The sequence below is a fragment of the Sphaerisporangium sp. TRM90804 genome (genome assembly GCF_029846175.1).
GTDB lineage: Bacteria > Actinomycetota > Actinomycetes > Streptosporangiales > Streptosporangiaceae > Sphaerisporangium.
This window is the reverse complement of the sequence record NZ_JARWAC010000016.1, coordinates 287,270-344,940: the sequence shown is the minus strand read 5'-3', so window position 1 is coordinate 344,940 and position 57,671 is coordinate 287,270. Positions and strand designations below refer to the sequence as shown.

At 72.8% G+C, this 57,671-nt stretch carries 47 protein-coding genes (1 of these 47 cut by a window edge); 33 read left to right on the top strand and 14 right to left on the bottom strand.

Going from position 1 to position 57,671, the window contains the following annotated elements; genetic code table 11:
* Positions 1-109 precede the first annotated feature (109 nt).
* The 8 genes from PYR91_RS21790 to PYR91_RS21755 all read left to right on the top strand — a co-directional run bounded on the left by PYR91_RS21790 (position 110) and on the right by PYR91_RS21755 (position 9,670).
* Positions 110-1,510 (top strand): PepSY-associated TM helix domain-containing protein, encoded by a 1,401-nt coding sequence (locus PYR91_RS21790; RefSeq protein ID WP_279782269.1) that lies wholly within the window; start codon positions 110-112, stop codon positions 1,508-1,510.
* Positions 1,511-1,746: 236 nt separating this feature from the next.
* Positions 1,747-1,959: a DUF397 domain-containing protein gene (locus PYR91_RS21785; RefSeq protein ID WP_279782268.1), complete on the top strand. Its 213-nt coding sequence runs from the start codon at positions 1,747-1,749 to the stop codon at positions 1,957-1,959.
* 357 nt (positions 1,960-2,316) lie between these two features.
* Entirely contained in the window at positions 2,317-2,538 is a 222-nt protein-coding gene (locus tag PYR91_RS21780; protein WP_279782266.1) for a DUF397 domain-containing protein, read from the top strand.
* A gap of 120 nt (positions 2,539-2,658) precedes the next feature.
* The gene (gene mscL, locus PYR91_RS21775; RefSeq protein WP_279782264.1) at positions 2,659-3,087 is read left to right on the top strand and encodes a large conductance mechanosensitive channel protein MscL; all 429 of its coding nucleotides are present in this window, start codon (positions 2,659-2,661) and stop codon (positions 3,085-3,087) included.
* Between the two features lie 86 nt (positions 3,088-3,173).
* Positions 3,174-4,259: an LLM class flavin-dependent oxidoreductase gene (locus PYR91_RS21770; protein ID WP_279782262.1), complete on the top strand. Its 1,086-nt coding sequence runs from the start codon at positions 3,174-3,176 to the stop codon at positions 4,257-4,259.
* 318 nt (positions 4,260-4,577) lie between these two features.
* A complete protein-coding gene (locus PYR91_RS21765) occupies positions 4,578-5,585 on the top strand; it encodes a LacI family DNA-binding transcriptional regulator (protein ID WP_279782260.1) in 1,008 nt (335 codons plus the stop codon).
* 10 nt (positions 5,586-5,595) lie between these two features.
* Positions 5,596-7,101, top strand: coding sequence for a serine/threonine-protein kinase (locus PYR91_RS21760; protein ID WP_279782258.1), 1,506 nt, complete (start codon positions 5,596-5,598; stop codon positions 7,099-7,101).
* A gap of 859 nt (positions 7,102-7,960) precedes the next feature.
* Positions 7,961-9,670, top strand: coding sequence for an ice-binding family protein (locus PYR91_RS21755; protein ID WP_279782256.1), 1,710 nt, complete (start codon positions 7,961-7,963; stop codon positions 9,668-9,670).
* A 221-nt stretch (positions 9,671-9,891) separates the two neighbouring features.
* Here the strand turns inward: PYR91_RS21755 and PYR91_RS21750 are convergent, their stop codons facing one another.
* Positions 9,892-10,104: a DUF6158 family protein gene (locus tag PYR91_RS21750; RefSeq protein ID WP_279782254.1), complete on the bottom strand. Its 213-nt coding sequence runs from the start codon at positions 10,102-10,104 to the stop codon at positions 9,892-9,894.
* A 602-nt stretch (positions 10,105-10,706) separates the two neighbouring features.
* On the opposite strand from PYR91_RS21750, the gene PYR91_RS21745 reads away from it, so the two are divergent.
* Both PYR91_RS21745 and PYR91_RS21740 read left to right on the top strand, forming a co-directional pair.
* The gene (locus tag PYR91_RS21745) at positions 10,707-13,607 is read left to right on the top strand and encodes a glycoside hydrolase family 48 protein (protein ID WP_279782252.1); all 2,901 of its coding nucleotides are present in this window, start codon (positions 10,707-10,709) and stop codon (positions 13,605-13,607) included.
* Between the two features lie 342 nt (positions 13,608-13,949).
* Positions 13,950-16,307 (top strand): glycoside hydrolase family 9 protein, encoded by a 2,358-nt coding sequence (locus PYR91_RS21740; RefSeq protein WP_279782250.1) that lies wholly within the window; start codon positions 13,950-13,952, stop codon positions 16,305-16,307.
* Positions 16,308-16,453: 146 nt separating this feature from the next.
* Here the strand turns inward: PYR91_RS21740 and PYR91_RS21735 are convergent, their stop codons facing one another.
* Positions 16,454-17,884: a hypothetical protein gene (locus tag PYR91_RS21735; RefSeq protein WP_279782248.1), complete on the bottom strand. Its 1,431-nt coding sequence runs from the start codon at positions 17,882-17,884 to the stop codon at positions 16,454-16,456.
* Between the two features lie 226 nt (positions 17,885-18,110).
* Here PYR91_RS21735 and PYR91_RS21730 point away from each other — a divergent pair, with 226 nt between their 5' ends.
* Both PYR91_RS21730 and PYR91_RS21725 read left to right on the top strand, forming a co-directional pair.
* A complete protein-coding gene (locus tag PYR91_RS21730) occupies positions 18,111-18,680 on the top strand; it encodes an NlpC/P60 family protein (RefSeq protein ID WP_279782247.1) in 570 nt (189 codons plus the stop codon).
* Between the two features lie 162 nt (positions 18,681-18,842).
* On the top strand, positions 18,843-20,528 hold the full coding sequence (locus PYR91_RS21725) for a RecQ family ATP-dependent DNA helicase (RefSeq protein ID WP_279782246.1): 1,686 nt from the start codon (positions 18,843-18,845) through the stop codon (positions 20,526-20,528).
* A 79-nt stretch (positions 20,529-20,607) separates the two neighbouring features.
* Here PYR91_RS21725 and PYR91_RS21720 read toward each other — a convergent pair whose 3' ends face one another.
* The 6 genes from PYR91_RS21720 to PYR91_RS21695 form a co-directional block, all read right to left on the bottom strand.
* Positions 20,608-21,276 carry a response regulator gene (locus PYR91_RS21720; RefSeq protein WP_279782244.1) on the bottom strand — a complete coding sequence of 223 codons (669 nt, stop codon included), beginning with the start codon at positions 21,274-21,276 and terminating at the stop codon, positions 20,608-20,610.
* A gap of 115 nt (positions 21,277-21,391) precedes the next feature.
* Positions 21,392-22,108, bottom strand: coding sequence for a phosphatase PAP2 family protein (locus tag PYR91_RS21715; protein ID WP_279782242.1), 717 nt, complete (start codon positions 22,106-22,108; stop codon positions 21,392-21,394).
* Between the two features lies 1 nt (position 22,109).
* Complete coding sequence (locus PYR91_RS21710; RefSeq protein WP_279782241.1) at positions 22,110-22,982, bottom strand: phosphatase PAP2 family protein; 873 nt, start codon at positions 22,980-22,982, stop codon at positions 22,110-22,112.
* A 53-nt stretch (positions 22,983-23,035) separates the two neighbouring features.
* Entirely contained in the window at positions 23,036-24,058 is a 1,023-nt protein-coding gene (locus PYR91_RS21705) for a YihY/virulence factor BrkB family protein (protein ID WP_279782239.1), read from the bottom strand.
* Between the two features lie 2 nt (positions 24,059-24,060).
* Positions 24,061-24,954, bottom strand: coding sequence for a diacylglycerol kinase family lipid kinase (locus PYR91_RS21700; RefSeq protein WP_279782237.1), 894 nt, complete (start codon positions 24,952-24,954; stop codon positions 24,061-24,063).
* Between the two features lie 91 nt (positions 24,955-25,045).
* Entirely contained in the window at positions 25,046-25,783 is a 738-nt protein-coding gene (locus PYR91_RS21695; protein WP_279782235.1) for a PP2C family serine/threonine-protein phosphatase, read from the bottom strand.
* Positions 25,784-25,912: 129 nt separating this feature from the next.
* Between PYR91_RS21695 and PYR91_RS21690 the strand changes: the two genes are divergently transcribed.
* From PYR91_RS21690 to PYR91_RS21675, 4 genes are all read left to right on the top strand, one after another.
* Entirely contained in the window at positions 25,913-27,868 is a 1,956-nt protein-coding gene (locus PYR91_RS21690; RefSeq protein WP_279782233.1) for an N-6 DNA methylase, read from the top strand.
* A 76-nt stretch (positions 27,869-27,944) separates the two neighbouring features.
* Positions 27,945-28,838, top strand: a complete 894-nt coding sequence (locus PYR91_RS21685) for a serine/threonine-protein kinase (protein ID WP_279782232.1) — start codon at positions 27,945-27,947, stop codon at positions 28,836-28,838.
* 269 nt (positions 28,839-29,107) lie between these two features.
* Positions 29,108-30,208 (top strand): FUSC family protein, encoded by a 1,101-nt coding sequence (locus tag PYR91_RS21680; RefSeq protein WP_279782231.1) that lies wholly within the window; start codon positions 29,108-29,110, stop codon positions 30,206-30,208.
* Positions 30,209-30,564: 356 nt separating this feature from the next.
* The gene (locus PYR91_RS21675; RefSeq protein ID WP_279782230.1) at positions 30,565-31,068 is read left to right on the top strand and encodes a MarR family transcriptional regulator; all 504 of its coding nucleotides are present in this window, start codon (positions 30,565-30,567) and stop codon (positions 31,066-31,068) included.
* 236 nt (positions 31,069-31,304) lie between these two features.
* Here the strand turns inward: PYR91_RS21675 and PYR91_RS21670 are convergent, their stop codons facing one another.
* Together PYR91_RS21670 and PYR91_RS21665 are read right to left on the bottom strand one after the other, a co-directional pair.
* Positions 31,305-32,918 (bottom strand): D-aminoacylase, encoded by a 1,614-nt coding sequence (locus PYR91_RS21670; RefSeq protein WP_279782228.1) that lies wholly within the window; start codon positions 32,916-32,918, stop codon positions 31,305-31,307.
* A gap of 19 nt (positions 32,919-32,937) precedes the next feature.
* Positions 32,938-34,212, bottom strand: a complete 1,275-nt coding sequence (locus PYR91_RS21665; protein ID WP_279782227.1) for an amino acid deaminase — start codon at positions 34,210-34,212, stop codon at positions 32,938-32,940.
* Between the two features lie 102 nt (positions 34,213-34,314).
* Between PYR91_RS21665 and PYR91_RS21660 the strand changes: the two genes are divergently transcribed.
* The 10 genes from PYR91_RS21660 (at position 34,315) to PYR91_RS21615 (ending at position 45,503) form a co-directional block, all read left to right on the top strand.
* A complete protein-coding gene (locus PYR91_RS21660; protein WP_279782226.1) occupies positions 34,315-35,268 on the top strand; it encodes a TIGR03557 family F420-dependent LLM class oxidoreductase in 954 nt (317 codons plus the stop codon).
* A 267-nt stretch (positions 35,269-35,535) separates the two neighbouring features.
* A complete protein-coding gene (locus tag PYR91_RS21655) occupies positions 35,536-36,762 on the top strand; it encodes an extracellular solute-binding protein (RefSeq protein WP_279782225.1) in 1,227 nt (408 codons plus the stop codon).
* Positions 36,759-37,667 carry a sugar ABC transporter permease gene (locus PYR91_RS21650; RefSeq protein WP_279782223.1) on the top strand — a complete coding sequence of 303 codons (909 nt, stop codon included), beginning with the start codon at positions 36,759-36,761 and terminating at the stop codon, positions 37,665-37,667. The genes PYR91_RS21655 and PYR91_RS21650 overlap by 4 nt, the downstream gene beginning before the upstream one ends.
* Positions 37,667-38,578, top strand: a complete 912-nt coding sequence (locus tag PYR91_RS21645; protein WP_279782221.1) for a carbohydrate ABC transporter permease — start codon at positions 37,667-37,669, stop codon at positions 38,576-38,578. Before PYR91_RS21650 ends, PYR91_RS21645 begins: the two co-directional genes overlap by 1 nt.
* A gap of 324 nt (positions 38,579-38,902) precedes the next feature.
* Entirely contained in the window at positions 38,903-40,177 is a 1,275-nt protein-coding gene (locus PYR91_RS21640; RefSeq protein ID WP_279782219.1) for a Glu/Leu/Phe/Val dehydrogenase dimerization domain-containing protein, read from the top strand.
* Positions 40,174-41,595, top strand: a complete 1,422-nt coding sequence (locus PYR91_RS21635) for an adenylosuccinate lyase family protein (RefSeq protein ID WP_279782217.1) — start codon at positions 40,174-40,176, stop codon at positions 41,593-41,595. Before PYR91_RS21640 ends, PYR91_RS21635 begins: the two co-directional genes overlap by 4 nt.
* Positions 41,592-42,197, top strand: a complete 606-nt coding sequence (locus tag PYR91_RS21630; RefSeq protein WP_279782215.1) for a hypothetical protein — start codon at positions 41,592-41,594, stop codon at positions 42,195-42,197. The genes PYR91_RS21635 and PYR91_RS21630 overlap by 4 nt, the downstream gene beginning before the upstream one ends.
* Positions 42,197-42,892 (top strand): FmdE family protein, encoded by a 696-nt coding sequence (locus PYR91_RS21625; RefSeq protein WP_279782214.1) that lies wholly within the window; start codon positions 42,197-42,199, stop codon positions 42,890-42,892. Before PYR91_RS21630 ends, PYR91_RS21625 begins: the two co-directional genes overlap by 1 nt.
* A gap of 68 nt (positions 42,893-42,960) precedes the next feature.
* Positions 42,961-44,067: a phenazine biosynthesis protein gene (locus PYR91_RS21620; RefSeq protein ID WP_279782212.1), complete on the top strand. Its 1,107-nt coding sequence runs from the start codon at positions 42,961-42,963 to the stop codon at positions 44,065-44,067.
* On the top strand, positions 44,067-45,503 hold the full coding sequence (locus tag PYR91_RS21615) for an aldehyde dehydrogenase family protein (protein WP_279782210.1): 1,437 nt from the start codon (positions 44,067-44,069) through the stop codon (positions 45,501-45,503). Before PYR91_RS21620 ends, PYR91_RS21615 begins: the two co-directional genes overlap by 1 nt.
* Positions 45,504-45,609: 106 nt before the next feature.
* On the opposite strand, the gene tsaA is transcribed toward PYR91_RS21615, so the two are convergent.
* A complete protein-coding gene (gene tsaA / locus PYR91_RS21610) occupies positions 45,610-46,074 on the bottom strand; it encodes a tRNA (N6-threonylcarbamoyladenosine(37)-N6)-methyltransferase TrmO (protein WP_279782208.1) in 465 nt (154 codons plus the stop codon).
* A gap of 286 nt (positions 46,075-46,360) precedes the next feature.
* Between tsaA and PYR91_RS21605 the strand changes: the two genes are divergently transcribed.
* The 5 genes from PYR91_RS21605 to PYR91_RS21585 all read left to right on the top strand — a co-directional run bounded on the left by PYR91_RS21605 (position 46,361) and on the right by PYR91_RS21585 (position 50,973).
* A complete protein-coding gene (locus tag PYR91_RS21605) occupies positions 46,361-47,398 on the top strand; it encodes a 3-oxoacyl-[acyl-carrier-protein] synthase III C-terminal domain-containing protein (RefSeq protein ID WP_279782206.1) in 1,038 nt (345 codons plus the stop codon).
* Between the two features lie 230 nt (positions 47,399-47,628).
* Positions 47,629-48,669, top strand: coding sequence for a ketoacyl-ACP synthase III family protein (locus PYR91_RS21600; RefSeq protein ID WP_279782205.1), 1,041 nt, complete (start codon positions 47,629-47,631; stop codon positions 48,667-48,669).
* Positions 48,670-48,761: 92 nt separating this feature from the next.
* The gene (locus tag PYR91_RS21595) at positions 48,762-49,748 is read left to right on the top strand and encodes an FAD-dependent oxidoreductase (RefSeq protein WP_279782203.1); all 987 of its coding nucleotides are present in this window, start codon (positions 48,762-48,764) and stop codon (positions 49,746-49,748) included.
* Positions 49,749-49,846: 98 nt separating this feature from the next.
* Positions 49,847-50,722 (top strand): hypothetical protein, encoded by an 876-nt coding sequence (locus PYR91_RS21590; RefSeq protein ID WP_279782202.1) that lies wholly within the window; start codon positions 49,847-49,849, stop codon positions 50,720-50,722.
* Positions 50,719-50,973: an acyl carrier protein gene (locus PYR91_RS21585; RefSeq protein WP_279782200.1), complete on the top strand. Its 255-nt coding sequence runs from the start codon at positions 50,719-50,721 to the stop codon at positions 50,971-50,973. Before PYR91_RS21590 ends, PYR91_RS21585 begins: the two co-directional genes overlap by 4 nt.
* Positions 50,974-51,080: 107 nt before the next feature.
* On the opposite strand, the gene PYR91_RS21580 is transcribed toward PYR91_RS21585, so the two are convergent.
* The 3 genes from PYR91_RS21580 to PYR91_RS21570 all read right to left on the bottom strand — a co-directional run bounded on the left by PYR91_RS21580 (position 51,081) and on the right by PYR91_RS21570 (position 53,528).
* Positions 51,081-51,392: a muconolactone Delta-isomerase family protein gene (locus PYR91_RS21580; protein ID WP_279782199.1), complete on the bottom strand. Its 312-nt coding sequence runs from the start codon at positions 51,390-51,392 to the stop codon at positions 51,081-51,083.
* Between the two features lie 70 nt (positions 51,393-51,462).
* Positions 51,463-52,251: an SDR family NAD(P)-dependent oxidoreductase gene (locus PYR91_RS21575; RefSeq protein WP_279782198.1), complete on the bottom strand. Its 789-nt coding sequence runs from the start codon at positions 52,249-52,251 to the stop codon at positions 51,463-51,465.
* Between the two features lie 32 nt (positions 52,252-52,283).
* Entirely contained in the window at positions 52,284-53,528 is a 1,245-nt protein-coding gene (locus PYR91_RS21570) for an MFS transporter (RefSeq protein WP_279782197.1), read from the bottom strand.
* A gap of 443 nt (positions 53,529-53,971) precedes the next feature.
* Between PYR91_RS21570 and PYR91_RS21565 the strand changes: the two genes are divergently transcribed.
* Positions 53,972-55,093, top strand: a complete 1,122-nt coding sequence (locus PYR91_RS21565) for a ParB/RepB/Spo0J family partition protein (protein ID WP_279782196.1) — start codon at positions 53,972-53,974, stop codon at positions 55,091-55,093.
* A 69-nt stretch (positions 55,094-55,162) separates the two neighbouring features.
* A protein-coding gene (locus tag PYR91_RS21560) for an ATP-binding protein (RefSeq protein WP_279782194.1) crosses the window boundary here: on the top strand, positions 55,163-57,671 show its 5' portion. The gene runs 644 nt beyond the window's last position; only the first 2,509 of its 3,153 coding nucleotides appear in the window; it begins with the start codon at positions 55,163-55,165; its stop codon lies off the right edge, out of view.

The following is a 57,671-nucleotide window of genomic DNA, read 5'->3' as shown; positions in this document are numbered from 1 at the left end:
GGCCTTCGCCGCCGTGGCCGTGAGACGACCGGCCCGGCGGGTCGACACCCGGCGGAGCGCCGCGTGCCCTCGCGCACCCCGCGCTCCCCTCGTGAAACGGAGCACGCCGATGACCTCATCTGTCGATGTCCAGCCTGCCGCGCAGGCGCCCGAACCCCCTCCCGCCCGGCGGGGCACCTGGGGCGCGCTGCGCCCCGCGGTGCTGCGCCTGCACTTCTACGCGGGCGTCCTCATCGCCCCGTTCCTGCTCGTCGCCGCGTTCACCGGCCTGCTGTACGCGGCGTCCTTCCAGGTGGAGAACGTCGTCTACCGGCATGAGCTGACCGCTACCGCCGGGGGGACGGCGCTGCCGCTCGCGCGCCAGGTGGCCGCGGCGCGTGCGGCCCACCCCCAGGGCACCGTCACCGCCGTGCGCACGCCCGAGGAGCCGGGCCAGACGACCCGGGTCCTGCTGGCGGTGCCCGGCCTGGCCGAGAGCACCCAGCTCGCGGTCTTCGTCGACCCCGCCACCGCGCAGGTGCGCGGCTCGCTGGAGAGCTACGGAGGCTCCGGTGCCCTGCCCGTCCGCGCCTGGATCTCCAAGCTGCACCGCACCCTGCACCTGGGCGAGCCCGGGCGCGTCTACAGCGAGCTGGCGGCGAGCTGGCTGTGGGTGGTGGCCCTCGGCGGGCTGGTGCTGTGGCTGACCCGCCGGCGCCGTACGGGCGGGCGGCTGCGCGGCCTGTTCTGGCCCGGCCGCGCCGCGGGCGGCGGCCTGCGCCGGACGCTGCCCCGGCACGGCGCCCTGGGGCTGTGGGTCGCGGCCGGTCTGCTGTTCCTGTCGGCGACCGGGCTGACCTGGTCGAAGTACGCCGGTGAGAACGTGGGCGACCTGCGCACCGCGCTGGGCTGGTCGACGCCGTCGGTGTCCGCCGCCGGGGACCACGCCGCCCACTCCGGCGGGACTCACGCTCCCACCGGCGCGAGCGCCGACGCCGCCGTGGACGCCGTCGCCGGCGCGGCGGCGGCCAAGGGCCTGGCCGGACCGCTCGAAGTGGTCTGGCCGACCGAGGCCGGGGGCGCGTACGTGGTCAAGGAGATCGACAAGCAGTGGCCGATCCGGGGCGACCAGGTGGCGGTCGGCGCGGACGGCCGGGTCACCGACGAGCTGCGGTTCGCCGACCACCCGTTCGCCGCCAAGCTGACCCGCTTCGGCATCGACGCCCACATGGGACTGCTGTTCGGCCTGGCCAACCAGATCGCGCTGGCCGCGGTCGCCCTGGCGCTGATCACGCTCGTCCTGTACGGCTACCGCATGTGGTGGCAGCGCCGCCCCACCCGCGGGTTCGCCCGGCCGTACGAGCGCGGCGCCCTGCGCGGGACGCACCCGGGCGTGGTGGCGGTCCTGGCCGTCGTCGCGGCCGGGGTGGGCGTCTTCCTCCCGGTCCTGGGCGTCTCCCTGGCCGCCTTCCTGCTGCTCGACGTCCTGCTCGGCCTGCGCTCCCGGAGGGCGGCGCGCCCGGTCTCCTGACCCATGTCCGCAAATTGACCATGCGCTCTCCGTGACCGTGTTGACATGTCAGCAGGAGCTGCGATAAATGATCACCAGGAGCCCCCGCGCAGAGCTCTGACCTTCCACGGCCATCTCAGCGGGGGCTCCATGCCTATTTATCCGGCCCGATCACGTCGGTCGCGCCCCGCCAGAGGACGCGTTCCGACCAGCGGGGCGAGCCACGGCGTCGGTCCTCAGTGACATCAGGAGAGACGATGACGTCGCATAGCCCTACCGGGTACTCCGGCCTTCCGTGGAAGACCGCCAGCGCATGCAACAACGGAGCGTGCGTAGAGGTGGCCGAGCTTCCGCGCGGCGGCGTCGCGATCCGCGACAACAAGCACGACGGCGGGCCCGTCCTGGAATTCACCCTGGAGGAGTTCCGCAGCTTCGTCCTCGGCGTGAAGTCGGGCGAGTTCGACTACTGACCCGGCTCCCGGCCCGCACGGCCGGGTGACGGCGGCAGGGGTCCGGCCGTGCCGGGCTCCCGAACGAGACGGAGCGGCCTTCACTGAAGGCCGACGGTCGCGGACCTGGCGGGCGTTACGAGCGCCGAGCGGGTCCGCGGGAACGACGCTCCACCAAGATGCGTGACAGTGGGAACAACATGAAACGCAGCCGGGCGAACGGCGCCGGAGAGCTCCCGGCGCCGCTTCCGCACCCGGCGGCCCCGCCCCGCGCCCCGCGTTTCTGGAATCCCAGCACAGGTCTGTGCTGGTCGCGCGGCCGGATCCCCCGATAGGCTCGGCGCGACGCGCTTGGGCGGAGAGCTTTCGGAGGAGCGCATGGCAGGCGGGCCCGGGTTCGACGGGGTGACATGGCACGCGGCGTGCAACAACGGCAACTGCGTCGAGGTGGCCTTCCAGGACGGCTGGGTCGGCGTCCGCGACGGCAAGCAGGAGCGGGGGCCGATCCTGGCCTACACCGAGGCCGAGTGGGTCTCCTTCATCGAGGCCGCCAAGCAGGGCCGGTTCGATCTCGCCCGCCTGGAGCCCGGCGCGCGCTGACACCGTTCCTCAATCGTCACCGCGCCGTACGCCGATCCGGCCCATCCAGGGGTTGTTTGCGGCCAAGATTGCGGGTAGCCCGCAGTCCTTCAGCCCGAACATCCCCCCGGAGGCTTCACGATGGGCGGTTTCAAGAAGTTCCTCATGCGCGGCAACCTCGTCGAGCTGGCGGTCGCCGTGGTCATCGGAGCCACGTTCAGCGGGCTCGTGCAGGCGCTGGTCGCCGACCTGATCACGCCGTTGATCGGGGCGATCACCGGCGGCAGGGAGCCCGACTTCAGCAAGTACACCTTCAGCGTGAACGGCTCGGTGTTCAAGTACGGCGACTTCGTCAACCACCTGCTGACCTTCCTCATCATCGCCGCGGTGGTCTACTGGCTGGTCGTCATGCCGATGACCCGGCTGGTCTCCTACTTCGACCGCAACCAGAAGAGCACCGAGAAGCAGTGCCCGGAGTGCCTCAGCGACATCCCGCTGGAGGCCCGCCGCTGTGCCTTCTGCACCGCCGAGCTGACCGTCGTCCCGGCCGACCAGCGCCCACCCGCCTGAGGCGAACGGCCCTGCGGTGAGACCCGGATCACGCTTCCCGGCGAGAAGATCGGAATAGCCGCTGGTCAGCCGGGGTTGTCCGAATTGTGAGTGATGCGATTCGCGGGGTCGCCCGTGGTGAGTCCGCCGTACCCCTGTCCATCCTGGACCTCGCGACCGTCGGGGCCGGGGACACTCCGGCCGACGCGCTGCGGACCACCACCGAGCTGGCGCGGCGCGCCGAGGGGTGGGGGTACCACCGGTTCTGGGTGGCCGAGCATCACGGGATGCCGAGCGTCGCCAGCTCGTCCCCGGCCGTGATCCTCGCCCACCTCGGCGCGAGCACGAGCAGCATCCGCCTCGGGTCAGGCGGCGTGATGCTGCCCAACCACCCGCCCCTGGTGGTCGCCGAGCAGTTCGGCACCCTGCACGCCCTGCACCCCGGGCGCATCGACCTCGGGCTCGGCCGCGCCCCGGGCACCGACCAGGCGACGGCAAGGGCGCTGCGCCGCTCGGCAACCCCGGCCGCCGACGACTTCCCCCAGCAGCTCGCCGAGCTGACCGCCTTCCTGGACGACGCCTACCCGCCCGGCCACGCCTACGAGCGCATCCGGGCCATCCCCGGGGAGGCCGCGGCCCCGGGGTCGGGGCGCCCGCCGATCTGGCTGCTCGGGTCGAGCGGTTTCAGCGCGCAGCTCGCCGGGCTGCTCGGCCTGCCGTTCGCGTTCGCCCACCACTTCAGCGCGCAGAACACGCTGCCCGCCCTCGACCTCTACCGCTCCACCTTCCAGCCGTCGGACGTGCTGGAGAAGCCCTACGCCATGATCGGCGTCTCCGCGGTGGCCGCCGACACCCGCGAGGAGGCCCTGCGCCGGGCGCGCACCAGCGCGCTGGGCATGCTGCGGCTGCGGCGCGGCGAGCCGGCGCCCCTGCCCACCCCCGAAGAGGCCGAGAGCTATCCCTACAGCGAGTTCGAGGAGGCGTTCGTCCGCGACTGGCTGGCGAACGTCGTGTACGGCGACCCGTCCGGGGTGCGCTCGGGACTGGAGGAGCTGCGCGAGCGCACCGGCGCCGACGAGCTCATGATCACCACCGGCGTGCACGGGGGCGCGGCCCGGCTGCGCTCGTTCGAGCTGATCGCCCAGGCGTACGGCATGGTCCCGGCGGCGGCGGACGGCTCGCCCGGCCGGTGACGGGGACGTCTCCAGGTAACGAATAGGGAACGGCGGCGCGTGGCCGGGCCCGGGCGGCCGGGCCGGTTACCACACGCGACCGCAGGCCGACGGCCCGCTCGGGGCACTCGGGCCACCCCTCGCTGACAGCGTGGAGCCCCTCCGTCACGAGCAATCTGTCAGTGAGCCCTTTCTTCGCATGGAATATGTCCGTAGCATCGCCTCCAGATCGGCGTGGAACATTTACCGGAAACATCTGTTGACACGCAAGAAACACTGTTATTGTAATGGGAGCGCTCCCACGCCTTCGCGATTTGCCTTGAAAGCGGAGGAAGCCGGATGGCTGACCAGCCCACGCTTGCCCAGGTAGCAGCCGAAGCAGGGGTCTCCCCCGCGACGGCATCACGAGTACTCACCGGATCCGTCCGCGTGAGCACCTCAACCCGTCGCCAGGTTCATGACGCCATGTCCCGCCTGGGTTACGTGCGTCACCGCGCACCCCGGGGGACCTCCAGCAGGAGGTCCGACCAGATGGTGGCGGCGGTTGTGTGCGAGCACACCCAGCGCATGTTCGCCGAGCCGTTCTACTCACGACTGCTGTCGGCGGCCGACGAGGTGTTCACCGGGTACGGGATCCCGTTCGTCCTGATGACGGCGACGCCCGCGACGTCGACCATCGCCGCGCCACCGCTGGTGGCGGGCTCGTTCGACGGCATCTTCCTGGCCGGAGCCAGGGAGCGCCACCCACTGGCGGTCACGCTGGCCGCCTCGGGGATCGCGGTGCGCAGCGCCGGTCGGCCGCCGGACGGCGTCGACCTGCCCTTCGTCGACATGGACAACCGGGACGGCGCCCGCCAGGCGGCCGAGCACCTGCTGCTGTCCAACCGGCGCGCCATCACGGTGATCGCCGGGCCACCCACCCTGCCGGGCGCCCGTGACCGGCTGGAGGGCTTCCTGAGAACGCTGCACGCGGCCGGGATGCACGACGTCCCGGTGGCCTACGGCGACTTCACCCACGCCTCCGGCGCGCACGCCATGCAGTGGCTGCTGCAACGGTCGCCCCACCTCGACGCGGTGTTCGCCAGCTCCGACCCGATGGCGGCCGGAGCGATGCAGGCGCTGCGCCGGGCGGGACGCAGGGTCCCGGACGACGTGGCCGTGATCGGCTTCGACGACGCGCCGCTCGCCCGGCACACCTCCCCCGCGCTGACCACCGTGCGCCAGCCCGTGGAGGAGATGGCGGTGCTCGCGGCGAGGATGCTGCTCATGGCGATCACCTCCGACGAGGAGGTCCCGCACGGCAACCCGATCCTGCCCACGGAGCTGGTGGTCCGTGATTCAGCCTGAGGCGGGGGGGATGCAGGAAGGCGATGTGCTCACGCGCCGGTACCGGCTCGTGGAGCAGATCGCCTCCGGCGGAATGTCCGCGATCTGGCGCGCATTCGACCAGTCGCTGCACCGCACCGTGGCGATCAAGGTGCTGGACGGCCGCGTCGGCGAGGACGCCGGCGGCCGCGACCTCATCCGCAGGGAGGCGCGGGCCACCGCACGGCTCATCCACCCCGACGCCATCGAGGTGTACGACTACGGGGAGACGGTCACTGCCCGCGGGCGGCTCGCGGCCTACGTCGTGATGCGCCTGCTCGACGGGCGGCCGCTCTCGGAGCGGATCACCGAGGGCGGCCCCCTGCCGTGGCGGGAGGCCGCGGTCATCGGAGCGCGGGTGGCGCTGGTGCTCGCCGCCGCGCACCAGCGCGGCATCGTGCACCGTGACGTCACCGCCGAGAACGTCCTGCTCACCCCCGAGGGCGCCAAGCTGCTCGACTTCGGCATCGCTGCGTTCGTGGGCGAGCGGGTGGAGGAGTGGCTGGCGGACTTCGGCACGCCGCCGTACCTGGCCCCCGAGCGGCTGCACGGCGCCACCGTGCACCCGGCCGTCGACGTGTACGCGCTCGGGGTGCTGATGTTCGAGATGCTCACCGGCGCTCCCCCCTACCCCGAGATCACCTGGGAGGACGTCGAGGCGGCCCGGCGCACCGGCCCGCCGCCGGTTCCGAGCGGGGTGCCCGGCCTGCCTCAGGAGGTGGCCGCGCTGTGCGGCCGGTGCCTGGCACAGGACCCCGGCGACCGGCCGAGCGCCCAGCACGTCGCCGAGGTGCTCACCGACTCGATGGCGGCCCGGGCCCGCGCCGGCAGGGAGACGGCCAGGTGGATCCGGCGGGCCCGGATCACGTTCGTGGGCATCGCCGCGCTGGCCACGTGGACGGCGGCGCTGCTGTGGATCCAGCCGGAGGTCCCGCCCCCGACGGCGGTGGCGGTCACCGTCGCGCCCTCCCAGCCGGCGGGCGCCGCCGAGCCGCGAACGGGCGCGCAGTCCTCGGGCGCCGACGAGAAGCCGACGGGTGGGGCCACCACGGCACCCGAGAAGGACGACGCCTCGGACACCGGGACGGCACCGCAGGTCACTACCGCTCCGGAGGCCGGCCCGAAGCCCTCGCGCTCCTCCGGGTCCGTCGCCGAGGCCGACCGGCCGGGCACGCCGTCCACCCCGCCCGCCGCGACACCCGACCGCGAGATCGTCACCGCGGGCGGCCGGCCGCTGACGCTGACGCAGGCCGTCGGACGGTTCGACGCCGTGCTCGCGGAAGGCGAGGCGACGGGCCACATCCGCGACGACGTCGCACTGGACCTGCGGCATGTGGTCCACAACCTGATCCGGTCGGGGCACCGCGCCGGAGAGGTCGAGAACGTGCGCAGGAAGATCCACGACCGGGCCCGCGAGGGCGCCCTCACCCCCGAGATACAGGGTGAGCTGGAGCGACGCCTCGACCAGATCGGCGCCGCGCTCCGCGCAGGCACCTGACGGTGCGTACGAAGTGAGGCGGCGCGCCCAGGGGGCACGCCGCCTCACGCTTTTAATACCTGTTTAGTAGGAATTCCTTACTTCTCTATATTCTGCAGATAATCCATTTCGGGGTGTCTTTACCTTTTCTCAGGAAAGGTCTCGGCACGCGAAAGAGACGTCCTGACTCCCCGGTCCTGACTATGATCATGGTTGGGAAGCACGCCGGAAAACCCGCGGCATTCGCGACCGCCCGCCGCGGGCACCCTGACCACCGGGTGGGCCGGGTCGATGATGGGAGCGCTCCCAGGGTGGGCGAGGTCCCCCGCCGCCCACAAGCCGTCTCCCGCGAGTCGCGCCCGGCGCGCCAGGCGCCGCTCGCTCACCACGGCCGATCGCCCGGGCGCCGCCCCCGGGCCGCGCCACCCGGCATGAAACTTTCATCGCCGCCCGCCGGCGGTGATCCCCGGCGACGACCCGGAGGCCGTTCTCCGCCGGACGGGGCGCCCCGCACGGCCGGGCGTGGGATCACCCGGCGCCGCATTCCGCGAATTCGGCCCGATGGAGGCACGCTCCCATCGGCGGTTCTCCACCCCCCACCTCAGCGGCGTATATCGGTATCTGCCCGGTTATCAAATAGCTCGATGCATTTATTCGCACCACCCGATGGCGCACCGTCGGGAGCGCGCCCCCGCGCCACCCCTCCGGCCGTTCTCGCTGCTCAGAGGGGATATTTCTCCATTTAAGTGACGAAACTCGCCGTTAAAACGCTCCGCATGTCGCTGCCGATAAGTGCACGGATCATCAGTACGGTGGAATCCAACGCGCATGGCCGGAAATGCGCTTACCGCATAGCAATAGCGAAGCAAAGGACCGTTTTATGAAACATGCCACTCGTCCTCGCGTAAGACCGCGAGGACTCGTCCGCTCCCTGCTGGCGGCGGCGCTGCCGGCGGTGATCGCGCTCGGGGTCGTCGTGGCGACGCCGAACGCGGCCAGCGCGCAGACACCGGTGGGACTCGGCACGGCCACGACCTTCGCGGTCCTGGCGGGTTCCGCGGTCACCAACACCGGCCCTTCGGTCGTCACCGGAGACCTCGGGGTCAGCCCGGGCGCTTCGGTGACCGGCTTCCCGCCGGGCCTCGTCATCGGCGCCATCCACGCGGCGGACGCCGTCGCCACCCAGGCGCAGGCCGACCTGACCACCGCCTACAACGACGCGGCCTCCCGGACGCCGACCGGCACGGTGCCCACCGAGCTCGGCGGGACGACGCTGACCCACGGGGTCTACAACTCCGTCTCGGGCACCTTCCAGCTCACCGGGAACCTGACCCTGGACGCCCAGGGCGACCCGAACGCGGTCTTCATCTTCCAGACGGCGTCCACGCTGGTCACGGCGTCCGGCAGCACGGTGACGCTCATCAACGGCGCGCAGGCGTGCAACGTCTTCTGGCAGGTCGGCAGCTCCGCCACGCTCGGGACGAACTCCGGGTTCGTCGGCAACATCCTCGCGCTGACCTCGATCACCGTGACCACCGGCGCGACCGTGAACGGCCGCCTCCTGGCGCGCAACGGCGCGGTCACCCTCGACACGAACGTCGTCACGCGGGCCGACTGCCAGATCGTGCCGCCCAGCAGGGTGACCAGCACCACGGTCGTCTCCTCGAATCCCGTGGCGCTGGAGGGGACCCCGGTCACGTTCACCGCGCTGGTGACGGCCGCCAGCGGGGCCGTCCCGACGGGCTCGGTCCAGTTCACCAGCGACGGAGTCGTCATCGGCGTCGTGCCGGTGGACGGTACGGGCACCGCCGAGCTGACCGTCTCCAACCTGCCGGTGGGCCCGCACCAGATCGTCGCCACCTATCTGGGCTCGCCCACGCTCGACGCGAGCGCCTCGCCGCCGTTGCTGCAGGTCATCGTGCCGTTGGTCCCGCCAAGCAGGGTGACCAACACGACGGTGACCTCGTCGAGCCCCGTGGCGGAGCAGGGGACCCCGGTCACCTTCACCGCGGTGGTGACGTCGGTCGCGGGGGTCCCGGTGAACGGCTCGGTGCAGTTCACCAGCGACGGGGTCGTCATCGGCGTGGTGCCGCTCGACGCGAACGGGCGCGCCGTCCTGACCGTCGGCGACCTGCCGGTGGGGACACACCAGATCGTCGCCACCTACCTGGGCTCGGCCCAGTTCGACTCGAGCACCGCGACGCTGGTCCAGGTGATCCTGCAAGGCGTCGTCCCCGTGCCGCCCGACGGCAACGTGCCCGGCGAGATCGCCAAGATCAGAGCGGCCGAGATCAAGGCCGCCCCGGACGAGGAGTGTGAGGAGGACCGGGCTGAGGAGGACCGGGCGGAGGAGGCGCAGGTCCGCGACAAGGAGCGCGCCGCCAAGCACCGCAGGGAGAGCCGGCGTCACCACGAGGACAACAGCCGGCTGGTGACCGTCAGGACCCTGCGCACGATCTACGGGGTGTACGGGGACCGGGCGGGCGGGCACCGGGCCCACCACCACTCCTCCAGGGCTCACCACCACAGGGGGCACAAGAAGCACGGCGGCCATGGCGGGTACGGCCGTCACCGGGGACACCGTTCCTAGCGGTGTCCTCGCGCCGCCGGGTCCCGGGTGACTCCGGCGAAGACCTCGGCCGAGGGGCGCGACGGCCCGGGCCTGTCCGATGTGCTCGGACGGGCCCGGGCCGAAGTGGCGCGGCCGGCGGCCGCACGGCGACGTGAGGGGTGTTTCGTGGGGCGGACGCCGTCCCGGGGCCGCGAGACGGGCCCCGTCCATCGGGGGGAGGACGACCGCCGGCCCCGGGACTACACCCCGGGGCCGGGGTCCCCCGAGGCGGCGGGGCGGTCGTCCCTCTGGCGGCGGTCGAACTCCTCTTCGACCTCACGCAGGCGAGACGCGTGGTCGTCCAGGGCGTCCTCGGAACCGCGCAGCAGCGTCTCCGTCCATGACTCCTCGAGCATGCTCAGCTCGTCGCGCAGATCTCGCACGCTCAGGTTTCTCGGATCGACTCTGTTCATGGGAACAGCCTGTACCCGGCCCCCCGGACACGTCACCCCCCGGACACAGCGGCATATCTCACACTTCCAAACCGGACGAACAGTGCTTCAAGCCCCCAAAACACCGGCGATCAACGGTCGGCTCGCCCGCCCTGCCGGAGGTTTCGGCCCGCTTACACACTCGCGGAGCACTCGCTCCGGAGGGGTCGCGGACGTCCTCCGGGACACGCGCCCGGGACCGCGCCGGGGCCGCCGACCTTGGCGGACCGCCCCCGGATGCCCGCCCGGGCCCGGGCCGGACCTCGGGCCGGGGCGGGGGAGGCGAGCCGGTGCTGAAAGTTTCAAATACCGCCACCCGCGGCGGATAAGGCGGGCGTAAGAAGGGGCAGGCCGGGGCGGGGAGAGACGTCAGGAGCGCGAAATACGCCTGTCACGTCATTGACATCCCACGGACGCTCACCAGAATTCGATGTGGGAGCGCTCCCACATCTACATCATCTTCTTCGCCGGTACGAGACCGTCGCTTCGCCGTTCATCTGCCCCATCCATCGCAATTTCCCCTTTGGAGTACATCAAGTATGTCCTCACAATCGTTAGGAGCGGGAGCGCTCCCACGTAGACGCGTGAAAAGGCGTGGCGTATGGGCGGCGCTCACCGGCCTGGCGGCCGGTCTGATCACCGTCCTGTCGTCCGTACCGGCCTCCGCGGCCGTCGCCTGTGCCGTCGAATACACCACCAACGACTGGGGCGGCAGCGGGTTCACCGGCAACGTCAAGATCACCAACAGCGGTGACCCCTGGACCAACTGGACGCTGGGCTTCACCTTCCCCGGCAACCAGCGCGTCACCCAGGGCTGGAGCGCGGAGTGGTCGCAGAACGGCGCCGCCGTGACCGCCAGGAACATGCCGTGGAACGGCTCCGTGGGCACCGGGCAGTCGATCTCCATCGGCTTCAACGGCTCCTTCAGCGGCACCAACGGCAAGCCGACCTCCTTCACGATCAACGGCGTCACCTGTAACGGCGGAGGCCCGGTCAACCAGGCGCCGACCGTCAGCCTGACCTCGCCGACCGCGGGCCAGACCTTCACCGCGCCGGCCACCGTCAGCCTGGCCGCCACCGCCGCCGACAGCGACGGCACCGTCGCCAAGGTCGACTTCTACAACGGCAGCACGCTCCTCGGCTCCGACACCAGCTCGCCCTACACCTACAGCTGGACCAACGTCGCCGCGGGCAGCTACTCGCTCACCGCCAGGGCGACCGACAACGCGGGCGCGGTGACCACCTCCAGCCCCGTGGGCATCACGGTGTCCGGCACCCAGACCTCCAGCATCGTCGTCAGCCCGACCACGCTGGTCGTACCCGAGGGCGGCACCGCGAGCTACTCGGTGCGCCTGTCGCGGGCTCCCACCTCCAACGTGACGGTGGCGACCACCAAGGCGAGCGGCGGCGACGCCGACCTCACCATCAGGACCGGCGGCTCGCTGACGTTCACCCCCGCGAACTGGAACACCGCGCAGACCGTCACCATCCAGGCGGCCGAGGACACCGACGAGACCGGCGGCACCGCGACGTTCAACTCCGCGGCCTCCGGCTGGACGTCCGGCTCGCTGGTCGCGACCGAGGTCGACAACGACGGCAGCGGCGGGGACAACGAGTACATCACCCGCTTCACCACGATGTACAACAAGCTGAAGGACCCGGCGAACGGCTACTACTCCCCGCAGGGCGTGCCGTACCACTCGGTGGAGACCTTCTTGGTGGAGGCCCCCGACCACGGCCACGAGACGACGTCCGAGGCGTTCAGCTACATGCTGTGGCTGGAGGCGGTGTACGGCCAGGTCACCGGTACGTGGACCAGGTTCAACGACGCCTGGGGCATCATGGAGAGGTACATCATCCCCGCCACGGCCGACCAGCCGACCAACTCCTACTACAGCCCCAGCAGCCCGGCCACCTACGCCGGCGAGTGGGACGACATCAGCCAGTACCCGTCCGACCTCGACGGCAACGTCAGCGTCGGCGTCGACCCGATCGCCAACGAGCTGCAGAGCGCCTACGGCACCCGTGACATCTACGGCATGCACTGGCTGCTGGACGTCGACAACGTCTACGGCTTCGGCCGCTGCGGCGACGGCACCACCAAGCCCGCCTACATCAACACCTACCAGCGCGGGCCCGAGGAGTCGGTCTTCGAGACCATTCCCCAGCCGTCCTGCGACAACTTCGCGTTCGGCGGCCCCAACGGCTACCTGGACCTGTTCACCGGCGACGCCTCGTACGCCAAGCAGTGGAAGTACACCAACGCCCCCGACGCCGACGCGCGCGCCGTCCAGGTCGCCTACTGGGCGCACACCTGGGCCTCGGCGCAGGGCAAGGCGTCACAGGTCGCCGCGACGGTCGCCAAGGCCGCGAAGATGGGCGACTACCTGCGCTACGCGATGTACGACAAGTACTTCAAGAAGCAGGGCTGCACCAGCACCTCCTGCGCGGCCGGCACCGGCAAGGACAGCTCGGCCTACCTGCTGTCCTGGTACTACGCCTGGGGCGGCGCGCTCGACACCTCCGCCGGCTGGGCCTGGCGCATCGGCTCCAGCCACAACCACCAGGGCTACCAGAACCCGATGGCGGCCTGGGCCCTGTCGAACGTGGACGTGCTCAAGCCCAAGGGCGCGACCGCGGTCACCGACTGGTCCACCAGCCTGACGCGGCAGATCGAGTTCTACCGCTGGCTGCAGTCGGCCGAGGGCGGGATCGCCGGTGGCGCCACCAACAGCTGGCAGGGCCACTACGCGGCGCCGCCGTCCGGCACGCCGACCTTCTACGGCATGGCGTACGACTGGCAGCCGGTCTACCACGACCCGCCGTCGAACCAGTGGTTCGGCTTCCAGGCGTGGTCGATGGAGCGGGTGGCGGAGTACTACCACGTCACCGGCAACGCCAGCGCGAAGGCCGTCCTCGACAAGTGGGTCGCCTGGGCGATGGCCAACACCACCATCAACGCCGACGGCACCTACCAGATCCCCTCGACGCTCCGGTGGACCGGCCAGCCGAACACCTGGAACCCGTCGAACCCCGCCGCCAACACGAACCTGCACGTGACGGTCGTGGACCACACCACCGACGTCGGCGTCGCGGGCTCCTACGCCAAGGTGCTGATGTACTACGCCGCCAAGGCCGGGAACACCCAGGCGCAGACCATGGCCAAGGCCATCCTGGACGGCGTCTGGAAGTTCCAGGACAGCAAGGGCGTGTCGGTGCCGGAGACCAAGGCCGACTACAACCGGATCGACGACCCGGTCTACGTCCCGCCGGGCTGGACCGGCGAGATGCCGAACGGCGACGCCATCAACTCCAACTCGACCTTCATCTCCATCAGGTCGTTCCTCCGCGACGACCCCGACTGGCCGAAGGTCCAGGCCTACCTGAACGGCACGGGCCCGGCCCCGACGTTCAACTACCACAGGTACTGGGCGCAGGTCGACGTCGCCGTCGCCCTCGCCGAGTACGGCCGGCTGTTCCCCTGATTCCGCGAACCCGGGAGCGGCGGCGCCTGACACGCCGCCGCCTCCCCGGACGGGCGGAGCGCGGAGACGCCTGACACGTCTCCCGCCCACTCGAAAGGGCGGGGCGCGGGGGGGCGGGGCCCCCCCCCCCCCCCCGCGGCCCCCCCCCCCCGGGGGGGGGGGGCCCCCCCCCCCCCCGCCCCCCCCGGGGCGGGCCCCCCCCCCCCCGCCCCGACCCCCCCCCCCCCCCCGCCCCGGGGGGGGGGGGGGGGCCCCCCCCCCCCCCCCCCCCCCGCTCGACCCTCACGTCTCTCCACGAAGTCACCCCCCTGCTCTCCATCGCTCCGGCTCCGAGAGGCGAAGATGTCCTTCAGACGAACGCTGACCGGCCTCGTGGTCCTGGCCGCGTCGGCCACGCTGTTCCCCGTGCTCGGCTCCTCGGCCGCCGCCCCGGCCTTCAACTACGGCGAGGCGCTGCAGAAGTCGCTGTTCTTCTACGAGGCGCAGCGCGCGGGCGACCTTCCCGCGAGCAACCGCGTCACCTGGCGCGGCGACTCGGCCCTGCGCGACGGCGCGGACGTCGGCCTCGACCTCACCGGCGGCTGGTACGACGCGGGCGACCACGTGAAGTTCGGCCTGCCGATGGCCGCGAGCGCCACCATGCTGGCCTGGGGCGGCGTCGAGTACCGCGACGCCTACACCTCCTCCGGGCAGCTGCCGTACCTGCTGGACAACCTCAAGTGGGTCAACGACTACTTCATCAAGGCCCACCCCTCCCCGAACGTGCTGTACGGCCAGGTGGGCAGCGGCGGCCCCGACCACGCCTGGTGGGGCCCCGCCGAGGTCATGCCGATGAACCGGCCGTCGTACAAGATCGACGCCTCCTGCGGCGGGTCTGACCTGGCCGGCGAGACCGCGGCGGCGATGGCGGCCTCCTCGATGGTCTTCCGCCCGACGAACCCCTCGTACGCCGACACGCTGGTCGCGCACGCCAAGCAGCTCTACACCTTCGCCGACACCGTGCGCAGGAAGTACAGCGACTGCATCACCGACGCGGCGAGCTACTACCAGTCGTGGAGCGGCTTCAACGACGAGCTGGTCTGGGGCGCGATCTGGCTGCACCGGGCGACCGGCGACGCGGCCTACCTCGCCAAGGCCGAGACCGCCTACGACAACCTGGGCACCGAACCGCAGAGCACCACCAAGTCGTACAAGTGGACGATCGCCTGGGACGACAAGTCGTACGGCGCCTACGTGCTGCTCGCCCGGCTGACCGGCAAGCAAAAGTACGTGGACGACGCCAACCGGTGGCTCGACTTCTGGACCGTCGGGGTGAACGGACAGCGGGTGAACTACTCGCCGGGCGGCCAGGCCGTGCTGGACACGTGGGGGTCGCTGCGCTACGCCGTCAACACCGCGTTCGCCGCCCTGGTCTACAGCGACTGGCTCACCGACGCCACCCGCAAGACCAGGTACCACGACTTCGCGGTTCGGCAGATCAACTACGCGCTCGGCGACAACCCGCGCAGGTCCTCGTACGTGGTCGGATTCGGGACGAACCCCCCGAAGAACCCGCACCACCGGACGGCGCACGGGTCGTGGTCCAACAGCCTGAGCGAGCCGGCCGCCAGCAGGCACATCCTGTACGGGGCGCTGGTCGGCGGCCCCAAGGCGCCCGACGACGCCTACACCGACAGCCGCAGCGACTACGTGATGAACGAGGTCGCCACCGACTACAACGCCGCGTTCACCGGCGCGCTGGCCCGGCTGCACCGGGAGTACGGCGGCGAGCCGCTGCGTGACTTCCCGGTCGCGGAGACGCCCGACGGGCCGGAGATCTACCTGCAGGCCTCGGTCAACTCGGCGGGCGGCACCTACACCGAGATCAAGGCGCTGGTCGTGAACCACTCGGCCTGGCCGGCGCGGACGCTGTCGGACGGCGCCTTCCGGTACTACTTCACCCTGGACGGGGCCACCACGCCGGGGCAGATCACCCTGTCGTCCGCCTACAACCAGTGCAAGCCGCCGACCGGGCCGACGCAGGCGTCCGGGAGCGTGTACTACGTCACGATCGACTGCTCGGGAACGGCGATCGCGCCCGCGGGGCAGTCGGAGTCGCGGCGCGAGGTGCAGTTCCGCATCGCGAGCTCGTCGGGGTCGTGGGATCCGTCGAACGACTGGTCGTACTCGGGCGTGGCCACCACGCCGGGGGCGACCCCGGTCACCGTGACCAGGATCCCGCTGTACTCGGGCACCACCCGGATCTGGGGCGACCCGCCGGGCACCGAGCCGACACCGACCCCCACGCCCACCCCGACCCCCACTCCCACGCCCACCCCGACGCCGACACCTATGCCCACCCCCACGCCCACGCCGACTCCCACCCCCACACCGACGCCGACACCTACGCCGGGCCGGTCCTGCGCGGCGACGTACACGGTGGCCAGCGCCTGGCAGGGCTCCTTCCAGGGCGAGGTGACCGTCCGCAACAACGGCACCACGGCGCTCAACGGGTGGACCGTGGCGTGGAGCTTCCCCAACGGCCAGGTGATCTCCCAGGGCTGGAACGGCGCCCACACGCAGTCGGGAGCCGCCGTCTCGGTGCGGCCCATGAGCTGGAACGCCGTGCTGACCCCTGGCGCGTCGACCATGTTCGGCTTCATCGCCACCATCAACGGGGCCAACGGCGTGCCGGCTTCGGTGACCTGCACGCCCGCCTAACCCCCCAAGACGTGGTCTCTGCCCTGGGAGCGCGAGACCACAAGCCCGGCCGGGCCCCTTACGGGGTCCGGCCGGGTTCCCTCATTCGTCCCGTCCGGCGTCACCGGGCCTTTCCGAGCCCGGCCGGGTCCCGAAGGGGCCCGGCGTCAGCGGCGGGTGAGCGCCTCCTCGGGGAGCCCGGGGCTCTCCGGGGCGGGCCGCTCCGCGCCGCCGGCAGCCGGCGCGGAGCGGGCGAAGGCCAGCCCCGCGGCGAGCGCGGCGAAGGGCAGCGCCGCGAGCACGTAACGGTGGTCGAAGTCGGCGGTCATCGGCGGCACGACGATCAGCGCGGCGGCACCCGCCCAGGGCAGCAGCGCGAGGACGCGCCGCCGCCGGGCCTGGATCACCACGCCCGCGAGCCCGGCGGCGAGCAGGGCCCCGGTCACCGGCCCGGGCACGTGGACCCACCGCTGGTAGGCCACCATCGCGCCCGCGAACGGCTGCGCCACCCGGGTCGCGGCCGGCCCGTCCTCGTACGCCCGCGCCGCCTCGGCCGCGGTCATCCCCTCCTTGACCTCGAAGGTCTCCAACCTGGTCGGCGTGGCGGAGAACTCGTAGGCGGCGACCAGCCGCCGCGACGGGTAGGGGACGCGTGACGGGGCGAAGGCCTTGGCGGTGTCGCGGAGCACGGTCGCGGCGTAGTCCAGCGGCTGGGCCCGGATGGCGCGCAGCGCGAACCGGCGCGTGACGGCGTTGGCCTCGTCGCCGAACATCGGCAGGCGCCGCACGGGGGCGTCCGGCCACCAGACGTAGCGTGAGGCGGCCATCCGCCTCCCCACCGGTCCGGCCGGGCACAGCCACGCCTCCTCGGCCGGCGGCCTGACGCGCGAGCAGTCGGCGAAGGTCGTCGTCCGCGCCCACAGGAAGGTGCCGTCGGCGGCGTTCAGCGCGAAGGCGCCGTGCTCGGCGCGGTACCAGGTGGCGTAGGCGCCGAGCGGGATCACCATGGCCAGCACGACGGCGCCCAGGGGCCGCCATCCGGCGCGGCGCAGCAGCAGCCAGGCGACGGCCACGGCCAGCAGGGGCAGGCCGACCGTGCGCAGCAGCGCGGCGCAGCCGAGCAGCAACCCGGCGGCGGCCGCCCATGGGGCGGTCAGCACCGGCCGCCACAGCAGGATGGCGACGGCCGCGACCAGCAGGGCCGTGAACAGGGCTTCGGCCATGATCATGTGTTCGAGCTGGATCTGGTAGGCGTCGAAGAGCAGCGGGGCGGCGAGCAGGGTGGCGCCCCAGGCCGGCAGGCGGCGTCGGCGCAGCACCGCGTAGACCAGGACGGCGCACAGCAGTCCGAGCAGGTGCTGGACCGCCGCGACCAGCGCCGTGCTGTGGAAGGGCCGCAGCAGCCAGAGGAACACCGAGTACCCCGAGCTGCGCGACCGGCTCGGCCAGAGCTGGAGCGCGCCGGAGACGTAGGTGTAGGAGTCGCCGGAGAACCAGATGGCGCCCTGGTAGCCGAGCGAGGCGCACAGCCGGACGAGGGCCGCCGCCAGCAGGGCCAGGCCGAACAGCAGGTTGCCCCGGACGGCCGACCTGATCACCGCGTCCCCTCCACTCGACGGATGTTATGTGGCGAGAATAGCGAAATGCCGGAAATGCCGCCTTTTCTCGCCGGTGGCCCGGCGCGGAGGACACGGATCGTGATGGCGCCAGGTCACCGATCCGGCCCTGAGTACGGAACGTCACTTCGGAGGGATTTCGCGCGCTTTGCCCCATGGAAAGCGAGACTTGTGAGCACTTGTCCGCAACGGAACTGGGGGAATCCCGGTGGCACGAGCTGCCAGGCTCGCGGTGCTCATGGCGGTGCTCGCGGTCGCGACGGCGTCGGCGCCGCTGTTCGTCCCGGCCCCCGAGCCGAACCGGGTGGTGGCGATCGCCCTGGCCATCGAGAGCGGCCAGAAGCACGGGCGGTGGAAGGGCGGGGAGATCCCCTACGTCTGGGGCGGCGGCCACGCCGAGAGGCCCGGCCCCTCGCTCGGCACCTGCCTCGGCTACCGGGGCTCGGTCCGCCCGTGCCCGGCGGCCACCACCCGCGGGCTGGACTGCTCCGGGTTCGCGCGCTGGGTGTACCAGCTCGCCTTCAACAAGGACGTGCTGGGCAGGGGGAACACCAACGACCACGTGCGGCGCATGCGCAGGGTCCCCGCCGCCAAGGCGAAGCCCGGCGACCTGGTGTTCTACGGGAAGATCAGGAAGCGGACCGTCAAGACGCACCACGTCGGCGTCTACATCGGCGACGGCAAGATGGTCAACGCTCTGCGCACCGGGACGACCATCCGCACCGACCACGTCACCGCCTTGCCCGACCTCGCCGGCTACTACCGCTACCAGGGTTGACCACAACGTCCCCGCGCGATTCCCGGCCGGGCGCCGGAGGTTCCGGCGTCCACGCGGGCGCGTAGCCGACGTGATCCAGGGCACGGGACCGTCCTGGCAGGCGGCCGCGGCCGCCGGCCGCTCACCGCGCCCCTCCCCGGGGGCCGCGTGAGCGTGGCACGAGTGAAGGAGAACGAGCGCATGATCTCGGTGCGGGAGCGTTTCCAGCGGCGGGGCCGCAGGCGCCGCCTGGGCGCGGTGGCCAAGGACGCCTTCGGGTGGGAGCGGCTGCGCCCCGGGCAGCAGGAGGCGATGGAGCACCTGCTCGCCGGGCGGGACGTGCTCGTCGTCATGCCCACCGGGAGCGGGAAGTCCGCCGTCTACCAGATCCCGGCGCTGCTGCTCGACGGGCCCACGGTCGTCGTCTCGCCGTTGATCGCCCTGCAGCGCGACCAGGTCGCCGGGCTGGCGGAGGCCGGCGCCGCCGGCGCGGTGGCGGTGAACTCGGCCCAGTCGAGCGGGACGAGCGACGCGTCGTTCGAGCAGATCAAGGCGGGCACGGCGGAGTTCGTCTTCCTGTCCCCCGAGCAGCTCGCCAAGCCCGAGGTGATCGACCGGCTGCGCGCGGCCCGGCCCTCGCTGATCGCCATCGACGAGGCGCACTGCGTGTCGGCCTGGGGCCACGACTTCCGGCCCGACTACCTGCGGCTCGGCCAGGCGATCGAACGGCTCGGGCACCCTCCGGTGGTGGCCCTGACGGCCACGGCGGCCCCGCTCGTGCGCGACGACATCCTGTCCTCCCTGGGCCTGCAGGACGCCGGAGTGGTCGTGCGCGGCTTCGACCGGCCGAACATCGACCTCCAGGTGCGCAGGTTCGTCGACAAGGAGGACAAGCGCCGCGCGCTGATCGCGGACGCCGCGTCCCGCGAAGGCCTCGGCCTGGTGTACGTCGCCACGCGGCGCGCCACCGAGGAGTACGCCGCCGCCCTGCGGGACGCCGGGAAGCGGGCCGAGGCCTACCACGCCGGAATGAAGGCCGCCGACCGGCACCGGGTGCACGAGCTGTTCCGCGAGGGCGGGCTGGACGTGGTGGTCGCCACCTCGGCCTTCGGCATGGGCATCGACAAGCAGGACGTCCGTCACGTGCTGCACTCGGACCCGCCGGAGTCGCTCGACTCCTACTACCAGGAGATCGGCCGCGCCGGCCGCGACCAGGAGCCGGCGACCGCCGTCCTGTTCTACCGGCCCGAGGACCTCGGCATCCGCAGGTTCTTCGCCGGCGGCCGCGCCGACGAGGAGCTGCTGCTGCGCGTGGCGACGCTGGTCGGCGAGCACGGCGGCACCGTCCCGGCCCGGGAGCTGCGCGATCTGCTCGGCATCGGGTCCTCCAAGCTGACCGGCGTGGTGAACCTGCTGGAGCGGGTGGGGGCGGTCACGGTGACCGACCGCGGCGACCTGCGCGCCGTCACCGCCGGCCCCTCGCCGCAGGAGGCGTCCGCCGAGGCCGTGGGGCTGGACGAGACCCGGCGCCGCGTCGACGAGTCCCGCATCGACATGATGCGCGCCTACGCCGAGACGACCGGCTGCCGGCGCAGGATGCTGCTGGAGTACTTCGGCGAGCCGCACGAGCGGGCCTGCGGGAACTGCGACACCTGCCGGTCGGGCGCGGCCGAGGAGAAGCTGCCGGACGAGAAGGCGGGCGACGGGCCGTTCCCGCTGCACGCCGGGGTGCGGCACACCGAGTGGGGCGAGGGCGTGGTCATGAGCCGCGAGCCCGACCGCGTCACCGTCCTGTTCGAGGAGGTCGGCTACAAGACGCTCTCGCTGGAGGCGGTCGAACGCGACGACCTGCTGGTGCTGGTGGGCTGACCGGCCCCGGCGGGCCCGGCGGCCCCGGGCCCGCCGCGCGGGCGCCGCCCGCGCGGGCCGTCGTGGCGGGCCCCCGCGCCTACGGCTGGAAGCGGTAGCCCATGCCGGGCTCGGTGAGCAGGTGGCGGGGGCGCGCGGGGTCGGGCTCGAGCTTGCGGCGGAGCTGTGCCATGTACTGGCGCAGGTAGTGGGTCTCCTTGACGTAGGCGTCGCCCCAGACCTCCGTCAGCAGGCGGCGCTGGGTGATCAGCTTGCCGGGGTCGCGCAGCAGGATCGCCAGCAGCCGCCACTCGGTGGGCGTGAGCCGCACCCCGCCGGAGACGGTCATGTTCACCAGGTCGACGCTGCGCCCGCCGATCTCGATCTCGGCGAGCTCGGCATCGTGGCCGGTGGAGCGCCGGGTCACGGCGCGGATCCTGGCGAGCAGCTCGTCGATGCCGAAGGGCTTGGTGACGTAGTCGTCGGCCCCGGCGTCCAGGGCGTCCACCTTGTCGTCGCTGCCCGAGCGGCCCGACAGCACGATGATCGGCACGCTGGTCCAGCCGCGCAGGCCGTGGATGACGTCCACGCCGTCGATGTCGGGAAGGCCGAGGTCGAGCACGACCAGATCGGGGTGCCAGCCGGCGGCGTGGCGCAGGGCCGTGCCGCCGTCACGGGCGACCTCGACGTCGTAGTGGCGCGCCACCAGGTTGATCCGCAGCGCCCGCAGGAGCTGTGGTTCGTCGTCGACAACGAGGATCTTGGTCATGCGCCGCCGCCCCATCTGGGAGAACCGGGCGAAGTGCGGATCACGGCCGGGCCCCCACACTCCAGGCTACGGCCGTGATCCGACGGTTCGCCCGCGAGGGGCGCGGGGCGGTCCGCTAGGCCCGCGCCTTGGCGCCGCCGGTGAGCCTTCGGCGGCCTCCGGGAAACAGCGGCGTGCCGAGGATCGCGTGGCCGGCCACGGCGACGCAGACGGCGCCGAGGATCAGCCCCCAGGTCACGTCGGTGAGGAAGTGCATGCCCCGGTAGAGCCGGGAGGAGGCCACGATCAGCGGGGCCGCGAGCCCGACCGTCCACAGCAGCGCCTTGAGCACGGTGTGGCGATGCGCGTGCAGGGTGAGCACCAGCGCCATGCCGACGTAGAAGCCGACCGCGGCGCTGGTGTGGCCGGAGGGGAAGCTGGAGGTGGGCGGCGCGGGGTCCAGGCGGTGCACCTCGGGCCGGGGACGCTCGATGAACACGGTGGTCAGCAGGAAGACCAGGCTCTGCGACCAGACGGCGACCACGATGAACACCGACTCGCGCCAGCGCTTGAAGACCAGCCGGAACACGATGGCGGCGATGGCCGTGAGCACGACGATCACCGGGGTGTCCGACAGGCTCGACCCGAGGTCGGTGAGCGTGTTCAGCAGCGGGGTGCGGTCGGCGGCGATCTCCCGGCTCACCTCCGCCTCCTGGGAGACGGCGCCGTGCAGGGGCCTGGTGATCAGCCATCCGACGCTCAGCGTCGCCGTGGCGAGCAGCACCAGGGGCAACAGTATGAGGCGCAGCACTCCGGCCAGCCGCTCGTGCCGGTCGGTACCACGCGCCGTCACTCTAGTGTCGGTGACCGCCATATCGGCTTCCCTTCGGGGGGTTGGGGGAGGTCGGGGAGATGTCTTCGTCGGCCTCCGGCTCCACACCGTCCAGGTGCGGCGTGGAGGGAAGGCGGCCGAGTTCACGTCGCCAGGTCTCGAAGCCGGCCGCGGTCGCCGCGACGACCGCGACGCCGAGCACGACGCCCGCCGTCACGTCGCTGACCCAGTGCACGCCGAGCGCGACCCGGGTGTAGGCCACGCCCACCACGATCACGACACCGGCCGCCCACGCGATCGCACGCACGCGGCGGCTCATGATCGGCAGGAACAACAGCATGAGCACCCCGACGCCGAGGGTCGCGTTGAGCGCGTGCCCGGAGGGGAAGGAGGCGCCGGGCGCGAGCGCGACCGGGTCGGGCAGGTGCGGCCGGGCCCTGGCCACGACGACCTTGAGCAGCAGCCCGAGCAGCCCGCCGACGACGATGGTCGTCACCGCCCAGGCCGCCAGCCGGGGGGCGCGCCGGTGGACCAGCCAGACCGCCGCGAGCACGACCAGCACCCGCCAGGTCTCGGGGCCGAACACGTTGGTCCACAGGTGCAGGAACGTCACCCACCCGGGGTTGTCCAGCGCGTACGCGTGCAGGGAGGCCGCCACGTCCTTGTCGAACCGGTGCAGCGGCTCGAAGGAGGTCTCCACCAGCACCAGCAGGAGGGTGAACGGGATCAGCACGAGGAAGGCGGCGCCCGCGGCGAGCGTGAGACGCAGGCCGAGCCGGGCGTCGGGGTCGGCACGCCTGCCGAACCAGCGACCGGACGGCCGCCGCGACGGTCCCCGCCCTCCCAGGAGCCGCGGCCATCCGCGCCTGCCCGACAGACCTCTCGTACGGAACATGCTCCACCTCCCCGACCGGCCACTCCGCGAGTGCCGGCGACTCAGCGTGCTCGTCATGGCGCGCTCCGTACCGACTCTGGCACGGGCCCGGCGTGGTCGCCGGACCCCTCGCCGGAGCCTTCCCGCGCGCCGGTGTCAGGCTTGTTGGGGGTGCTGTGGCCGGCGCGGACGGCTTCGAGCTGCGCCGAGAAGGCCAGCCCCAGGAACAGCGCCACCGAGCTGAACAGCGACCACAGAAGCAGGGCGACCACGGCGGTCAGCGGCCCGTAGGTCACGCCGAACGAGTCGGTGTTCTCGATGTAGAACGAGAGCCCCCAGCTGAACGTCGTCCACAGCGCCAGCGACACCACGGCCCCGACGGCCAGCCAGGTGTGGCCCGGCTGCTTGCGGCGGGGCGCCGCGCGGAACAGGACGGACGCCGACAGCACGGCGAGCAGGAACCCGGCGGGCCAGCGCAGCAGGGCCCACGCCCTCTCGGCCGTCGTGCCCCAGCCGTAGACCTCGGCGAACGCCTCGCCGACGGTGTTCCCTCCCACCATGATGGCGAACCCGAGCGTCATGAACGAGCCCGCGGTGACGGCCATGACCACGGCTTTGCCGTATTTGCGCAGAACCGGGCTGTCCCGCTCGACGCCGTAGATGCGGTTGGCCCCGCGCTCGATCTGGGCCATGGCGGTGGTGAGGCCGACCAGGGCGGTGATCAGGCCCGCCCACAGGGCGATGGCGCCGCCGTCGCCGGCGTGGCGCTCGCTCACGGCGAGCGCGTCCTTGATCACCTTCTCCCCGGAGCCGGGGCTGAAGTGGCGGATCGCGAGCTGGACGGCCTCCCCGAGGCGCTGTTGCTTCAGCTCGGTGCTGAGCCCGACGGCGGCGATGACGCCCGGGATGAGGGCGAGGCAGATCTGGAACGCCAGGGCGCGCGAGTGGCTGAAGCCGTCGGCGTACCTGAAGCGGATGAAGGAGTCACGCACCAGGTGCCAGCCGCCGTAGTTGCGCAGCGTCGCCCACGCCTCGTCGGCGCTCAGCTCCTCGCCGCTCATCGTCCTGGTCTCGGGGACCCTCGACGCGCTGCTCAAGGTCAGTCCTCCGTTTCCCGGGGCGTGCGCAGCAGCAGCGCCTTGGGCCTGGTCGTCACGGTCACCTCGCCGCGGTGCCCGACCGGGTCGCCGTCGCACTCCGACAGCACGGCGGGGCTCACGGCGATCGAGACGCGGGACGCGGTGTAGCGCTCGGCGCGCGGCTCGTGCCCCTTGGAGCGGGTCACGACGTGGCCGACCACGCGCAGCCAGTCCATCGGCGTGCGCGGGGTGAGCACCAGCACGTCGAGCAGGCCGTCGTCGGGGGCCGCCTCGGGCAGCAGGCGAAGGCCGCCCTGGAGCTGCCCGACGTTGCCGACCAGCACCATGCGCGCCCGCCTGCGGATCGGCGCGCGCCCGTCGAGGCGGATCGTCGCGCGGAAGGGGCGGTCGGCGATGTGGCGCAGCACCCCGCCCACGTAGGCGAGCCAGCCGATGCGCCGCTTGGCCTCCGTGGTGGTGCTGTCGGCCATGGCGGCGTCCAGCCCGAGCCCAGCCATCACGACGAAGGGCAGGTCGTCCAGCATGCCGACGTCGATGGCCCGGGTCTCGCCCTCGACGCCGACGCGGATCGCGTCGGGGATCCCGATGGGCAGGCCGAGGTTGCGGGCGAGCAGGTTGCCGGTGCCGCCGAACAGCAGGGCCAGCGGCACCCCGGTGTCCATGAGCGCCTCGGCGCAGGCGCGGACGGTGCCGTCGCCGCCGGAGGAGAAGACGAGGTCGACCCCCTCGGCCAGCGCCTTCCTGGTCATGCCGACGCCGGCGTCCTCGGCGGTGGTGTCGAACCACAAGGGCTCGTCCCAGCCGAGGCGCGCCAGCTCGGCGGCCACCTCGGCACGGTGGGCGGCCGAGTCGGGGACTCGGAGCGGGTTCGCGATCACTGCGGCTCTGGGCACGGCAGAGCGGCTACCCGCTTTGTGCGGCTTTGAACGGACTCGGCCCCACGTAGACCCCACATGACGCCACCGGACGACCGCCGGCGGGCGCTCAGGTGCTCGCCGGGACCTCGGCGACGACGCAGGTGATGTTGTCGGGACCGCCCCCGTCGCGGGCGAGCTGGATGAGGCGGTCGGCGGCGGCGCCGAGATCGTCGAAGCCGGTGAGCGTCTCGTGCAGCGCCTGCGGCCCCACCACCCCGCTCAGCCCGTCGGAGCACACGAGGTAGCGGTCGCCCGCCCTGGCCTCGCGCATCGACAGGTCGGGCTCGACCGACCCGCTCCCGCCGAGCGCCCGCATCAGCAGGGAGCGGCGGGGGTGGGCGGCGGCCTGCTCGGCGGTCATCTGGCCGTCGTCCACCAGCGACTGCACGAGCGTGTGGTCGCGGGTGATCTGGTAGAGGCTGCCGTCGCGCAGCATGTAGGCCCGCGAGTCGCCGATGTGGGCCAGCGCGAAGCGCATGCCGTCCCACAGCATGGCGGTCAGCGTTGTGCCCATTCCCGTCAGCTTGGGATCGCTTCCGGCCATATCCTTCAGTCGGTGGCCGGCCTCCGTGATCGCCACCTCCAGCGTGCCGAGAGGGTCGGCGCCCGGAGGTTCGCCGTCCAGCGACGACAGCGCGGCGATGACGGTGGCGCTGGCCACCTCGCCGTGACTGTGCCCGCCCATCCCGTCCGCCACGGCGAGCAGGCGAGGGCCGGCGTACACCGAGTCCTCGTTCCGCTGGCGGCGCAGGCCTACGTCGGTGCGAGCCGCGTATCGCAGCGTGAACGACACGTTGTTTGACATGACCTCAGTAAATCATTGGTTGAAACACTTCACAAGCATTGAATTTGTGGATCGTCGCCGCATGGTGGACTACTCTGACCCCGGGGGAGCTTTGGGGGTGCCGTGGTACAGCAGGGAGATCCGACGCCGATGGGACACGACGCCACGCTGAACGCCGGCGACATCGCCCGGCTCGCCGACGTCGGCCGCGCGGCCGTGAGCAACTGGCGCCGCCGCCACGACGACTTCCCCCAGCCCGTCGGCGGTACGGCGGCCAGCCCGCTGTTCTCCCTTCCCGAGATCGAGGCCTGGCTGCGCCGCAACGGCAAGCAGTACGCCATGTCGCCCGGCGACCGCGTCTGGCAGCGGCTGCGCGCCGCGGGCGACGACCTCCGGCTCGGCGAGCTCGTCGCCGGCGCCGGGACGTTCCTGCTGTACCTGCGGCGCGACCCCGACGGCTGGCAGAAGATCGCGCGCGGCCCCGACCCCGCCGCGCGTCTGCGCGAGGCCGCGGCGACGGCCACCAGCGACCTGCCCGGGCCGGTCGACCTGCGGCCGATCGACGCGCGGCTGTTCCGCCTCCTGGCCGACCTCGCCGCGGACCAGGGGCCGCTCGCCGCCTTCGAGCTGCTGTGCGAGCGCTACGCCGAGGCCCACTCGCGGCAGCTCGCCGTCACCCGCCCCGAGGTGGCCGGCCTCATGGCGCGGCTGGCCGGCCCCGAACGCGGCACCGTCCTCGACCCGGCCTGCGGCGTCGGCGCCCTGCTGGTGCCCTTCGCCGGCCGGGCCACCGGCGTTCTCGGGCAGGACCTCGGCGAGACGGCCGCGGTGCTGACCGCCGTGCGGCTGCTGCTGCGCGACGCCCCCGCGCGTGTCGTCGCCGGCGACTCCCTGCGGCACGACGGCTTCGCCGGCGCGCGCGCCGACGTGGTGCTGTGCGACCCGCCGTTCAACGAGCGGGCGTGGGGCTACGAGGAGCTGACCGGCGACCCGCGCTGGGAGTACGGCCTGCCGCCGCGCGGCGAGCCGGAGCTGGCCTGGGTGCAGCACTGCCTCGCCCACGCCCGGCCCGGCGGCCTGGTGGCCGTCCTCATGCCGGCCGCCGCGGCCGGCCGGCGCGCGGGGAAGCGCATCCGGGGCAACCTGCTGCGCGCGGGCGCGCTGCGGGCGGTGGTGGCGCTGGCGCCGGGCGGCCCCGACCTGTGGCTGCTGCGCCGCCCGGAGCCGGGCGCGCGCCCGCCCTCGGTGGTGCTGATGATGGACGCCGCCGACGACCTCGCGGCCGTCGAGCCGGCCTGGCGCGCCTTCTCGGCCGACCCGGAGTCCGCGCTGCCGGGCGCCAGTCGCGCGGTGCGCATCATCGACCTGCTCGACGACGAGGTCGACCTCACCCCGGCCCGGCACCGCCCGCGCCGGGCCGGCGAGGACGCCGAGCCGGGCTTCGGCGCGCTGCGCGACCGGTTCCGCGCCTCGACCGTCTCGCTCACCGGCGCGGCACCCGACCTCTCCGTCCTGCCCCGGGGGCGTGACCTGCCCAGCGCCAGCGTCGCCGAGCTGGTCAGGGCGGGCCTGGTCACCGTCCTGCAGGGGCCGCCCAAGCTGGCCGTCGACACCGGCGAGGTGCCGGTGCTGACCTCGGGCGACCTCACGCGCGGCGGGCCGCCCACGGGCCGCACGTCACCCGGCCCGGGGCTGGTCACCCTGGAGCCCGGGGACGTCGTGGCCGCGGTCACCGCGCTGGACGGCGCCGCGCGCGCCGTCACAGAGGGCGGGGCCGTGCTCGGGCCCCACCTGCACCTCTACCGCGTCGACCCCGACCGGCTGGACCCCGACTTCCTGGCGGGATGCCTGCGCTTCGCCGGCGTCTCGGGGGCGAACCGGTCGCATCCCGGCGGCGGCAGCCGCGTCGACGCGCGCCGCGCGCGGATCCCCAGGCTGTCGCTGGACGAGCAGCGGGCCTACGGGGCCGCGTTCCGCGAGCTGCAGGCCCTGCAGGACGCGCTGCGGGAGACCGCCGCCCTGGGCGAGAGCCTGGTCAGGGCGGGCTTGGCCGGCCTGGTCGACGGCCACCTCGGGCCCGGCGGACGACCGGCCGATCCGCGTTGATCCGGGCGCGCGGCGGCGGGGGCGATCTCGGCCCATGAGGGGTGGGGTATCTTCCGGTAGATCTCCAGGAGGGCGAATGGTGATCGGCGACCGCTACGTGCTTGACGAACTGCCGCTTGGCCAAGGCGGCATGAGCGCGGTCTACGGAGGCCACGACACCCACCTCGACCGCAGGGTCGCCGTCAAGTTCCTGCGCTTCCCCGGCGGGCACGACCAGGAGCTGGAGCGGCGGTTCGTCCGCGAGGCCCGCATCCTCGCCCGGCTGGAGCACGCCGGCGCGCCGGTCCTGTACGACTTCGGCACCCACGACCAGCGGCTGTTCCAGATCATGCAGTTCATCGAGGGCGTCACCGTGGCCGACCTGGTGAGCGAGCACGGCCCGCTTCCGGTGCCCTGGGCCGCCGCGATCGGCGCCCAGGCCTGCGCGGTGCTGTCGGCCGCGCACGCGCTCTCGATCTGTCACCGCGACCTCAAGCCGACCAACCTGATGCTGTGCCCCGACGGCGGCGCCAAGGTGCTCGACTTCGGGCTGGCCATGCTGCGGGAGGCGGACGTCGCCCAGTTCACCCGGGTGGGCCAGATCCTCGGCACCCCGGCGTACATGTCCCCCGAGCAGATCCAGCGCGGCGTGGCGGGGCCCCGCAGCGACCTTTACGCGCTCGGCTGCGTCTTGCACGAGATGCTGACCGGACGACAGCTCTTCGCCGGGCCGACGGAGTACTCCGTCTTCGACAAGCAGGTCAACGAGCGCCCGCCGCGGATCCCCGGCGTCCCCGCCGACCTCGACCGCCTCATCGGCGCCCTGCTGGAGAAGGACCCCGACAACCGCCCCCCGGACGCCAGCGCCCTGTACGAGAGCCTGCTCCCCTTCGCCGTCGACCTCCCCATGCTCCCCGGCTTCCTCACCCCGCCAGCCGTCCCCAGCCCCGGCCGCATGTACGCCCGAGTGATCGGCCGCGTCCTGCCCTGACCGCCCTCCGGCAGACCTTCCCCAAGGGCGCCCCTCCCCCACCGGGCACCCGCCCTCGGTTCGCGAAGGGACGGTGGGCATCGCCGCGCCGAACACCAGCCGGACACGGTGAGGTGTAAGGCCGACCGATCACCCCGCCCCGCTCCACCCGGTCCTTCGGCGGCTGTGGACGGCTGCTGTGCGCCACCGTGCCGTGGTGCTTCGCGCCGAAGGCTGGGTGAAAGGCGATGGTTATGATGCCGGTGAGCGTATTCGGCGTGAAACGGGCGATGACCTTCAGAGACAGCATGGGCGGCCGGCTGAGAAGGCTGGCGACGATGGCCCCCTCCATCCTCCAGTGCGCGGCCGCAGCGGCGCTGGCGTGGGTCGTGGCCAAGGACCTGCTGCACCACCCGCGGCCGTTCTTCGCGCCCATCGCGGTCGTGATCTGCATCGGGGTCGCCCTCGGCCGGCGGGTCCGCCGCATGGCCGAGATGGTGGCCGGGGTCAGCGTCGGCGTGGGCGTCGGCGACCTGCTGGTGCTGCGCATCGGCTCGGGGCCGTTGCAGCTGGCTCTGGTCGTGGCGCTGGCGATGGCCGCGGCAGTGCTCCTGGACAGCGGCCAGGTCATCGTCCTGCAGGCCGGGTCGTCGGCGGTCCTGGTCGCCACGCTGCTGCCGCCGACCGGCAGCGGCGGGCTCGACCGCATGGTGGACGCGCTGACCGGCGGCGTCATCGGCATCGCGGCCGTGGCGCTGCTGCCCGCCAACCCGATCGCGCTCGCGCACCGGCACGCGCGCGTGGTGCTCGACGAGCTCGCCGACGCGCTGGAGGGGGCGGCGGAGGCCATCGCGGCGCAGGACATCACGCTGGCCGCCGACGCGCTGGACAAGGTGCGCGGCTCGCAGAAGGCGGTCGAGGACCTCAGGGCCGCCCTGCTCGCGGGACGCGAGATCGCCGTCCTGAGCCCGCTGCGCTGGAACGCCCGGGCCAGGCTGCGCCGCTACCAGGCCGCGGCGACGCCGGTGGACCACGCCCTGCGCAACACCCGGGTGCTGCTGCGGCGCACGCTGGCGGCGATGCGCGACCGCGAGCCGATGCGCCACGACCTCCCCGCCCGCCTGCGCGGCCTGGCCGACACGGCCCGCCTGCTCCGCGACGAGCTGGGCGCGGGCGCCGAGCCCGTCCGCGCCCGCCAAGCGGCATTCGCCGTGGCCGAGGAGATCCGCGGCGTGCTCGACCCGGACGACGGCTTCTCCACCCATGTGATCACCGCCCAGCTCCGCTCCATCGCCGTCGACCTCCTCGTGGCCACCGGCACCGACCGCCAGACCGCCACCGCCGCCCTCCCCCCGTCCCACACCCCCTCGCCGGTCCCCGACCCCGACTAGAGCGGTGCCCACCGCACGTCCGCCGGGTCGAGCGGCGTAGGACGGCGCCGCCTTCGCCGCACCACCGCTCGCCGTCGCGGCGCCGAAGGGTAGGCACCGGGGCGGCGGGGCAGGGGCCACCGCAGTGCGTCCAACGGGCCGGGCGGCGTTCGGCGGCATCCCCGGTATCGGGTTGAAGCGCCGTTGGGCTTTCGCCGTGTCCGGCCGGTGGATCACCCTTCTGCCGGCGCGGTTCGCGGCATGAGGCCAACCGGTCGCGGTCCTCGGCAAAGATGTTTTCGGCGCGCTTTCCAGGGGCGGAACGGTCCGGACCCCCGCCACACTTGAATGCTCAATCAAGTCGCTAGGATCGGGGCGTGGGCGAGACGCGGTGGCTGGACGACGACGAGCAGGCGACGTGGCGGGCCTTCATCTGGGGCTCCCAGCTCGTGCACGAGTCGCTCGACCGGCAGTTGCAGCGCGACTCGGGGATGCCGCACACGTACTACCTGATCCTGGCGATGCTGTCCGAGGCGCCCGGCCGGTCGATGACCATGACCGACCTGGCGCGGCTGGTGCGATCGTCGGCCAGCAAGCTCTCGCACGCCGCGGCCCGGCTGGAAGGGCAGGGCTGGGTGCGCCGGGGCAAGAAGCCCGGCGACGCCCGCACGACCGTCGCCACCCTGACCGACGAGGGCTTCGCCGCCCTGGCCGCCGCGGCCCCCGGCCACGTCGAGCAGGTGCGCCGCGTGCTGTTCGACCGGCTCACCCCGGAGCAGGCCGGTCAGGTGCGCGAGATCTTCCGCGCCATCCTCGGCAACCCCGACTTCGACGGCCTCCCCCAGGCCGGACGCCTCCCGGCGCAGGACGAGGACGCCTGAGCTCACGCGCCCTCGCCCAGGCCCGCCAAGGAGCTCCGGGCTCCAACAGCGAGCGGGGCCCGTCAGCCCCGCCGGCCGTACTTCGAGAACGCCCGACACGCGTCAGCGGGTGCGGTGGGGATGTGGCGGCAGGGCGGCGGGCTCGCTTGGAGGGACGCCCGGCAGGGGCGGCGGGTGCGATGGGGGATGTGGCGGCAGGGCGGCCGGGCTCGCCTTCGAGGGACGCCCGGCAGGCGTCAGCGGGTGCCGGTGGGGGTGTGGCGTAGCGGGCGGCCGGGGAGGGCGCCTGTGGGGGTGGCGTACTCGATCACGGGGACGCCGTTGACCAGGACGTGGTGGACGCCCGCGGGGGTGCGGCGCGGGTCGTCGAAGGTGGCGGTGTCGCCGATCGTCTCGGGGTCGAAGAGCACCAGGTCGGCGTGGTGGCCGGGGCGCACCAGGCCGCGGCCGGCCAGCTTGAGGCGGCGGGCGGGGCGGCCGGTCAGGTGGGCCACGCACTCCTCCAGCGTCAGGACGCCTTCGTCGCGGACGTAGCGGCCGAGGTAACGCGGAAAGGTGCCCCAGGCGCGGGGGTGCGGCCGGGCGCCGGTGAGCAGGCCGTCGCTGCCGCCGGTGTGCGCCGGGTGCCGCATGATCGCCCGGACGTTCTCCTCGTCCCCGACGTGCTGCAGGATCGTGGTGCCCAGGCCGTCGTCCAGGAGCTGGCGGCGGAACACCTCGAACGGTGGACGCCCCGTACGGGCGGCCAGCGCGGCGATCGTGGCGCCCACCAGGCTCCCGAGGGCGGGTGAGCGGGTGCCGGAGATCTGGATCGTCTCCCACGCGACCGGCACACCGTGGCAGCCGTCGGAGCCCTCCCGCTCCATCACGTGCCGGATGCGCTCGGCCGTCGCCGGGTCGCGCAGCCGCGCGAGGGTGTGGTCGGGGCCGCCCTCGGACGCCCAGCCCGGCAGCAGCGCGGCGAGCGTCGTCGAGCCAGGCAGGTACGGGTAGGTGTCCAGCGTGATGTCGCAGCCGCCGGCCACGGCGTCGTCGATCAGGCTCAGCAGCTCCCCGGCCCTGCCCCGGTTGACGGGGAAGTTCATGGTCGCGTGGGCCAGGTGCAACGGGCAGCCCGACTCCCGCGACACCCGCACCATCTCGGCGTACGCCTCCAGCGCGCCCGCGCCGTACGAGCGGTGGTGCGGGGAGTAGTAGCCGCCCAGCTCGCCGACGACCCGGCACAGCTCCACCAGCTCGGCGGTGCCGGCGTACATGCCGGGGGTGTAGGTGAGGCCGCTGGACATGCCGACCGCGCCCTCGGCCATCGCCCGGGCGACGATCGCCTTCTGCTCCGCCAGCTCGGCCGGGGTGGCCGGCCGGTCGTCCCAGCCCATCACCAGCATCCGCACCGTCCCCTGCGGGACCAGGTAACAGGCGTTGACGGCGATGCCGCGGCCGAGCCGGTCGAGGTAGCCGGCGACCGAGCGCCAGTCCCAGTCGAACCCCTCCGGGTCGCCGTTCCAGCCGGCGATCTGCCTGCGGAGCTGCGCGAGCGTGGTGTCGTCCACCGGCGCGTACGACAGGCCGTCCTGCCCGAGCACCTCGCAGGTGACCCCCTGGGCGACCTTGGCCAGGTGGGCGGGCTCCGACAGCAGCGCGAGGTCGGAGTGGGAGTGCATGTCGACGAAGCCGGGCGCGAGCACGAGCCCGCGGGCGTCGACGTCCCCCGGCCCGCCCGGCGCGGCGCCGGGCCGCTCCGGCGTGATCTCGGCGATCCGCCCCCCGGCCACGGTGACGGTCGCCCGGTACGACGGCGCGCCGCTGCCGTCGGCGACCGTGGCCCCGCGGAAGACGCGCCCGCCGGGCATCAGAGGCGCCCGGGGGGCATCAGAAGTAGGTCCTGACGAGGTCGACGACCTCGGGGTCGTCGGCGAGGGAGTCGTCGACGACGGGGATCAGCGTCCACTTGTCGAGCGCCGTGCAGGGGTGGGACAGGCCGAGCCGGAGCACGTCGCCGCAGGCGAGGTCGGAGGCGGGATCGAGGGTGAGGAAGGTGTGCTGGTCCTTGACCGCGGTGACGCGGGCGCCGCGCAGGGCCGGCTCGCTTCCGGAACGGCCGCGCCCCCGCACGGCGTGCGGCTCGGGCAGCCCCTCGTCGAAGGGCAGGTCGCGTTTGCCGGCGTCGAGCAGCGCGAGCCCGGGCTCCGGGCGCGAGATCACCCGGGCCCACCCGTGCATGGCCGACCGCAGCGGCGCGGGCCCGGCACCCCGGGAGAAGGGCGAGAACTCGCGGTAGAAGCCGTCGTCGTGGATGACGTACGCGCCCGACCGCAGCACCAGGCGGGCGTCCAGCGGCCCGAGGACCTCCACCACCTGGTCGAAGTACGAGCTGCCGCCGGCCGTGACGACCGGCTCGTCCACCTCGTAGGTCACCCGCTCGTGCAGCGCCGCCAGCCGCCGCAGGAAGCCGTCGACCGCGCCGAGGCCGGCGGGCGAGGTGTCGTGGGCGAGGGCGCCCTCGTACCCGGCCACGCCGGCGAGCCGCAGGGTGGGGGCGGCGCGGACGGCCTCCGCGAGCGCGACGGCCTCGTCGTCCTCCCGCACGCCGGTGCGCCCGCCGGGCCCGCCCAGCTCGACGTACACGTCGACCGGACGGCCGGCGCCCGCCTCGCGCAGCGCGGCGTCCATGATCTGCACGGAGCGGGCCGAGTCGACCCAGGAGGTGAACGAGAAGCCGGGATCGGCGTCCAGCTCGGCGCTCACCCACGCCAGCCCGGCAGGGTCGAGCAGGCTCCCGGCGAGCATGAGGCGGCCGACGCCAAAGGACCGCGCGACCCGGAGCTGCGGCAGGTTCGCCAGCGTGATCCCCCACGCCCCGGCGGCGAGCTGGCGCCGCCACAGGGCCGGCGCCATGGTGGTCTTGCCGTGCGGGGCCAGCGAGGCGCCCGCCCGCTCCACCCAGGCGGCCATCGTGGCGATGTTGTGGTCGAGCGCGGAGCCGTCGAGGGTCAGCAGCGGGGTGCCCAGCCCGGACAGCCGCGGCCGGGTGGCGAGGTACTCCCCCACGGTCGGCGCTGCGCCGTGCGCACGGACGGGGGCGGCCTTGAAGCGCCAGTCGAGCGGCTCCTCGCCCAGAGCGGCGACGGCGGCGGCGATGCCCACCCGGCCTCCTCTCGCGCGGGCCGGCCCCCGAACCGGGGCCGTTTGCCCATGGTCAGGAGGGTAAGGGATCTCGACGAGACACGAGGCCCCGGGGAGGCCATGATGACAAGCTTCGGATACTTCCTGTCCTCCGAGGAGCACGGGCCCAAGGAACTGGTGCGGCAGGCCAAGATGGCCGAGCGCGCCGGGTTCGAGAGCCTGTGGATCTCCGACCACTACCACCCGTGGCTGGACGAACAGGGTCAGAGCCCGTTCGTCTGGACGGTGATCGGCGCGATCGCCGAGGCCACCTCGCTGCCGATCACGACGGCGGTGACGTGCCCGCTGGTGCGCATCCACCCGGCGGTCGTCGCCCAGGCGGCGGCCACCAGCGCGGCGATCACCGGCGGCCGGTTCCGGCTCGGCGTCGGCACCGGCGAGGCGCTCAACGAGCACATCATGAACAGCCGCTGGCCGCCCGCGAGCGAGCGGCTGGAGATGCTGGAGGAGGCCATCGAGCTGATGCGCGAGCTGTGGTCGGGCAAGCTGGTCACCCACCGGGGCACCCACTACAACGTGGACACCGCCCGCCTGTACACGCTTCCCGACGAGCCGCCGCCGGTGTACATGTCCGGCTTCGGCGACAAGTCGGTCGAGCTGGCCGGGCGGATCGCCGACGGCTACATCTGCACCGGCCCCGAGGCCGAGTTCGTCCAGAAGTTCCACGAGGCCGGGGGCGTGGGCAAGCCCGTCCAGGGCGGCCTCAAGGTCTGCTACGCCGACGACGAGGCGCAGGCGCGCAAGACCGTCCATCGCCTGTGGCCGACGCAGGGCATCGAGGGCGAGGCCGCCCAGCTGCTGCCGCTGCCGCGCCACTTCGAGCAGCTCGCCGGGATGGTCTCGGAGGAGGACGCCACCGCCTCCACGCCGTGCGGGCCCGACGTGGACGCCCACGTCGAGGCGGTCAAGAAGTACGTGGACGCGGGCTTCGACGAGGTCTACGTCAGCCAGATCGGGCACGAGCAGGACGCGTTCTTCGACTTCTACGGGCGCGAGGTGCTCCCCCGCCTCCGGTAGGCGGGGCGACGGCGCGCCGCCCGGACGGGCACCGGGCAACGGTTCGGTGACGACCCGGGCGGTGCGCCGCAACACGCGTTTACCGGAGACCGTCGGGGAAGACGCCGCTCACCTATTCGACCTCTACGAGGGGGCGGCGTGTTCACATCGCGGGTGTGCCGCACTGCGGCGGCGGTTGTGCTGGTCGGAAGCCTCGGAGCCTGCGGCGGCGTCGGTGCCGGCGGTGGCGGCGGCACCCGGAGCGGCGGGGGCGGGAGCCTCACGACCATGGGGTTCGGCCTTCCCGACGAGATCGCGACCGTCCGGGTGGACGCCTTCAAGAAGGCGTATCCGGGCGTCGAGGTCGCCATCAACCAGGGCCAGTTCGACGAGCAGGCGTTCCTGTCCGCCGTCGCCGCCGGCAACCCGCCCGACGTCGTCTACCTCGCCCGCGAACGCATCGGCACCTACGCCGCGCGCGGCGCCATCCAGCCGCTGGACGCCTGCGTCGCCAAGGAGGGCATCGCGACCGGCGACTTCTACCCGGCGGCGCAGCAGCAGGTGAAGTACGACGGCAAGTGGTACGCGATGCCGGAGTTCTACAACTCCATCGTGCTGCTGGTGAACAACAAGGCCGCCAAGGACGCCGGGGTGGCTCCGCAGGACATCGACACCTCCGACTGGGACGCCCTGGCGGCGCTGGCGAAGAAGATGAGCAAGGTCTCCGGCGGGAAGATCGAGCGGTTCGGCTTCTACCCCAAGCTGCCCGAGTTCCTGCCGCTGTGGGCCAAGGCCAACGGCGCGGACATCCTGACCGGCGACGGCCGCACCTCGCTGCTCGGCGACCCCAAGGTGGCCGAGGCGCTGGAGTACGGCGACCGGCTGGTGCGCTCGCAGGGCGGCTGGACGCGGCTGAAGGCCTTCGTCGACACCTTCGACTACTTCGGCGAGCAGAACCCGTTCGCCAAGGACCAGGTCGGCGCCATGCTCACCGAGCAGTTCGTCGTCAGCGCGATGGCGGGCACCTCCCCGGACGCCGACATCACCGTGCTGCCGTTCAAGGACCGGCAGGGCCGGCCGGTGAACAACGTCGGCGGAAACGCCTGGGTCGTCCCCAAGGGCGCGAAGAACCCCGACGCGGCGTGCCGGTGGATCAAGACGATGACCGCCGCCGACACCTGGGTCGCCGCCGCCAGGGCGCGCGCCGACAAGCGCGCCAAGGAGGGCAAGGTCAACATCGGCACGTACACCGGCAACGCCAAGGCCGACGAAGTGATCTTCTCGCAGATCGTGAAGCCGAGCGGGCACAAGGCGTACGACGACGCGGTGACCGTGATCCGCTCGGTACAGGAGGCCGGGTTCGTGGTGCCGCAGTCGGGCGCCGCCGCCGAGTTCACCAAGGCGTGGCAGGACGCCGCCACCCGCGTGCTGCTGGGACGCGCGAAGCCCGCCGAGTCGCTGCGCCAGGCCCAGGAGGAGACGCAGCGCGCGCTCGACGACGCGGGGCACTCGTGAGACGGCTTCGGCCGGAGACCCGCTGGGCGTACGTCTTCGTGCTGCCGTGGCTGGCCGGGCTGCTTGTGTTCCAGCTCGGCCCGATGGTCGCGAGCCTGGTGCTGTCGCTGACCGACTACGACCTGATCGACAGCCCCCGGTTCGCCGGCCTGGACAATTACACGCGCATGGCCGAGGACCCCAAGGTGGCCCGCGCGATCGGCAACACCGTGCTGTACACCGCGCTGCACGTGCCGCTGGCGATCGTGATCGCGCTGGCCCTGGCCCTGATCCTCAACCGGGTGACCGGGCGCGCGGCGGGGGTGTTCCGCACGGTGTTCTACCTGCCGTCCATGACGCCCTACGTCGCGGTCGGCGTCCTGTTCCTGTTCCTGCTCAACGGCCAGGCCGGCATGGTGAACCAGTTCCTGGCCCTGTTCGGGGTCTCCGGGCCGCAGTGGACCACCGACCCCGACTGGATGCTGGCGGGCATCGTGGTGATGTCCCTGTGGAACCTCGGCACGACGACGATCATCCTGTTCGCCGCGCTGCGCAACGTCCCGCGTGAGCTGAGCGAGGCCGCGATGATCGACGGCGCGGGCGCCTGGCAGCGGTTCCGCGCCGTCACCGTCCCCATGATCAGCTCGGCGCTGTTCTTCGTGGTGATCATCAACACGATCACCTCGCTGCAGATGTTCGACCAGGTCTACACGATGTACTTCAGCAGCCAGACCGCCCAGCAGGCGTCCGGCGACGCCGCCCTGTTCTACGTCGTCTACCTCTTCCAGCAGGCCTTCCAGTTCCTGCACATGGGCTACGCCTCGGCGCTGGCCTGGGTGCTGTTCGTGGTCATCGCGCTCATCACGCTCGTGCAGGTGAAGGTCGGCGGCCGGCTGGTGTACTACGAGGCCGAGGAGCACGCCTGATGGCCACGATCGAGCGCATCCAGGCGCCGGTGACGACGCCGGCCGGCGCGGCCGGGGACCGGCGGGCCGACGACGCGAGCCGGGGCACCCGCAGGGTGTTCTTCCTGGTCGTGCTGGCCGCCGCTTCGACGATCTTCCTGTACCCGTTCGTCTGGCTGGTCGTGGCCTCGCTCAAGCCGAGGGAGCGCACCTTCGCCGACCCCTTCGTGCCCTGGCCCACACCGTTCGCCCCGGGCAACTACGCGGCGGTCTGGGACGCCGCCCCCATGCTGACCTGGATGCTGAACTCGCTGGTGGTCGGGGTGGTGGCGGCGCTGACGGTCACGCTGTCGAGCGCGTTCATCGCGTTCGGCTTCGCGTACTTCCGCTTCCCGGGCCGCAACCTGCTCTTCGGCAGCGTGCTGGGCACCATGATGCTGCCCGCGGCGGTGACGCTCGTCCCGACGTACCTCATCTGGAACACGGTGGGGCTGACCGGCACGCAGGTGCCGCTGTGGGCGGGCAACCTGTTCGGGTCGGCGTTCTACATCTTCCTGCTGCGCCAGTTCCTGCTCGGCGTTCCCCGGTACGTGTTCGAGGCCGCCCGGGTGGACGGAGCCACCTACTTCGACCTGTTCCGGCGGATCGCGCTCCCGCTCGCCAGGCCCGCACTGATCATCGCGTTCATCTTCGAGCTCAAGGCGAGCTGGTTCGACCTGATGAAGCCGCTGATCTACCTTCAGGACCCGGCGCTGTTCACGCTGCCCCGCGGCCTGAAGGCGATCGTCGACCAGTTCTACCAGGGCGGCGACCCGAAATGGGAGATCGTCCTGGCGGCCGGAGTGCTCACCACTCTGCCGCTGATCATCGTGTTCTTCGTCGGGCAGCGCTATTTCGTGCAGGGCATCGCCACCACCGGAAACCGGGGTTAGACCCCTATCCCGCCCCGCGGGGGACGACGGGTACGGCCGACCCGTCAGCAGGGGTTCCCATACCCTTGTTGACGGTTCCGCCGCGTCATGCCGTGGTTTATCCAACCGCCTTACTGCGAATTGTTCGCAAATGCGGAAAGTTATGAAGAGTACCGTCGGCCATTCGATCTGCCCTGGTCAGAGCGGGGCGTGCAAGTGCGGAAAATGAGCACTTGCAGGGCTGCCACCCCGAGAATCGAAATGATCGGGTTGACGATCACGGGTGCAACCGGAATGGCGAGCCGTTGACGATTTCACGCGCGAATGTGCACCATCCGAGCATTCATGGATTCAATCCCTCTGCAGATGGACCCGGGGGCGAACATGCCGCGTGTCATCGAATACGTAGACCCCATTGAAGGATGCACCGGTTACCTGGTATATGACGGCGAGAACTGCCGGCTGGCCGCCGGGGGGTTCCGCGTCCAGCCGGGGCTCACCGCCGGCACCCTCACCGAGCTGGCCTCCCGCATGACGCTCAAGCAGCGGGTGCTGGGCATCAACGTCGACGGGGCCAAGTCCGGCCTCGCCTTCGACCCCAACAGCCCCGCCCACGCGGAGGTCCAGGCGCGGTTCCTCTCCTTCCTGTCCCACGAGCTGACCACCCGCTACAGCATGGGCTGCGACATGGGCACCCGGTTCGAGGAGCTGGAGGCCATCGCGGCGAGCGTCGGGGTCCCGTCGGTGAAGTACGCCGTGAAGCACGCCCAGGAGTTCGACGACGAGGAGTACTTCCGGCGCATGGCCCTGCTGGACGCCACCGTGGGCGGCCGGACGGTCGGCCGGCGACGCGCGGGCCACGCCCTCGCCCACGCCGCGTTCGGCGCCGCCGAGAGCGCGGGCTACCGGGCGGACGGCCTGCAGGTCGCCATCCAGGGGTTCGGCAACCTCGGCCGCTCCGCCGCCGAGTCGCTGGTCGAAGGCGGCGCGACGGTCATCGCGGTCGCCGACGAGCACGGCTGCGCGGTCGACCCGCGCGGCCTGGACATCCCCGCCATGCTCGGCAACCCGATGTCGATGCCCGTGACCGAGGCGGTGGCGCCGCTGCGGCGGCTGCCGCGCCAGGCGCTGTTCATGCTGCCGGTCGACGTGCTCGTCCTGGCCGCCGTCGAGAACGCCCTCACCGCCGAGCAGGCGGCCACGCTGTCGGTGCCCGTCGTGGTGGTCGGCGCCAACATGGGGATCACCGAGGCCGTCGAGATGCAGCTCGGCGACCGCGGCGTGGTCGTCGTGCCCGACTTCATCGGCGGCATCGGCGGCTCGGCCTCCATGGAGACCCTGTACGGCCCGAGCACCACGCCCGAACCGCACGAGGTGCTCGACGGCCTCGCGTACCTCATGCGCGAGCTCACCGGCGACGTCCTCGCCGGCGCCCGCCAGCGGACCATCTCGCCCCGGCACGTGGCGCTGGAGATGGCCGCCAACGCCGTCGTCTCCCCCGACCGCCGTCCCTACGGATCGAGCCCTTACAGCGGCGCCGCGCGCCGCCCGAAGGGCAACCGGCTCGCGAGCGCGGCCGCCCGCCGGAGCGGCCTGATCGCAACAGGAGAGAATCTATGAGCAGCGAACACCCCTGCGGCCACGATCGCAGCCACATCGTCGACTCGGCCTTCTACGGGCACCGCTACAGCACCAAGGCCAGCCGCCGCATCTTCTGCGACCGCTGCCGCTACCAGCGGTGGCTGGACGTCGAGGCGGCGCTGGCGCTGGAGCAGGGCGCGCTCGGCATCATCCCCGCCGACGCCGCCGAGCTGATCGCCGCCGCGGCCCGCATCGAGCGGATCGACCTGTCACGGGTTCGCGAGGAGATCCGCAAGACCAGCCACTCGCTGGTCGGCCTGCTGCGGGTGTTCCAGGACGCGTGCGAGGGCCAGTCCGGCGAGTTCGTCCACTACGGCGCGACCACGCAGGACATCCAGGACACCGCGCAGTCGGTGCAGATGCGCGACGTGCTGGACGAGCTCGACCGCCTGCTCGCCGCCATCGCCGCCCGCCTGGCCGACCTGGCGGACGAGCACGCCGAGACGGTCGCCCTGGGCCGCACGCACGCCCAGCCCGCGCTGCCGATCGGCTTCGGCCTGAAGGTCGCCGGATGGCTGGACGAGGTCGTCCGCAACGGCGAGCGGCTGCGCGGCATGCGCGAGCGGGTCTGCGCGGCCCAGCTCTTCGGCGGCGTCGGCACGATGGCCGGCTTCGGCGACCAGGCGCTGGAGCTGCTGGAGGGCTTCTCCGGCCGGCTCGGGCTGAGCGCCCCCAGGATGGGCTGGCACGTCGCCCGCGACCGCGTCGCCGAGTTCGTCTCGGGCGTGGCGATCACCGCCGGCACCATGGGCCGCATCGCCGACGAGGTCCGCATCCTGTCGCGCCCGGAGTTCGGCGAGGTCGAGACGGGCTGGCGGCACGGGCAGGTCGGCAGCAGCACCATGCCGCACAAGCGCAATCCCGAGGCCTGCGAGCAGGCCGTCGTGATGGCGCGCCTGGCCGCCGCCACGGTCAACGTCGGCCTGGCCGCGATGAGCGGCGACCACGAGCGCGACTCGCGCTCCCTGCGCCTGGAGTGGGCGTGCGTGCCCGACGTGGCGCACTACACGCTGTCCTCCTGCGAGATCGTGCTGTCCATCGTCAGCGGCCTCACCGTGCACACCGACAGGCTCATGGAGAACACCCAGGTCGTCGCCGCGGAGATCGCCAGCGAGCGGCTCATGCTGGCCCTCGGCCAGCACCTGGGCAAGCAGACGGCGCACGAGCAGGTGTACGAGCTGAGCCAGCAGGCGCGCTCCAGCGGCGCCCCGCTGGAGCAGCTCGTGCGGGAGAACGACAACATCCGGCTGCTGGACGCGCTGGAGCTGGACCGCATCTTCGACCCGCCGTCCTACCTCGGCAAGTCGGCCGCGCTGACCCGGCGCACGGTGGCCGAGGCCAGGGAGTTCGTCGCCACCGCGCGGACGCCCGAGGACGGGCCCGAGGACACGCATTGACGTCCGACACCCTGGTGACGCTGGGCGACGTCACCGACATCGTGCTGCCACGCCCGATCTTCGCGGCCATCGCCGGGCACGTCGTCCGTAAGCTCACCGGGCACTACCTGGAGGGCGAGACGCACGAGCGCAAGGCGTTCGGCATGCTGCTCGGACGCCAGCGCGGCACCACCATGCAGGTGACCGGGGTGTTCCCGCTCATGTTCAACCTGCGGCGCGACCCCTCGCACAGCGACGACATGGACGAGCTGGTCGACCAGCACGCCATCCCCTCGCAGACGCCCAACGAGCAACGCGGGTGGATCGCCCACCCGGCCGAGCTGCTGGCGATCGAGCGCTTCTGCGACGACAACGATCTGGTCGTCTTCGGCAACTACCACACCCACCGCGTCCCCTGGCCGCACGACCCGCGCCGAGACACCTGCACGCGCCTCGACCGGGTGCTGGCCGAGGGCTCCGGCCAGTGGACCTTCATCGTCTCCGCGGTCGACCTGCACGACACGTCGGTGCGGGCCTTCTTCGAGGGCGACAACGACCGGGAGGCCGAGGTGCGCTCGCCGGCGCTCCCCCGCATCGCCGCGACCCTCAGGGAAGGAATCTGATGGATCTCACCGAACAGTACGACGCGGTCATCCGCTTCCACGGCCACGAGTGCCCAGGGGCCGCGGTGGGCACGCGCATCGCCATGCTCGCGGTCTCGATCTACGGCAGGGACACCCAGGCCAACCGGCTCGTGGCCGTCGGTGAGACCGACGCGTGCGCCGCCGACGCCGTCCAGGTGCTCAGCGGGTGCACCTTCGGCAAGCGCAACCTGCTGCACGAGGACAACGGGAAGGTGGCGTTCACCTTCTGGAGCCCCGCCGACGGCACCGGGATCCGCGTCTCCGCCAAGCCCGGCAGCGACGTCTTCCGCAGCGAGGAGATCTGGGCGCTGGCGCGCAAGGTGGAGACCGGCGCCGCGACCGCGGAGGAGAACGCGCGTTTCTTCGAGTCGCAGTCGACCCGGATCCAGCGCATCCTCACCGCTCCGGTGGACGACATCCTGGCGGTCGAGCCGGTCACCGGCGAGCCGCCGCGCGCCAAGAAGCTGCAGCCGTTCGCGCCCTGTGACGGGTGCGCCGAGCAGACCAGCGCCGGCCTGCTGCACAACCACCGCGGGCAGAACCTGTGCCCGCCCTGCCACCTCGACGCGCACGGCGGGGAGCTGCCCGCCGACCACGCGGACCACGGTCACGGGCACGGACACGTCCACGGGCACGGCCACGGTCATGGCCACAGCTACGCACACCAGCACTGAGCCCGCCCGGCGGCCGCGCGGCGTGTCCACGCCGGCGGCCGCCGCGACGACCGAGAAAGGCAGCCCAAATGTCCGATGACTTCGCCGCCGTGTTCGAGGCGCCCGTCGACACGACGCCCGACCTGGACGAGCTGGTCGTGGCGACGATGACGTGGCACTTCTCGCCCGCCACGGGGAGCCCGTACTGGGTCGGCCGCGCGCCGGGGCTCGGCTTCGACCCGCTGACCGACGTCAGGACCTACGACGACCTGCGGCTCTTCGACGCCGTGCCGGTCGACTGGAGCTCCATTCCCGCCCAGACGCTGATCCCTCGCGGGTGCGCCGGCCGGCCCGGGCGCTTCGGCGTCTACGAGTCCGGCGGCGCGACCGGGGCGCCCAAGCGCATCGTCGACGCGACCTCGCGGCGGCGCAACATCGAGTTCCAGAACCTGCACCTCGACGAGCAGGGGTTCCCGACCGGCGACGGGCAGGCCGGATGGCTGCACATCGGCCCCACCGGTCCGCACATCATGGCCAAGAACATCGGCAACCTGTCGGAGCTGCGCGGCTTCACCCCCTTCTTCGTCGACCTCGACCCGCGGTGGGTCAGGCGGTGCATCGCCAACGGCCGCGAGGACGAGTCGAAGCTGTACGTGGACCACATCCTCGACCAGGTCAAGGACGTGCTGCTGTCGCAGGACATCCGGGCGGTCTCCACGACGCCGCGCGTGCTGGAGTCGATCGTGGCCCGCCACGACGTCTACAAAGTGCTCGGCGACAAGGTGCGCGGCGTGATCTGGGGCGGCACCAGCATGGACGCCGAGACGCTGCGCCTGCTGGAGCAGGAGGCGTTCCCCGAGGCGACCTTCGCCGGGGCGTACGGCAACACGATGATGGGCATGGCCCCGCAGCGCACCCGCAGGGAGGGCGACGCCTCGCCGTGCGTCTTCCGGCCGTTCTTCCCCTACACCGTGATGGAGGTCGTCGACCCGGTCGAGACCGACCGGCCGGTGGGCGTGGACGAGCGCGGCCGCGTGAAGATCACCTCGCTGACACGGGAGTTCTTCATGCCCCCGACGGCCGAGCGCGACATGGTCACGCGGCGGGCGCCGGCCGCAGGCTACCCCGGCATCGAGGTCTCCGACGTGCGGCCCGCCGAGGTCGCCGCCAAGGCCGTCATCGAGGGGGTCTACTGATGAGCGGCGAAGCCCCGTACAAGGTCTCGGTGATCAGGGCGGGCAGGGTCGCCTCGTCGGCCGAGACGACGCCGCTGCGCGGCGTCGACGGCACGCCGATCGCCGAGGTGGACACCGCTCCGCCGCTGGCCGCGTCGCTGACCGTCTCGGAGCTGCGGCGGCGCCACCCGCTCGGCGCCGCGCCCGCGCCCGACCCCGAGACGCTGCGGCTGGCCGGCCGGCTGTTCGCCACGGCGACGCTCGGCGGCATGACACCCGACGACTACTGCCAGGCCCAGGCCCGCGCCGGCGGCATCCCCATCAAGGTGGCGCGGCACTCGCTGGAGGACATGGCGGCGACCTGCGCGAACGTCGGCGAACGGGTGGCCGCCGAGCGCCCGGCGGGCACCGCGGGCGGGGTGCGGGCCGGGGAGATCAGGCCCATGTGGCTGCGCCGCGGCGACATCCTGTCGGTGATCGCGCCGAGCAACAACCCCGGCACCCACACCCAGTGGGTGCACGCCCTGGCGTACGGGTACCAGCTCGTGATCCGCCCGGGCACCAGGGACCCGTTCACCCCGTCGCGGCTGATCCTCGCGGCGCTGGAGGCGGGCGTCGAGCCGTCGCGGCTCTCGCTGCTGCCCGGCGGGCACGCCACCGGGGACGCGCTGGTCAAGGCCTCCGACCTGAGCCTGGTCTTCGGCGGCGACGCCGCCGTCAAGCGGTACGGATCCGACCGGCGGGTGATCCTGCGCGGCCCGGGACGGTCCAAGATCCTGCACACCGGCGAGATCACCGAGCGGGTGGTCGACTCCATCTGCGACTCGGTGGCCTACGACGCCGGGCTGCGGTGCACCAACGCCAGCGCGGTCTTCACCGACGGCGACCCGGCCGAGCTGGGCGAGGCCATCGCCCGGCGGCTCGGGGCCATGGTGGCCGCTCCGCCGCAGTCGCCGGACGCCGAGCTGCCCGTGCTGCCGGTGGAGCAGGCGCGGGCCATGCGCGCGCACCTGGAGTCGCGGCTCGCGGGCGCGGTCGACCTCGCGGGGGCCCGCCACCCCGAGGGCCCGCTGGCCGACCTCGGCGACGGCTCGGCGGCGCTGCGCCCCGCCGTCCTGGTGTGCGACCGCGCCGACCACCCCGGGGGCCGCGTCGAGCTTCCCTTCCCGTGCGTCTGGGTGCTGCCCTGGAGCCGGGGCAACCCGATCGAGCCGCTGCGCGACACCCTGGCGCTGTCGGTGCTCGGCGACGACCCCGGCCTGGCGGCGCTGGCGCTGCGCGAGCCGTCGATCCGCAAGGTCGTCTACGGTGGCCTGCCCACCCACGCGGCCGGGCCGACCAGCCCGCACGACGGCTACCTGAGCCAGGACCTCATGGAGGTCCGCGCCTACGGCATCGCCGCCGGCGCGCAGACGGCGGAGCGCCTCCCGGCGCACGCCGGAGCCGTCACCGCCTGACGCGACGCGCCGGCCGCGGTGGCACGTCTCCCCGGACGTCCCACCCCGGGCCGGGCGTCCTCGTGCGCGCCCGTGGACCCGGGCGTCACCGCCGGGGCCCGGGGGCTCACCCCCGGGGCGGGACGTCGGTGCCGCGGACCCAGGGCTTGATGTCCAGAACGGGGGTGCCGTCGACGAGGTCGACGCCGTAGAAGTGGATGACGTTGCCGTCGATCTCGGCCACGCGGACCAGGCTCATGCCCAGCCGGCTGGGGCGGTTCGGCGAGCGGGTGGAGAAGACGCCTCGGCGTTCGCCGGTGCCGGTGAGGCCGCGCGGGACGCAGCGCAGCTCGGCGGCCTCGTCCTCACGCTGGGAGTGCAGCCAGGTCACCAGCCAGATGTGCGGGCAGTTCTCCAGGCCCGACAGGCCGTCGGCGTACCGTTCGTAGACCACGAGGCTGGCTCGCTCGCCGAAGTTCTCGGTGGCCTGCGGGGGCGCGACCTCGGGCCGGTCGTAACCGGTCACCACGTAACCGATGGGCTGCACCTGGACCGGCGGCAGATCGTCCCGGCTGGTGGTCTGTTCGGGCACCATCTCGACCTCGATTCGCTTCGATCTCGATACGGAGCGCGCCTGGCGGGCCGCCGGCGGCCCCTCGCGCGCCGGACGTCTCACACCGGCGGGCGTCCCCGCTCCCCGCGCGCCACCGGCCTGTTTGACCTGCTTCTTTGCACCGTTGACCCCCGTTCGAAGGCTCGCGCATACTACACGAAGCCTACTGACCGATCTTTCAGGATCGACGACGCCGCCGGAGGAGCCGCCTCGTCGCGCGACGGTCGGCGGCGTCCGGGCGCCAGAGTCGACAGGAGGCCCGCCCATGAGACTGTCCCCACCCCTCGCCGAGCCGCCGGGCATCGCGGCCGCGGTCGCGTGGCTGCCGCCGGGGCGCCACACGATCGAGGACGCGCTGGCGGGCGGCCTGGACGAGCGGATGGCCGCGCGCCTGGGCTACCGCAGCCTGTGCGAGAGCGCGGACCACTCCGCCCCCGAGATGGCCGTCCTGGCCGCGCAGAAGGCACTGGCCGATGCCGGCTGGGACGGCGACCAACTCGGGATGGTCGCGCATTCGTGGCTATACCACCAGGGGCACGACTTCTGGTCGCCACCGCACTACGTCGCCCACCAGGTGGGCGCCCGCAACGCGCTGCCCGTCGGCGTCCAGCAGACCTCCAACGGCTGCGTCGCCGCGCTTGAGGTCGCCGTCACCCGCATGATCGCCGACCCGGACGTCGACCGCGTGCTGGTCACCACCGCCGACCGCTTCTCGCTGCCAGGCTTCGACAAGTGGACCAGCGACTTCGACGTCGCGTACGGCGACGGCGCCACCGCGCTGCTGCTCGACCGCGCCGGGGGGCCCTACCGGCTGTTGTCGATCGTCTCCATGAACGCGCCGGAGTTCGAGCTGCTGCACCGGGGGGACGACGCGTTCAGCGCGGCGCCGCTGGCGCACTCGGCGCCGATCGACGTCCGCCGCACCAAGCAGGCGTTCCGGAACACCGGCGGCATCCCCCTGTTCGGCGCCACGCTGCACACGTCGGTGCAGCAGGCGGTGCGGCAGGCGATCGCCGAGTCCGGGCTGACCCCCGAGGACCCGCGGCTGCGGTGCCTGACGCTGCCGCGCATCGGCGCCGAGCCGCTGGCGCGGTTCTTCACCCCCGCGCTGGAGGAGCTGGGGCTGCGCCACACCGAGATCCTGGAGCTGGGCCGCGACACCGGCCACCTGGGCGCGGGCGACTCGGTCGCCAACCTCGCCGATCTGGACGCCGGCAACGTCCTGGCGCCGGGCGAGGTCGCCCTGCTGCTCAACACCGGCAATGGGTTCACCTGGTCGTGCATCGCGGTCCGGCGTGAATAAGGGGTACCCCTGTGCGGCGGCGCCGCGCTTGAAGCGCCGGGCCGGGCGAAAGAAGATGCTTTTCTCGGCAGTTCTCCCGGCCCGGGGGCTCGATGTCGGAAAACCATAGAACGTCACGTATCGCGCGATATTCATAAACGTTGTGTTTTCCCCGGCCCCACCGGCGAACGGCCCGGGAATCGGCCGCCGAGAGGGCGGTGAACGGGCGCCAGACGACAGGAGGCCCGCCCATGAGACTCTCCCCACCCCTCGCCGAGCCGCCGGGCATCGCCGCCGCGGTCGCGTGGCTGCCGCCCCGGCGGCACACCATGGCCGACGCGATGGCGCAAGGGCGGGTCGACGAGCAGATGGCCGCGCGCCTGGGCTACCGCCAGGTGGCGGAGAGCGCCGACCACTCCGCGCCCGAGATGGCGGTGCTGGCCGGCCAGAAGGCGCTGGCCGAGGCGGGCTGGGACGGCGAGGAGCTCGGGATGGTGGCCCACTCGTGGCTGTACCACCAGGGACACGACTTCTGGTCGCCACCGCACTACGTCGCCCACCAGCTCGGCGCCCGCAACGCGTTACCCGTCGGCGTCCAGCAGACCTCCAACGGCTGCATAGCCGCCCTGGAAGTCGCCGTCACCCGCATGATCGCCGATCCGGCCGTCGACCGCGCACTGGTCACCACCGCCGACCGCTTCGCGGCCCCCGGCTTCGACCGCTGGGGCAGCGACTTCGACGTCGTCTACGGCGACGGCGCCACCGCGCTGCTGCTCGACCGCGCCGGAGGGCCCTACCGGCTGCTGTCCGTCGCGTCGGTCAGCGCGCCGGAGTTCGAGATCCTCTACCGCGGCGACGACCCGTTCAGCCCGGCCCCGCGCTCCCACTCCAGCACGATCAGCGTCCGCCGCTCGAAGCTGGCGTTCCGGGCCTCCGGCGACATGCTGCGCTTCGTCGCCACCGTGCGCCAGTCCGTCAAGAAGGCCGTGCTGCGGGCGCTCGCCGACGCCGGCCTGACGCCGGAGGACCGGCGGGTGCGGCTGCTGACGCTGCCCCGCATCGGCTCGGGCGCGCAGGCGGAGCTGTTCAAGGTGCCGCTGGAGGAGACCGGCCTGCGGCACGCCGAGGTGATCGACCTGGGCCGCGACACCGGCCACCTGGGCGCCGGTGACTCCATCGCCAACCTCGCCGACCTGGACGCCGGCAACCGGCTCTCCCCCGGAGAGGTCGCCCTGCTGCTCAACGTGGGCAACGGCTTCACCTGGTCGTGCATGGCGGTCCGCCGCGAGTGACCGGCCGCCGCCCCTGACTCCCATCCAGTTCCGTCGCAGTCCATCCGTTCGGTAGATGTGGGGCTCTGCCCCCCGGTCAAGGAGGAAGTCGCGTGGCACAGCGCGCAGATGTACTGGTCGTCGGCGCCGGGGTGACCGGGCTGACCACGGCCGTGTGCCTGGCGGAACAGGGGCTCGCGGTCCACATCCAGGCGATCGACCCTCCGCGGCGCACGACCTCCGCCGTCGCCGCGGCCGTGCTCGGCGGCCCGGCGATCGCCGACCCCGCCGAGGCCCCGAACTGGGCCCCGTACGAGACGACGCTGCGCTGGCACCGGACGAGCCTGGAGGAGTTCGGCGCGCTGGCCGAACGCCCGGAGACGGGCGTTCGGATCACCCCGGGCCGGTGGGCCAGCAAGGCGGAGATCCAGGACACCACCTGGACGCGGAGCCTGCCCGGCTACCGCGACTGCTCCCCCGAGGAGCGCGCGGGGTTCCCCGTGGCGTTCTGGATGTCGCTGCCGATCGTCGACATGCACCGCTACCTCGACCACCTGACCGGCAGGTTCACCGCCGCCGGCGGCACCATGACGACCGGCCGCGTCGGGTCGCTCCGGGAGGCGGCGGCCGAGGCCCCCGTGGTCGTCAACGCCACGGGCGCGTACGCCCACCACTTCGCGGCCGACCCGAAGGTCGTCCCCGTGCGCGGGCAGCACGTGATCGTCGAGAACCCCGGCCTGGAGACGTACTTCTTCGAGTTCAGCAGGGGCGCGGCCACCACCCACTTCATGCCGCACGGCGACCGGCTGATCCTCGGCGGCAACGCCGGCCGGGGCGACTGGAGCCTGGAGCCCGACCCCGCCCAGACCGAGCAGATCATCGCCCGGTGCGCCGCCGTCGAGCCGCGCATCGCCGACGCGCGGGTGCTCGGCGTGGAGGTCGGCCTGCGCGCCGCCCGTCCCGAGATCCGCCTGGAGGAGGAGGTCGTCGAGGGCGCCCGCGTGATCCACAACTACGGGCACAGCGGCGTCGCCGTCGGCATGTCATGGGGCTGCGCGCGCGAGGTGGAGCAGCTCGTCCTGCGCACCGTGCGCACCTAAGCAAGCCAGAAGGAGTCTGTCGTGCCCACCGTTTCCCACGCCTCACGCCCGGCCCCGGCCGGCGCGGGCGTACCCGCGGGCGTACGGGCGAAGGCCCGATGAGCGCCGTCACCGCCCAGGAGCGCAACGGCCTGGAAGCCCTGTCCCCCGGCGCCACCGCGCTGCTGAGGACCCTGGACGCCACCTTCGAGGGCTGGGGCACCGCCACCGGCGCCGCGCCGATGATCATGCCGCCGCTGCTGCCGGTCGCGTCGCTGGCGAAGCTGGACTTCTACGACAACTTCCCGCACCAGGCGATGCTGGCCTGCGCCCTGGACCTCGATCGGCGCGACGCCACCCCCGGAGCGCGGCCGTCGGTGTTCGCCCCCGGGGTGCTGGAGCCCGCGGCGCTCGGGCTGCCCTCGGCCGCCTGCTTCGCCGTCTACCTGTACCACGAGGGCGCGCGGCTGGCCGGGGACACCGCCGTGACCGTGCTCGGCCGGTGCTTCCGGCGCGAGGAGTTCTACGAGGGGCTCAGCCGCCTGCTCGGCTTCCACATGCGGGAGGTCGTGGCCCTCGGCTCGCGGGAGTTCGCCCAGGCCCACCTCGACCGGTTCGCGGAGCGGATCGCCGCCTTCGGCGCCGCGCTCGGCCTGCCGATGCGCAAGGAGGCCGCGAGCGACCCGTTCTACGACCGGGGCGGCCAGCGGGCGCTGCTGCAGCGGCTCTCCCCGGTCAAGTACGAGTTCCTCGTGGACGACCTGGCCATCGCCTCGGTCAACGTCCACCGGAACTTCTTCGGCGAGCGCTGCGACATCCGTCTCGACGCCACCGGCGAGCCGGTCTTCACGAGCTGCGTCGCCTTCGGGCTCGAACGGTGGCTGTCGGTACTACTCCCCCGGCACGGCACCTGGGAGGCCGCCGTCGAGGCGGTCCTGCGGGCGGCCGGCGAGGTCGCCGGCACCGGGGCGATTGCGGATGGAGGGTCACGATGATGCACCCGGCTCTCGACGAGGTGAAGGCCTGGATCCTGGCCCGCAACCCCGAACTGCCCGACATCAGCCCGTACGAGGACCTGATCGAGGGGCGCCTGGTGCGCTCCCTCGGCCTGATGGAGTTCCTGGCCCTGCTGGAGCGGCTCAGCGGCAGGACCATCGACATCGGCACCCTGCACATCGACGACATCCGCTCGCTGCACAGCATCAACCGCGCCCTGTTCAGCGAGAGCACGGCGCCCCTGCCCTGATCCGCGCTCCCAGACGACGATCGCCCCCGTCCCCCGGCACCGTGCGACGCCGGTGCCGGGGGACGGGGGCGATCGCGGCGGCGCCGCGGCCGTCCGGGCCGCCGCGGTCAGGAACCCTGGGCGGCGTCGGGGCCGGTGCCGGTGGGGTTGAAGCTGGAGGGGTCGATCAGCGGGTAGACGTCGAACTGCAGGTGCGAGCCGACCGGGCTGTCGTACAGCACCTTCATGAGGTGCTCGTGCGAGTCGACCTCGTAGATGTTCAGGCCCGCGGAGGCCCCCACGAGGATCCACCGGTGCTTGAGCACACCCTTGTCGACCATCTCCTTGGTGTACTTGAAGCCCTCGGCCAGGCGCTCGTTGAACTCGTCCACGCTGATGCCGATGGGTGCCTTCTTCGCTATGACGGCGAACAGCGCCATCTGCTCCTCCTCCTGGTCGCTTACCGCTCGCGGGTCCGCCCCGCGGGCGGCCGTCTTGGATGGGGCCCGGCTAGCGCGTGGTCAGCGCCCCGCCGTTCACGTTGATGACCTGGCCGGTGATGTGCCGGGCGCCCGGCGAGGCGAGGAAGCGCACCAGGCCGGCGACGTCCTCGGGGTAGCCCGCGCGCCCGTTCATGGTCTCGGCGACCCGGGCGTCGTGGAACTGCTGGCTCGCGCGGTCGCGGAAGAACTCGGTGTCGGCGATGTAGCCGGGGGCGACCACGTTGGAGGTGATGTCGCGGGGGCCGAGCTGCCGGGCCAGGAAGATGTTCCACGAGCCCATGCCGGCCTTGGCCGCGCCGTAGGACCCCGCGCCGCGGTCGGCCGCGAACGAGCCGATGTGCACGACGGCGCCGCCGGGGGCCAGCAGCCTGTCCAGCGCCGCCGTGGTGAGCACCGCGCCGAGAAGGTTGGCCTCCAGGTTCTCGCGCCAGCTCGCGGCCAGCGTCCGCAGGTCGCCGGAGCCCGCGCCGGGACCGGGCTGCGAGGCGAGCCCCGCGGCCCCCAGGCGCTGCCCGTCGCCCGGCAGCGGCACGTCCAGCTCGCGGTTGCCGCCCGCGTTGTTGACCAGCACGTCGACGGCGCCCGGCACGCGGTCGCGCAGCGCCTCTATCTGGTCGGGGTCGGTGGCGTCGCACACGACGCCGCTCACCGTGTCGCCCAGCTTCGCGCACGCCTCTTCGAGGATGTTCTCGCGCCGGCCGGTGATGACGACACGCGCGCCGTCGGCGGCGAAGGCCGAGGCGACGGCCAGGCCGATGCCGGTTCCGCCACCGGTGACAACAACCGTCCGGGTCATGTTGGACCTCTCTGTCTTCCGTTCAGGGACGTTCACGCCGACTGGTTCGACGGCTCCAGCTCCGAGGGGGCCGGCGGGCCGGGCTCGTCGGGCGGGGAGGGGGAGGGGCGGCGGGCGCGGTCGAACCGGACGCGGGCGAACACGCCCACGACGAGCACCGGCAGGGTGACCGCGGCCGCGATCCCGAAGAGCAGGCCGAACTCGCCGGCCGCGGCCAGCCCGCCCACGGCCGCCGTGGCGATCGCCGCGCCGGTGAACACCGCCGAGGCCACCAGGGAGGCCGCGGTGCCGCGCACCTCCGGCGCGGCGGCCTCGATCACCCAGGCCTGCAGCGTGGACTGCGCGACGGCGAGCGCCGCGCCGGACAGCAGGCTGGCGGCGAGCAGCCCGGGCACCGACTGGCTGAGCGCCGGCACCAGGTAGCCCGCGAACAGCAGGGCGCAGCCGCCGCCGAACAGCGCGGCGGCCGGCACGCGGGCGTCCAGGAACCGCATGAGGACCCCGCCGCCGACCGCGCCGAGGCCGTAGGAGCCGGTGACCACGCCGGTCAGCCACACGCTGTTGCCGTCGGCCTGGAGCGCCGCGCTGAAGAAGTTGTAGAAGCCCACCATCGCCGCCCCCTCGACCAGGGCGAAGACCGTGAGGAACCGGAACCACCCGCCGTCGAAGACCGACCGGACCCGGTCGAGCGCCATCGGGCGGCCGGCCCGCGGGGTCAGCGTCTCGGGCAGGCGCCCGTACAGGACGGCGAGCACCGCCGCCGAGACCGAGACGAGCAGGATGGCGGCGCGCCAGCTCAGCAGGTCGGTCAGCACGCCGGCGCTGACGGTGCCCGCGCCCACGCCCAGGGCGGAGATGGACATCAGCACGGCCATCGCCCGCCGGCGCCGTTCCATCGGCACCCGGTCGCCCACGTAGGCGACGGTGACCGGGACCAGAGCCGCAGCGAACGCGCCGGCGACCGCCCGGCCGGCGATCAGCGTGCCCACGTTGGGGGCCAGCGCCGCCAGCAGGTTGCCGGCGAACAGCCCGGCGAGGCCGATGCGCATCACCCGCACCCGCCCGATGGCGTCCGACAGGATGCCGTAGACCGGCTGCATCACGCCGAACAGCAGCAGGTACGCGGTGAGCGCGAGGGTCACCGTCCCGAGGCCGGCGCCGAAATGCGCGGCGACCGGGACCAGCAGGGGTGTGATCAGGATCAGGTCGACGTCGATGAGGAACCAGCCCGCGTACACGGTGCCGAGGCTGCTCTTCTCACGCGTTCGCTGGGACATCGCATTCCTCACTGGGCGGGATCGACTTCGGCGTGCCGTGATCCGGGCCGTCACGCCGTACGCGCGCGCCCCGCCTGGGCCGGTGTCCGCGTGAAGCGGTCACGCGGGCCGCCTCGACGGCCGGAACCCCTGGAATCCTTCTGCACGGATTCTGCTGGGCCGCCTATTCTCCCGGCAAGCGTTCACGCCACACCCGGCTCCGAACCTATGGTCACCCCTGTCCACCCGTTAAATACTCATTCACCGCCAAAGCGCCACAATCACTACTACCAACCCCTTAATGCGCAGCAGTTGAGCATTTTCGGAGATGTGGCTATATGACCACGGGCACAGGATGGCCATAGATGGTGGGCGCCCATATTCTCCGTCAGGCCCCGCCACTGCCCGCGGCCACGCGCGGCCCGCCGGACGCGTGGGACCGGTCAGCACGAGGGGGAGATCCGATGCCGGTAGACGGCCGCGCGAAAGCACCCGACCGCGACCCCCGAGCCGAACGCACCGCCACGCGCCGCCACGCCGCCCTCGCCGCCGTCGACTCACCCGGGCCGGCGCGCACCCCCGCCGGCCGCGAGCACCCGCCCAAGGCCGCCCGTTCCCATGCGGGCGGCGCGGGCGAGCACGCGATCGTGCCGGTCGGAGCCCTGTCGCTGGGCGACTCCCCCCGCCTGCGCGGCGAGAACGCCGAGCACACACGGCTGCTGGCGCAGTCGGACACCGAGATGCCGCCCATCCTGGTGCACCGCGCGAGCATGCGGGTCATCGACGGCGCCCACCGGCTGCGCGCCGCCATCCTGCGCGGCGACCGGCAGATCCGCGTGCGGTTCTTCGACGGCGAGTGCGACGAGGCGTTCGTCCTGGCCGTCGAGACCAACATGGCGCACGGCCTCCCGCTCTCCCTGGCCGACCGCGAGGCCGCCGCCGCCCGCATCGTCGTCTCCCATCCGCAGTGGTCGGACCGTGCCATCGCCTCGGTCACCGGCCTGTCGGCCAAGACGGTCAACACCATCCGCCGCGAGACCGACACCGGCCTGCCCGAGCTGCGCAGCCGCGTCGGCAGGGACGGCCGCGTCCGCCCGCTCACCAGCGCGGACGGCCGCCTGCGGGCCTGCGAGCTGTTCACCCGATCCCCCGACGCCTCGCTCCGCAAGGTCGCCGAGCAGGCCGGCATCTCGCTGGGCACGGCGCGCGACGTGCGCAGGCGCATGGAACGCGGCGACGACCCCATCCCGCCGCAGCAGCGCGCACGCGGCGAGCGCCGCGAACCGCCCACGGTCGAACGGCAGCTGCGCCGCGCGGCCGTCGCCGGGCGGGTGAACCCGTGCAGGGACCCGGAGACGATCCTGCACCAGCTGCAGCGGGACCCCTCGGTGCGCTTCACCGACTCCGGCCGGCACCTGCTGCGGTGGCTGAACGACCACATGAGCGGCGTCCGGGGCTGGGAGTCCCTCGGCGACACGATGCCCACCCACTGCGCCTACATGATCGCCGACCTCGCGTGCGCGGTCGCCGAGGAGTGGCTGGAGTTCGCCGAGCACCTCAGGCGGCGCGCCGAGAGCACCGCCTGACCGGCGGATCACGCTCCGGAGGAGCCGTCCGCGTGGAGAATGGGGCTCCGTCTCACTCACGGAGCTGCCATGCGCGCAAAGCTGTCGTACGCGGACGCCGCCAGGCTTCTCGGCGGCGGCGGGCCCGTCCTCGAAGCGCTCGACCGGGTGACCGGCGGCCTGCTGCTGGCCGCGACCGGCGGCGGCAGCGAGCTGGCGCTGAGCCTGTTCGACGCCAAGGGCGAGCTGGCCCGGCTGAGCCACCAGCTGGTGAGCGGGCTCGGCGAGCGGATGCGCGGGCTCAGCCGCTTCGACCGCACCGACCGTCTCGCGGCCGCGCACAGGGTGCTCGTGCTCACCGCGTTCTTCGACGCCGTCCACGAGGTCCCGCTGCCGTTCGACGCGTCGCGGCTGCGCCTGACCAAGGCCGAGCAGGTCGGCCTCGGCGCGGGCGAGGCCGCGCCCTCCTCCCGGCTGCGCGCGCTCGCCGGCATCCTGCTCGGCAGCGACATCCCGCTGCACTCCCCGCGCGACAACCCGACGACGGCGGGCGACGAGCTCCGCCTGTTCTACCGGTCGCTCGCCGGCGACCTGCTCGGGTTCGTCAAGGGCCTGGCCGTGTGGGACACGCTGCCGCCGGCCGACCGCGAGCGGTTCGCCGAGGCGCTCGCCGAGACGGTGCCCGGCGTCGCCCTGCGGCGCTACGAGGAGCTGTTCACCCGCCTGGCGGTGGAGTTCCCCGAGGTGGCGTTCTGGACCGGGCGGCAGGACCACGAGGCGACCCGGAGGGAGGTGCGCCGGCTGTCCACCGGCATGGAGGGGCTCGGGCGCGTTCTCGACGACATCGCCACCGGCCGCCGTCCCGACGACCGCCGGCGGGCGCTGTCGCGGGCCTACCGCGCGCAGCTCGAACGGCCGATCGTCACCACGGGCGACGCCCCGGAAGGGCTGGTCATCCCGCCGCTGGGCGGCGCGTACGTCAACCCCGGCTTCCGGGTGGCGCCCGTCATCAGGTCCGACCGCCTCGACGAGGAGTCGTGGTGGGCCGGCAACGCCGTCCGCGACGACCTGCAAAGCTTCCTGATCGGCCACCTGACTTCCCCGCTCGCGGTGGAGTGCCCGCTGATCGTGCTCGGCCAGCCGGGGTCGGGCAAGTCGGTGCTGACCAAGGTGCTGGCCGCGCGGCTGCCGCCCAGCGACTTCATGGCCGTGCGCGTGCTGCTGCGCGAGGTCCCCGCCGACACCGACCTGCAGTCGCAGATCGAGTACGCGGTCAGGAACGCCACCGGTGAGAGCCTGTCGTGGCCCGAGCTCGCCCGCGCCGCCGGCGACGCGCTGCCCGTCGTCCTGCTCGACGGGTTCGACGAGCTGCTCCAGGCGACCAACATCGGCCAGAGCGACTTCCTTGAGCAGGTGGTGCGGTTCCAGGAGCGCGAGGCCGACCAGGGACGGCCGGTCGCCTTCGTCGTCACCAGCCGCACCGCCGTGGCCGACCGGGCGCGCATCCCTCCCGGCGGGGCGGTCGCGGTGCGGCTGGAGCCGTTCACCGGCGAGCAGATCGAGCGGTGGCTGACGGTGTGGAACGGCGCCAACGCGGCCTACCTGGCCGGGCGCGGGCTGCTGCCGCTGTCCCCGGCGGCGGTCTCGCGCCAGCCCGACCTGGCGTCACAGCCGCTGCTGCTGCTCATGCTGGCCCTGTACGACGCGGCCGACAACGCCCTGCAGCGCGACGGCGAGAGCCTCGACCCGGCCGACCTGTACGACCGCATCCTCGTGCGGTTCGCCGAGCGGGAGATCCTCAAGTCCTCCCCCGGGATGCACGGCGACCCGCTGCGCGCGGCCGTCGAGGAGGAGCTGCTGCGGCTGTCGGTCACCGCGTTCGCCATGTTCAACCGGGGGCGGCAGTGGGTCTCGGAGGAGGAGCTGGACGCCGACCTGACCGCGCTGCTCGGCGCGCAGCCCAAGCGACCGGTGGCGACCTTCGGCGTGCCGTCCACGCCGGCGCAGATCGTCGTGGGCCGGTTCTTCTTCGTCCACCAGGCCCAGGCGATCCGCGACGACCGTCGGCTGACGACGTGCGAGTTCCTGCACGCGACGTTCGGCGAGTACCTGGTGGCCCGGCTGATCGCCCGCGAGCTGGCCGACCTGGTCGCGGTCATCGAGGTCGCGACGTCCCGCACCCGCGTCACCGCCGACTCCGGCTTCCTGCGCGCCCTGCTCTCCTTCGCCCCGCTGACGACCCGCGGGCCGATCATGGGCTTCCTCGCCACCCTCTGCGGGCGGTTCGGCCCCGCGCGCACCGCCTCGCTGCGCGGGCTGCTGCTGACGTACTTCGGGGCCTCACTGCGCGCCGCCAAGGACGTCACGCACGCCGACTACGAGCCGGTGCGCCTGCACCCTCCCGGGCGCCACGCGGCGTACTCGGCCAACATGGTGCTGCTGCTCACGCTGGTGGGCGCCCCGGTCGCGGGCCACGAGCTGTTCCCGTCCTCACGCTTCCCGGCCTCCGACTGGCGCCGGTGCGCCCTGCTGTGGCGCTCGCAGTTCAGCGGCGAGGGCTGGCGGGGCCTGGCGGCGGCCGTCCGGCTGGAGCGGGTGT

Bases quoted from the DNA above. Each gene is read 5' to 3' on its own strand.
- PYR91_RS21720 (WP_279782244.1), bottom strand. From the start codon at position 21,276: ATGACCAAGATCCTCGTTGTCGACGACGAACCACAGCTCCTGCGGGCG.
- PYR91_RS21640 (WP_279782219.1), top strand. From the start codon at position 38,903: ATGGATTCAATCCCTCTGCAGATGGACCCGGGGGCGAACATGCCGCGT.
- PYR91_RS21740 (WP_279782250.1), top strand. From the start codon at position 13,950: ATGTCCTTCAGACGAACGCTGACCGGCCTCGTGGTCCTGGCCGCGTCG.
- PYR91_RS21710 (WP_279782241.1), bottom strand. From the start codon at position 22,982: ATGTTCCGTACGAGAGGTCTGTCGGGCAGGCGCGGATGGCCGCGGCTC.
- PYR91_RS21590 (WP_279782202.1), top strand. From the start codon at position 49,847: ATGAGCGCCGTCACCGCCCAGGAGCGCAACGGCCTGGAAGCCCTGTCC.
- PYR91_RS21585 (WP_279782200.1), top strand. From the start codon at position 50,719: ATGATGCACCCGGCTCTCGACGAGGTGAAGGCCTGGATCCTGGCCCGC.
- PYR91_RS21790 (WP_279782269.1), top strand. From the start codon at position 110: ATGACCTCATCTGTCGATGTCCAGCCTGCCGCGCAGGCGCCCGAACCC.
- PYR91_RS21765 (WP_279782260.1), top strand. From the start codon at position 4,578: ATGGCTGACCAGCCCACGCTTGCCCAGGTAGCAGCCGAAGCAGGGGTC.
- PYR91_RS21780 (WP_279782266.1), top strand. From the start codon at position 2,317: ATGGCAGGCGGGCCCGGGTTCGACGGGGTGACATGGCACGCGGCGTGC.
- PYR91_RS21755 (WP_279782256.1), top strand. From the start codon at position 7,961: ATGAAACATGCCACTCGTCCTCGCGTAAGACCGCGAGGACTCGTCCGC.
- PYR91_RS21625 (WP_279782214.1), top strand. From the start codon at position 42,197: ATGGATCTCACCGAACAGTACGACGCGGTCATCCGCTTCCACGGCCAC.
- PYR91_RS21750 (WP_279782254.1), bottom strand. From the start codon at position 10,104: ATGAACAGAGTCGATCCGAGAAACCTGAGCGTGCGAGATCTGCGCGAC.
- PYR91_RS21580 (WP_279782199.1), bottom strand. From the start codon at position 51,392: ATGGCGCTGTTCGCCGTCATAGCGAAGAAGGCACCCATCGGCATCAGC.
- PYR91_RS21570 (WP_279782197.1), bottom strand. From the start codon at position 53,528: ATGTCCCAGCGAACGCGTGAGAAGAGCAGCCTCGGCACCGTGTACGCG.
- PYR91_RS21760 (WP_279782258.1), top strand. From the start codon at position 5,596: ATGCAGGAAGGCGATGTGCTCACGCGCCGGTACCGGCTCGTGGAGCAG.
- PYR91_RS21695 (WP_279782235.1), bottom strand. From the start codon at position 25,783: ATGTCAAACAACGTGTCGTTCACGCTGCGATACGCGGCTCGCACCGAC.
- PYR91_RS21655 (WP_279782225.1), top strand. From the start codon at position 35,536: ATGGGGTTCGGCCTTCCCGACGAGATCGCGACCGTCCGGGTGGACGCC.
- PYR91_RS21615 (WP_279782210.1), top strand. From the start codon at position 44,067: ATGAGCGGCGAAGCCCCGTACAAGGTCTCGGTGATCAGGGCGGGCAGG.
- PYR91_RS21685 (WP_279782232.1), top strand. From the start codon at position 27,945: ATGGTGATCGGCGACCGCTACGTGCTTGACGAACTGCCGCTTGGCCAA.
- PYR91_RS21670 (WP_279782228.1), bottom strand. From the start codon at position 32,918: ATGCCCGGCGGGCGCGTCTTCCGCGGGGCCACGGTCGCCGACGGCAGC.
- PYR91_RS21680 (WP_279782231.1), top strand. From the start codon at position 29,108: ATGACCTTCAGAGACAGCATGGGCGGCCGGCTGAGAAGGCTGGCGACG.
- PYR91_RS21575 (WP_279782198.1), bottom strand. From the start codon at position 52,251: ATGACCCGGACGGTTGTTGTCACCGGTGGCGGAACCGGCATCGGCCTG.
- PYR91_RS21620 (WP_279782212.1), top strand. From the start codon at position 42,961: ATGTCCGATGACTTCGCCGCCGTGTTCGAGGCGCCCGTCGACACGACG.
- PYR91_RS21565 (WP_279782196.1), top strand. From the start codon at position 53,972: ATGCCGGTAGACGGCCGCGCGAAAGCACCCGACCGCGACCCCCGAGCC.
- PYR91_RS21635 (WP_279782217.1), top strand. From the start codon at position 40,174: ATGAGCAGCGAACACCCCTGCGGCCACGATCGCAGCCACATCGTCGAC.
- mscL (WP_279782264.1), top strand. From the start codon at position 2,659: ATGGGCGGTTTCAAGAAGTTCCTCATGCGCGGCAACCTCGTCGAGCTG.
- PYR91_RS21605 (WP_279782206.1), top strand. From the start codon at position 46,361: ATGAGACTGTCCCCACCCCTCGCCGAGCCGCCGGGCATCGCGGCCGCG.
- PYR91_RS21690 (WP_279782233.1), top strand. From the start codon at position 25,913: ATGGGACACGACGCCACGCTGAACGCCGGCGACATCGCCCGGCTCGCC.
- PYR91_RS21600 (WP_279782205.1), top strand. From the start codon at position 47,629: ATGAGACTCTCCCCACCCCTCGCCGAGCCGCCGGGCATCGCCGCCGCG.
- PYR91_RS21660 (WP_279782226.1), top strand. From the start codon at position 34,315: ATGACAAGCTTCGGATACTTCCTGTCCTCCGAGGAGCACGGGCCCAAG.
- PYR91_RS21785 (WP_279782268.1), top strand. From the start codon at position 1,747: ATGACGTCGCATAGCCCTACCGGGTACTCCGGCCTTCCGTGGAAGACC.
- PYR91_RS21645 (WP_279782221.1), top strand. From the start codon at position 37,667: ATGGCCACGATCGAGCGCATCCAGGCGCCGGTGACGACGCCGGCCGGC.